This window comes from Cupriavidus sp. FW306-01-F10A (assembly GCF_058782785.1).
This window is the reverse complement of the sequence record NZ_JBYSYA010000002.1, coordinates 503,613-551,979: the sequence shown is the minus strand read 5'-3', so window position 1 is coordinate 551,979 and position 48,367 is coordinate 503,613. Positions and strand designations below refer to the sequence as shown.

Here is a 48,367-nt window from a genome sequence, read left to right as displayed (position 1 = left end):
GGCCGCGCCCGCGCGGCTGGCTGGCCGGCACCACCGCGGCAGCGCGCGCGGCCGGGTCGACGGCCTCCACCGTCATGCCTTCCTTGAGGCGGTCGGCGCCGTCCACCACCACGCGCTGGCCGGGCTCCAGGCCCTTGAGCACGGCATTGCGGCTGCCGTCGCCCGGGCCCAGCGTGACCACCTGCACCTTGACCTTGCTGCTGTCATCCACGGTGTAGACGAAGGTACCCTGCTGGCCGCGCTGGATCGCCGCCACGGGGATCACGGTGGCGTCCCTGAGCGTATCGATGCGCGTGCGCACGTTGACGAACTGGTTGGGGAACAGCATGCCGTCGGCGTTGGGGAAGACCGCCTTGAGCTTGACCGTGCCGGTGGTGGTGTCGATCTGGTTGTCGGTGGTCAGCAGCGTGCCTTCGCCGAGCTGGTTGCGCACCTGGCGGTCCCATGCCTGCACCGGCAGCTCTTCGCCGGCGTTGAGCTTCTTCAGCACCGACGGCAGGTTGTCCTCGGGGATGGTGTACATCACGGCGATGGGCTGGATCTGCGTGATCAGCGCGATGCCGTTGGCGTCGCTGGTGTTGACGATATTGCCCGGATCGACCTGGCGCAGGCCGATGCGGCCCGACACCGGCGCCACGATCTTCGTATAGCCCAGCTGCAGGCGCGCGTTGGCGACATTGCCCTGGTCGGTCTTGACCACGCCCTCGTACTGGCGCACCAGCGCGTCCTGGGTATCGACCTGCTGCTTGGAGATCGAGTCCTGGCCCAGCAGGGTGCGGTAGCGCTGCTGGTCGAGCCTGGCGTTCTGCAGCAGTGCCTGGTCGCGCGCGAGCTGGCCCACGGCCTGGTCCAGCGCGGCCTGGAACGGGCGCGGGTCGATCTCGGCCAGCACGTCGCCGGCCTTGACCATCTGGCCTTCCTTGAACAGCACCTTGAGCAGCGGGCCGGACACCTGCGCGCGCACGGTGACGTTGGAAACCGGGGTCACGTTGCCCAGGCCGTTGAGCACCACATCCATATCGCGCTTGGCCACGGTGGCGACCACCACGGGCGAGCGCGGCATGCCGGGGCCGCCGGCGCCACCCCGCGCGCCCGGGCCGCTGGCGCCCCGCTGCGCGCCTGCCGCCCCGGTCGCCTCCTGCGGCGCCTGGCCGCGATGGGCGTACCAGTACCAGGCGCCCCCCGCGAGCAGCAGCACCAGCACGCCGGCGGTCAGCCGGCGCCGGCCGGTGCGCCGCGGCGGAGCGCCCTCGGGCGGAGGCGAAGACGGGGTCGGGGAGGGGGTAGGCTGGCCTTGTTCGGGGTTGGACATGTCCGCAAATCCTGGGGGCGGCGCGCGCGGCGCGCCGGCGATGTTCGGTCTGGCAAGTGACGATGCAGCAGTATGCCGCAACGCCACGGGCGCCGGCCCGCCGCGTGGAGGGGCACGCCGCGGGTGGCGGGCAGGCCGGCAAGTGCCGTGTGGCGCGCAATGCGGCGGCGCCGGTGGCACGTCATGCCGCAAGGATAATGTGCGGGCCCGGACGCCCGTATTTCAGCGCCCGGCGCTTTTATTACAGCGGATTACCAGCGCCCCGGGTGTAACCTCCGGAAACAAAACCGCCCGGCCAAACCGGCATGTGTGGCGCCGGGGCTGACTATCATGTGCCTATGCGAACGAACCAGCCTACCCAGATCCTCGTCGTCGACGACGATCCCGAACTTCGCGACCTGCTGCGCGAGTACCTGACCCAGCAGGGCTTTGCCGTCTCGGTGATGCACGACGGCGACGGCCTGCAGGCGCGCCTGGAGCGCGAGCGCCCGGCGCTGATCGTGCTGGACCTGATGATGCCCAAGGTCGACGGCCTGACCGCGCTGCGCAACCTGCGCGCCAAGAACGACGACATCCCCGTAATCCTGCTCACGGCCCGCAGCGACGAGATCGACCGCATCGTCGGGCTCGAGATCGGCGCCGATGACTACCTTGGCAAGCCGTTCTCGCCGCGCGAGCTGCTGGCGCGCATCAACGCCGTGCTGCGCCGCAAGCTGGCACGCCCCGCGGCCGCGCCCGAGGACCGCGAATCGGTCGCCTTCGGCCCGTTCCGCGTCAATTTCCGCCAGCGCACGCTGAGCCGTGCCGGCCAGACGCTGTCGATCAGCGATACCGAGTTCGCGCTGCTCAAGCTGCTGCTGATGCATCCGCTGGAAGTGCTGTCGCGCGAGCGCATCGTCGAGCTGATGTACGGCAGCGCCAGCGGCATCAGCGACCGCGGCATCGACGTGCAGATCTGGCGCCTGCGCCGGCTGCTCGATGAAGACGCGCAGCGCCCGCGCTATATCCAGACCGTGCGCGGGCGCGGCTATACCTTCGTGCCCGACGAAGCGGAAGAGATGTCCGCGGGACTCCCCGAATAATGGCCGCGGCGCCCGCCCCCTGGCGCCGCATGCCACCAGACCCTGCTTTCCGATGAAGTTGCGACGTATCGACACCCTGTTCGGCCGCATTGCGCTGCTGATTGCCGCCGTGCTTGTGATCAGCCATTTCTCATGGCTGGCCATCCTGCGCATGGACCGCCGCCAGCAGCAGGTGGACTATTCAGTCGAGCAGATGCTGTTCCAGCTCGACAGCATCGAGCGCGCGCTCGACGCGCGTCCGCCGGCGAAGCTGCCCAGCCTGGTTGAGACAGCCAACACGGCCGACGCCGAAGAGCATGCCGTCGTGCCCAAGGGCGGGCGCTCGCGCCGGCTGGTCGAGCAGTTCATCGGCAGGCTGCCGCAGGGCACCGAGATCCGGCTGGAGGACGAGACCACGCCGCGCATCTGGATCAAGCTGCCCAGCCGCGCCCGCTGGATCGCCATGCCGATCCTGTGGGTCCACAATCCGCCGCCTGACAACCGGCTGGTGCCTGGCGTGATGCTGGTGGTGGGCGTGGCCATCGTCTTTGCCGTGCTGATCGCCTGGCAGATCCAGCGGCCGGTGCGCGACATGGCCAATGCGGCGGAGCTGCTGTCGCGCCAGCACGCCGTGCCGCCGCTGCGCGAACGCGGCCCGCATGAGCTGCGCCAGCTGATCGAGCGTTTCAACCGCATGGTGGCCGACCTGGCGCGCATCGACCAGGAGCGCAATACCATGCTTGCCGGCATCGCGCATGACCTGAAGACACCGCTGGCGCGGCTGCGCCTGCGCGCCGAGATGCTGGCCGATCCCAAGGCCGCCGCGGGGGTGACGCGCGACGTGGAGTCCATGTCGGCCATCGTCGAGCAGTTCCTGAGCTTCGCGCAGACCAGCGAGTCGACCGCGCGGCCGGTGCCGGTGGACCGGCGCGTCAATGAGCTGGCCGCGTCGCTGGCCGAGCAGGAGCGCCAGGTGGTGCTGTCGCTGGGCGCGGGCGAGGGCTTCCGCATGATCGCCACGCAGCTGGACCGCATCGTCGGCAACCTGGTCGACAACGCCTACGCCTATGGCAAGCCGCCGGTGTGCATCGCGACCGCGCGCACGCCGGAGGGTTACCTGCTGGTGGTGGAGGACCAGGGCGCCGGCATCCCCGAGGATGACAAGGAGCGCGCCACGTTGCCCTTTGTACGGCTGGACCCGGCTCGGGGCGGCAATGCGCATTCCGGGCTGGGGCTGGCGATCGTGGACCGGCTGGTGCGGCAGGCGGGCGGTAAGCTGAACCTGGTGAATGCCGATGGTGGCGGGTTCCGGGTGGAGATGCTGTTCGGGGCAGCTGAGGCTTGATTACCGCTGGTTTGCTCCCCTCTTCCGCTTGCGGGAGAGGGAGCAAACCGCCGGCATGCTGATGCTGTCATCCGTTGCGTTTGCCAGCGGCCTGCACGTCCTTCAAACCTTCTTCTTCTCCCCGATCCGGCTTTCCTTGCCGGCCAGCAGCTTGGCAATATTCTGCCGGTGCCGCGCAATCAGCAGCACGCTGATCACGAAGATTGCCCCCGTCATCACATCCACGCCGTTCATCAGCACATGGAAGAACGGTGCGAAGATCGCCGCCACCAGCGCCGCCAGCGACGAGTAGCGGAAGAAGAAGGCGATGATCAGCCACGTGGCCAGCGTGCCCAGGCCCAGGATCGGGTCGATGGCGAGCAGGATGCCCGCCGCGGTGGCCACGCCCTTGCCGCCGGCGAAGCGGTGGTACACCGGGAACAGGTGCCCCAGGAAAACCGCCAGCGCCACCATGGCCAGGCCGGTTTCGTTCAGCCCGTAGGCCGGCCCGAAGCGCGCCGCCAGCCATACCGCCAGCCAGCCCTTCAGGGCATCGCCGATCAGCGTCAGGATGGCGGCCTTCTTGTTGCCGGTGCGCAGCACGTTGGTGGCGCCGGGATTGCCGGAGCCATAGGAGTGCGGGTCCGGCAGCCCCATCAGCTTGCTGACGACCACAGCGAAGGAAATGGAGCCGATCAGGTAGGCGGCGAGGGCGAAAAGCAGATTGGCCATGTGTAGTGGGGTGTTTTCAGGCTGGCGCGATTGTAGCGCGGCAGGGGCCTCGCTACGTCCGTGACTTCCCGGATTGGCATCGAGGCTCCCCTCGGTTTGCGCGGGGGCTCTCAGTCAGGCAGTGCGCATTGCACCGGCTGGGCGTTCACCAGCATGGGCAGCAGCTTCGGGTCCAGGCTGACCAGGAAGCCGCGGCGCCCGCCGTTGATATAGATGCGCGCCAGCTCCAGCACGGTCGATTCGACGTAGACCGGCATGCGCTTGCGCGTGCCGAAGGGCGAGGTGCCGCCCACCATGTAGCCGCTGTGGCGTTGCGCCACCTCGGGCTTGCATGGCTGCACGCTCTTGCGGCCGGCCTGGCGCGCCAGGTTCTTGGTCGAGACCGAGCAGTCGCCGTGCATCAGCACCACCAGCGGCTGCGCGCGCTCGTCTTCCATGATCAGGGTCTTGATCACCTCGTGCTCGGGAACGCCCAGCTGGCGCGCCGATTCGCCGGTGCCGCCGTGCTCGACATAGTCATACGGATGCTCGCCGAAGGCGACGCCATGCTTGCGCAGGTACTGCGTGGCGGGGGTTTCTGATACGTGCCTGGTCTTGCTCATGACAGTGGTCGCCGCCCGCTTGCTCAGCCGCGCGGATGGTGCTGCTGGTGCAGCTCGCGCAGGCGTTCGCGGGCGACGTGCGTATAGATCTGGGTGGTGGAAATATCGGCGTGGCCCAGCAGCAGCTGCACCACGCGCAGGTCGGCGCCGTGGTTGAGCAGGTGCGTGGCAAAGGCGTGCCGCAGCGTGTGCGGCGACAGCGGCGCGTGCACGCCGGCATCGCGCGCATGGCGCTTGATCAGGTGCCAGAACGCCTGCCGCGTCATGCCTTCGCCGCGCTGCGTGACAAAGAGCGCGTCGCAGGCGCGCCCGGCCAGCAGCGCGGGGCGCGCACTGGCCAGGTAGCGGCGCAGCCAGTCGCCGGCCTGCTGGCCGAACGGCACCAGCCGCTCCTTGTCGCCCTTGCCGCCGACCACGCGCGCCACGCCTTCGTTCAGGCCGATCTCGATGGTCTTCATCTGCGTGAGCTCCGACACGCGCAGCCCGCTGGCGTACATCAATTCCAGCATGGTGCGGTCGCGCAGCCCCAGCGGCGTGTCGGTGTCGGGCGCTTCGAGCAGCGCGTCGACCTGGGACTCGGTCAGGGTCTTGGGGTAGCGCGGCGGCTGCTTGGCGGGGCGCAGCAGCAGGCAGGGGTCGGCTTCGACCAGGTGTTCGCGCAGCGCCCACTGGTAGAAGCGGCGGAACACCGCCAGGCGACGGTTGGCCGACGAGGCGCGGCTCTGCGTGTGGCGTGCGTTGAAGTAGGCCGACAGCGCGCCGTCGTCCGCGCCCGGCAACTCGCCGCGGTGCTCATGCTGCAACCAGCGCGCCAGCAGCGTCAGGTCGCGCCGGTAGGCATCGATGGTATTGCGCGAGAGGCCGTCTTCCAGCCACAGCGCGTCGCAGAAGCGGCTGACCAGTGCCACGTCGGCGTCGCTGGGCGCGGCGGCGATGTCAGGTGCCTGGGCGGCGCCGCTCATATCAGCATGGCGCCCTCATGGCGCAGCAGCCAGCGTTTGACGTCGAGGTAGAAGCCGTCTTCGGCATGGTGCGAGAAGCCGCCGATGCCGCGTGCCGAGACCACGCGATGGCAGGGGATCACGATCGGGAACGGGTTCTGCCCGCAGGCCTGGCCCACCGCGCGCGGCATCGCGCCGATGGCCTCGGCGATGGTGCCATAAGTGGTCACCGCGCCGCGCGGCACTGCGCTGATGGCCTGCCACACGCGCTGCTGGAAGTCGCTGCCGGCCGGGGCCAGCGGCAGGTCGAAGACGGTGTCGGGGTTGGCATAGTAGGCCTCCAGCTGCGCCGCGAGTTGCTGCGTCAGTGCGTCCGCCGGGGCGCGTGCCTCGACGTGCTCGGGAAGGTACACGATGGCCCGGATGCGCGCGCCGTCCGTGCGCACCCCGATCTTGCCGAAGGGGGCGGGGAGGATGGCGTCATAGGTGGCGGGCATGGCGGTCAGGCTGGGGCGAATGCTGGATTTTAGTGCTTTTTGGCGCGGGCAAGAAAAAAGGGCCGCCTCGCGGCGGCCCTTTGCGGGTGGCGTCACACCGGCCGGATCATTGCTCCAGCTTGATGTTCTGCACCTTCACAAGATTCTTCATCTTGTCGAATTCCTTCTTGATCTCGGCCGCATGCTGCGCCGGCGTGTTGCCCGACGGCTCGGCGCCGGCGGTGCGCAGGCGCTGCTGGAAGTCCTTGTCCTGCAGGGCCTTGACGGCGGCCTCGTTGAGCTTCTTGATGACGTCGTCAGGCGTGCCGGCCGGCGCCACCAGGCCGTACCAGGCCGGGTCGTTCGGCTCCTTCAGGCCCATTTCGCCGAAGGTCGGCACGTTGGGCATGGATTCCAGGCGCTTGTTCCAGGCCACCACGATCGGGCGCAGCTTGCCGGCCTTGATGTAGGGAATCGAAGAGGGCAGGTTGTCCACCATGATCGGCACCTGGCCGGCCAGCACGTCGTTCAGCGCCGGGCCCGCGCCGCGGTACGGGATATGGACCATGAAGGTCTTGGTCGAGACCTTGAACTGCTCGCCCAGCATGTGGCCGAAGCCGCAGGTGCCCGACGAGGCGTACGAATACTTGCCCGGGTTGGCCTTCAGCACGGCCAGGAACTCCTTGTAGTCCTTGGCCGGGAAGTTCGGGTTCACGGCGATCACGTTGGCGACGTTGGCCAGGTTGGTGATGGGCTTGAAGTCCTTGATCGGGTCGTACGACAGCTTGGGGTTGCAGGCCGGGTTCACGGCCATGGTCGAGACCGTGGAGATGCCGATGGTGTAGCCGTCCGGCGCGGCCTTGGCGATCGCGTCGGCACCGATCGAACCGCCCCCGCCGGCGCGGTTCTCCACCACCACGGGCTGGCCCAGGATGCGGCTCATCTGGTCCGCGGCGCCGCGGCCGACGATGTCGGTGGTGCCGCCCGGTGCGAACGGAATGATCAGTCGGATCGGCTTGGTGGGGTAGCTCTGGGCCTGCGCCGCGGTGGCGGCGGCGGCCAGGGCCAGGGTCAGTGCGAGTTTGCCAGCTTGCATGAGATCATGTCTCCCGTCAGGAAATCCGGGCAGGGTGCCGCCCGGAAGAAAAAAAACCGTCGCAGTGCCACAGGTGGGGCCGTGCGTCGGCAGCGTAATTGTGTCAGCCGCCCAGCAGCCCGCGCTTGACCTCGGCGTCGACCGGGCGCTCGCCCAGGAAGACCCGCAACACGGCCTGGTAGAAGTCTTCGCCGGGGATCGGCCGGCCGCGAGGCGTGCCGTTGATGGCGATGACGGTCCCCGTCTGCGGGGAAAAATCCAGGTTGATCACGTCGCCCTTGTGCGCGGTGCCGATCTCGCCCAGGGTGCGCTCGAACTGTACCAGCCGCGCGGCCAGTTCCTGCATCTGCTGTTCGCTGTGGTTGTTGCGGATGCCCTGGCGGATGGCGCGCACGACGTCCGGCGGTTCGGTCTCGCGCAGCATGCGCAACTGTAGCCGCTTGGCGCCGGGCGTGCCCAGCACCAGGGCCGCGTTGCGGGCCTTCTCCTGCAGGTACAGGGCGGCCACGTAGCCCTTGGCCAGGAAGCCCGCGCGCAGGGCGGTGCCGTTGAGCTGCAGCTCCTTGCCGCCCACGCGCGCCGCATCGTCAAAACGTATCCCCTCAATCTCAACCGAGCGCGCCGGCACCGGTACGGCGCCCGCGGCCGTGGCGGCGCACAGCGCCACCAGCACGGCGGCCAGGCGCAGGCAGCGGCCCGGGTGCAGACCAGGGCGGAAGGGGGCTCGGAGGTGGGTGTCCGGGCGCGGCGGCGCGGACCGGGTGCGGGACAACATGGCGGCAGGCGTACAACTTGGCATGCCATGCTGGCCTAAATCTGGAAAAATACCTATCCGTATCTGCCCTAGTCCGCACATTACGGTTTTTTGCCGTTATCTACCGCGCCGCCGCATTCCCGAGCGACGGCCCGCAGGGCAGCTGCCGCGTCATGCCACCGCCACTACAACAACGATAAATGTCTTCTGCTCTCCTGCTGGTCCCGGATTTCAGCCTGATCCTCATCGGCTGGCTGCTGGTGCGCTATACCCCGTTCGACCGTGCCTTCTGGGGTGGGGTGGAGCGCCTGGTCTACTTCGTGCTGTTCCCGGCGCTGCTGCTGCAGTCGACCAATACCGCGGTGCTGGATTTCTCGTCGACCTCGGCCATGCTGGGGCTGGCGCTGCTGGTGATGGCCACCGGCATGGCCGGCGGCTACGCCGTCAAATGGGTGTTGCGACCGGACGCGCTGAGCTTTGCCTCGGGCCTGCAGACCGCGTTCCGCTTCAATTCCTATATCGGGCTGGCGCTGGCCTCGCGCCTGGGCGGCTCCGAGGGGCTGGCGCTGATGGCGGTGATCGTCGGCTGCACGGTGCCGCTGTGCAATGTGGCGGCGGTGTGGGCGCTGGCGCGGCACGGCCAGACCGCACTGTGGAAAGAGCTGGCGCGCAACCCGCTGATCCTGGCCACTGCCGGCGGCCTGCTCACCAACCTGATGGGGCTGCATGCGCCCGAGGTGCTGGGCATGACGCTGAACCGGCTGGGCTCGGCCTCGACCGCGCTGGGGCTGATGACGGTGGGTGCCGGGCTGCAGATGAGTGGCGCCACCGGTACCGCCGGCCCGGTGGCCTGGTGGACCGGGGTCAAGCTGCTGGCGATGCCGTGCGTGGCCTGGCTGGTGGGGCGGCACCTGCCGCTGACCGCGCTGCAGTACCAGATCGTGGTGCTGTACGCCTCGCTGCCCACGGCCTCCAGCGCCTATATCCTGGCGGTGCGCATGGGCGGCAACGGGCCGATGGTGGCGGCGACGATTTCGCTGATGACGGTGGCGGCGATCGTGACCACGCCGCTGTGGCTGGCGCTGGTCAGTTAGTCCGGCGGCGGGCCGCCTTGCGCCAGGGCCCAGTCGATATGCTCGCGCACCAGCGGCGTGGCGCTCTCGCGCCGCTCCAGCAGCGCTGCCCGGATGCGCGCGGCCAGGGCCGCGTCTTCGGCGCGTGTGCCTGACAGCGCCGCGCGCAGGCTGTTGCCCAGCCCCACCGCCAGGTTGCGCAGCCAGCGCTCATGGCCGATGCGGCGGATCGGGCTGCCTTCGAGCCGCTGGTTGAATTCCGCTTCGGTCCACTGGAACAGCGCCACCATGTCGGGTGCGTCGAGCCCGTTGCGCACGTCGAAGTCCGGCACCATGGCCACATGCGCGAACTTGTTCCACGGGCAGGCCAGCTGGCAGTCGTCGCAGCCGTAGACGCGGTTGCCCATGGGCGCGCGGAACTCCACCGGAATCGGGCCCTTGTGCTCGATGGTCAGGTAGGAGATGCAGCGGCGCGCGTCCAGCCGGTACGGCGCCACGATGGCGCGCGTGGGGCAGATGTCCAGGCAGCGGTGGCAGTTGCCGCAGTGGCCGGACTCGGGGGCGTCGGCCGGCAGCGGGATGTCGACCAGGATCTCGCCCAGGAAGAACATCGAGCCGCCGTCGCGGTCCAGCAGCAGCGTATGCTTGCCGCGCCAGCCGAGCCCGCCCTGGCTGGCCAGCGCCACTTCCATGACGGGTGCGGAATCGGTAAAGACGCGGTAGCCGAATTTTCCGATTTCGGCCTCGATCCGGCTGGCCAGCTGCTGCAAACGGCTGCGCAGCACCTTGTGATAATCGCGGCCGCGCGCATACAGCGACACCACCGCCGTGGCCGGATCGTCCAGCCGCGCCAGCTCGTGCCGGCGCCAGTCGGTGGCGCCGGCCTGCGCGCCGGCAGCCGGAATGTACGGCATCCGCGCCACGATCGCGCGCACGGTGCCGGGCACCAGTTCGGCCGGCCGGGCGCGCCGCAGGCCGTGGTTCGCCATATAATCCATGTCGCCGTGGTAGCCCTGTGCCAGCCACGCCATCAGCCCCGGCTCGGCATGACTGAGGTCGACATCGGCGATGCGCACCGAGGCAAAGCCCAGTTCCGCGCCCCATGCGCGGATCGACGCGGCCAGTGCCGCAAGTTCCCCGGGGCCCGCGGCCAGGTGGGCGGCGGTGCCGGGAACGGGGGTAGGTGGCGCATCTGCCTGCCCTGGGGCGACTCGGTCGATCATCCCTGAATTGTACGCAATGCCCTTGCTCGAAGAACGCACCCTGACGCTGCCCGACGAAGCCGCCACCGCGCGCCTGGGCGCCGCGCTGGCCGCCGCCGTGCAGGCCATGCCGCCGCGCACGGTGCATGTGCAGCTGTCCGGCGACCTGGGCGCCGGCAAGACCACGCTGACGCGCGCGATCCTGCGCGCGCTCGGCCATGCGGGCAAGGTCCGCAGCCCTACCTACACGCTGTGCGAGCCTTACGAGGTGGCCCGCGCCGACGGCTCGCCGCTGACGGTCTACCACTTCGACCTGTACCGCTTTGCCGATCCCGAAGAGTGGATCGACGCGGGTTTTCGCGACTGCTTCGCCGAACCGGCCTTCAACCTGGTCGAGTGGCCGGAAAAGGCCGGCCGCCTGCTCGGGGAACCGGATCTCCATATGTTGCTCCAATCGGACATGGCCGGGGCGGATGACGCCGGCGAGCGGCGGATCGCGACGATGCGCGCCTATACTCACACTGGACTTACCCTGCTGAACGCATGCTGATCAAGCGACTTGCCACCGACCGCCCCGATGGACCCGACGGCCTGCTGCAGGCGCGCCGCAAATGGATGGCGCAGGCACTGAAGCTGGGCGCGGGCACGGCCGTGCTGACCCTGGCCGGCCCGCAGATCGCGTTTGGCGCCGGCATCGTCGCGGTGCGCGTGTGGCCGGCCGAGGACTACACCCGCGTCACCATCGAATCCGATTCCCCGCTGGCCGCCGTGCACCAGATGATCCGCGACCCCGACCGGCTGGTGGTGGACATCGACGGCCTGGACCTGTCGCCCACGCTGCGCGAGCTGGTGGCCAAGATCACTCCGAACGACCCCTATATCCAGACCGTGCGCGTCGGCCAGAACCGCCCGCGCGTGGTCCGCATGGTGTTCGACCTGAAGGAAAACGTGGCGCCGCAGGTGTTCACGCTGGCGCCGATCGGCAGCTACCGCAACCGCCTGGTGTTCGACCTGTACCCGGTCAATCCGCCCGATCCGCTGTGGAAGCTGGTGCGCGACACCGAGGAAAAGCAGCGCCGCTTCGCCACCTCGGACCCGGCGCCGGGCAACGACGGCATCGCCGGCGCGCCGGCCGGTGCCGAGGAAGACGCGATCGGCGCGCTGGTGCGCCGCTTCGACGAGAAGGGCGAGGTGCCGCCCACCACCGCGCCGCTGCCGCCGCCGGTGGCCTCGGCCCGGCCCAGGCCGTCCGCACCGCCGGTGCCGAGCCCCAATGCCCCGGTGGTGCCGCCGGTCGCACGCGACAACCCTACCGCCGAACGGCCCTTCAAGATGCGCCGCCTGCTGACCGTGGCGATCGACCCCGGCCACGGCGGCGAAGACCCGGGCGCGATCGGCGCCGCCGGCTCGCGCGAGAAGGACGTGGTGCTGCAGATCGCGCACCGCCTGCGCGCCAAGATCGATGCCCAGCCCAATATGCGCGCGATGATGACGCGCGACGCCGACTTTTTCGTGCCGCTGAACGTGCGCGTGCAGAAGGCGCGCCGGGTGCAGGCCGACCTGTTTGTATCGATCCACGCCGATGCCTTCTTGTCGCCCGAGGCGCGCGGCGCGTCGGTGTTCGCGCTGTCCGAACGCGGCGCCTCCAGTACCGCGGCGCGCTGGCTGGCCAACAAGGAAAACGCCTCCGACCTGATCGGCGGCGCCAATATGGGCAACAAGGATGCGCAGGTGGCGCGCGTGCTGCTGGACCTGTCCACCACCGCGCAGATCAATGACAGCCTGCAGGTCGGCAAGGCCGTGCTGGGCGAGATCGGCGGCATCAACAAGCTGCACAAGGGCAGCGTCGAGCAGGCCGGGTTTGCGGTGCTGAAGGCGCCGGATATCCCGTCGATCCTGATCGAGACGGCCTTTATCAGCAATCCGGAAGAAGAGCGCAAGCTCAACGATAACGCGCACCAGGAGCAACTGGCCAATGCGATCCTGAAGGGGATCCGGTCTTACTTCGCGCGCAATCCGCCGCTGTCGAAGAATCCGTCAGTGTGAATCTGGCGGGCACAAAAAAACCGGGGCATGCCCCGGTTTTTTTTCATGGCTGCGTGCCTCAGGCCCGCGCCGCGGCCTGGTCCTCCAGCAAGGCATCGCGGTTGGCATAGCGCGACGCGATCACCGAGCATACGATCAGCTGCAGCTGGTGATAGACCATCAGCGGCAGCACCAGCAGGCCCAGCGCGGGATGGCCGGCGAACAGGATCTTGGCCATCGGGATGCCGTTGGCCAGGCTCTTCTTGGAGCCGCAGAACACCGCCGTGATCTCGTCCTCGACAGAGAAGCCAAGGCGGCGCGCAGTCAGCGTGGTAAAGCCCAGCACCACGAACAGCAGCACCGCGGCGATCAGCATCACTGCGCCGATGGTCTGCCACTGGTACTGGTGCCACAGGCCCTGGGCGGTGGCGTCGCAGAATGAGGAATAGACGATCAGCACGATCACGCCACGGTCGATCTTGTTGGTGATGTGCTTCTTCTTCGCCAGCCAGCTGCCGATCAGCGGACGCAGCAGCTGCCCCAGCGCGAACGGCAGCAGCAGTTGCAGCGCCACCCCGGTGAGCGCCTTGCCCAGCGGCATCGAGGCGCCGCTGGCGCTGATCACCAGCCCCATCAGCAGCGGCGTGACCAGCATGCCGATCAGGCCCGAGATGGTGGCGTTGAAGATCGCTCCGGACACATTGCCGCGCGCCATCGAGGTCATGGCCACCGACGACGATACCGTCGACGGCAGCGCGCACAGGAAGAACACGCCCAGCAGCAGGTCCGGCGGCAGCGTATTGCGCAGCGACAGCATCAGCAGCACGCCTACCACCGGGAACACCACGTAGGTAAAGGTCTGCACGAAGACATGGAGGCGCCAGTGCTTGGCACCCGACACCAGCTTGTCGCGCGAGAGCGCCGCGCCGTGCAGGAAGAACACCAGCGCCACGCCCAGGCCGGTCACCACGCCCAGGTGCAGCGGGCCGTCGCCGGCGCCGATTTCAGGGGCGGCCAGCGCAATGGCGATAGCCGTCAACATGACGAGGACGAAGCCGTCGATCAGGTCATAAAGTTTCTTGAGCTTGCGGACAATACGAGACATGACTGCGGGTGGATCCTGCGATGTTAGGGTTTTGCCTAGTATTGGACGCCAGCCAAGTCTAGAATGCAAATTCATTTATAGAATCTATTTATCCGGGCGTTGCATGAATTACACACTGCGCCAGTTGCGCGTCTTCCTGGCCGTGGCCAATACCGGCGGCTTCAGCCGGGCCGCCGATGTGGTCGGCCTGACCCAGCCTGCGGTCAGCCGCGGCGTGGCTGAGCTGGAAGAGGCACTTGGCGTGCGCCTGCTGGACCGCACCACGCGCGAGGTGGTGCTGACCGAGGCCGGCCACGCGCTGGCGCCCGCGCTTGAGCGGCTGCTCGGGCAGCTCGACGACACGCTGGAAGAAACGCGCCAGCTTGGCGAACGCTATCGTGGTCGCGTAGTGATAGCTGGTGCGCCGACGATCTCGGCCCGGCTGATGCCGATGTACGTGGCCGCCTGCGCCGCCCAATACCCCGAGATCCGCCTGACCGTGCGTGACAACGTGCAGGCCGACGGCCTGGAGCAGGTGCGTGCCGGCGCGGTGGACTTTGGCGTGCTGATCGATCCGCTGGTGCGCGACGGGCTGGTGGTGGAGCCGGTGGCGACCGACCCGTTCTGCTTTGTCTGCCGGCGCGACCATCCGCTGGCGCAGTCGGCCTCGGTGCCGTGGTCGGCGCTGCATGGGATGCAGCTGGTGCTGCTGGACTTTGCCTCCGGCAGCCGTCCGCTGATCGACCGCGTGTTCGGCCGGCATGGCGTGGTGCCGCTGGTGGTGCAGGAGCTGGGCCACTCGGCGAGCGTGTTCGGCATGGTCGAGGCCGGCATCGGCGCATCGGTGCTGCCGTCGTTCTCGCTGCCGCTGCCGGCGGCGTCGCCGCTGGTGTGGCGCCCGCTGGTGCCGTGCGAGGAGCGCAGCATCGTCATGGTCCGGCGCGAGGACCGTTCACTGTCGCCGGCCGCGGCGGCGGTGTGGGACCTGGTGCGCCGCCTGACCGTGCGCGCCGAGGCGCCCGCAATGAGCGCCGCGGCCTGACCTGGTCTCACTCCGTCAACGCGCGGTGACCATCACCGCTTCCAGTTCAAAGCTGCCGTCGGCCTGCACGCGATAGTGCTCACGCACTTCCGTCGGCGCCATCTGCCACAGGTGGCGGATGGCCTCCACGGCCACCGGCGCGGTGCGCATGCGCCTGACCCAGCTGTCGAACTCGATGCCGATGCGCCAGATGTCCGATACGGCGATGCCATCGGCGCCAAAGCCCGCCGCCTCGAACATCGACCGCCACCCCGCCGGCGTGTAATCGCGCACGTGCGAGGGATCGCGCAGCAGTTCCACCGATTGCAGCCAGGTATCGCGCAGCGGATCCGGCGCACCGGCAATATCGATCAGCACCACTTTGCCGCCGGGCTTGAGCACGCGTCGGATCTCGGCCAGTGCCGCCGGGACGTCGCGCCAGTGGTGCGCGCTCATGCGCGAGACCACCGCGCAGAAGCTGGCATCGTCAAACGGCAGCTGTCCGGCAGCGCCCTGGCGCGTGCGGATATTGGCCAGCCCGCGCTCGCGCGCCGCGGCCTCGACCACGGCCAGCATGTCCGCCGACAGATCGTAAGCCGTCACTTCGCCCGCAATCGCTGCCGCGGCGAAGCTGGCATGGCCCGCGCCGCAGCCCAGGTCCAGCACGCGGCTGCGCGGGCGGTTGGCTGCGGGGATCAGCGCGGCCAGTTCGTCTTTCAGTTGCTGCAGGTCCGCGCCGCTGGCGTGGACGGCGCTGGTGAGGTAGGCGCTGGCGGTGGCGCCGAACTGGGCGGCGACGAGTTCCTGCTGTTGCATGGTGCTGGGCTCCTTGGGCCACGCCCAGGTCGGCGGGTGGCCTTCTTTGTTGGGGGAGGGGACTTGCCCGCGAGACGGGTTCGGCATACTGTAGGCGGGCAGTTTTCCCGGTACAAGTTACCGATTTATCCTGGTATAAGCGACACCAGCCTGTCATGCCCTTGTCTGCCGATCCCGCCGTTGTCCCGCCTGCATCGCCATCGTCGCGCGAATCCGTGCTGGGCGCTTTCCTGCGTGCGCACCGTGAACGGCTCGCGCCGGCCGATGTCGGGCTCGCACCGGGCCGGCGCCGCCGCACCCCCGGCCTGCGCCGCGAGGAAGTCGCGCAACTGGCGGGCTTGAGCGCGACCTGGGTGACGTGGCTGGAGCAGGGGCGGCCGGTATCGCTGTCGGCACGCGCGCTGGCCAGCCTGGCTGCCGCGCTGCGGCTGTCGCGCGCCGAGCGCGCCTACCTGTTCGAACTGGCGGGCCGCCGCGACCCGCAGCAGGCCGCGGACGAAACCGTGCCGCCGGTGGTGCTGGCCAGCGTGCATGCCATCGGCGGGCCGGCCTACCTGCTCGACCGGCAATGGAACGCGCTGGCCTGGAACGACGCCGCGACAGACCTGTTTGTCGGCTGGCTCGATGCCGCCAGCGCCGAGCACAACCTGCTGCGCGCGATGTTCCTGTCGCCGGGGCTGATGGCGCTGGTGGAAGACTGGCCACACCGCGCGGCACGGCTGGTGGCGGAATTCCGCGCGCACAGCATCCGCCATGCGGACGAGGCGCCGACGCGAGCCTTGATCGAGGGGCTGATGGCAGAGAGCGCGGCCTTCCGCGATGCCTGGCTGTCGCAGGACGTGGAAGACCGCGAGGGCGGCCGCCGCGGCTTTCACCATCCGCAGCTGGGCGCGCTGCAGTTCGAGCAGCTGACGCTGGTGCCGGCGGCGGCGCCGGGCTTGATGCTGGTGATGCTGCTGCCCGGCTGAGCGGGCAGCGCCGGGGCTTTACTTGGGCTGCATCCGGATCGCGCCGTCCAGGCGGATCACTTCGCCATTGAGCATGGTGTTCTCGATGATCGAGCGGGCCAGCTTGGCGTACTCCGCCGGGCGGCCAAGGCGCGGCGGGAACGGCACCATCCTGCCGAGCGCGTCCTGCACTTCCTGCGGCATGCCCAGCAGCATCGGCGTTTCGAAGATACCCGGGGCGATGGTCATGCAGCGCACGCCGTCGCGCGACAGGTCGCGCGCGATCGCCAGCGTCATCGCCACCACGCCGCCCTTGGACGCGGCATAGGCGGCCTGCCCGATCTGGCCGTCAAAGGCCGCCACCGACGCCGTATTGATGATCACGCCGCGCTCGCCTTCGCTGTCGGGGGTGTTTTGCACCATGGCCGCGGCGGCCAGGCGGATCATGTTGAAGGTGCCGACCAGGTTGATGCGGATGGTCTTGTCGAAGGCTTCCAGCGGATGCGGGCCGTTCTTGCCGACGGTCTTGTTGGCAGTGGCGATGCCGGCGCAGTTGACGATGCCCGAGAGCCGGCCCAGTGCCTGGGCGGCGGCCACCACCGCCTGGCCGTCGGCCTCGGAGGTGACGTCGCAGCGGACGAACTGGCCGCCCAGTTCAGTTGCCAGCGCCTGGCCGTCGGCCTCGTTCAGGTCGGCGATCACGACCCTGGCGCCGGCTTCGGCCAGCATGCGGGCGGTGCCTGCACCCAGGCCCGAGGCGCCGCCGGTGACGATGAATACGTTGCCTTGGATTTGCATTTGGGGTTGTCTCCTTGGATTGGGTATTTGTTGCCGTTTACGTAAACGTCAATTCGTTGGCGGTATTTTACGGGGTGGTGGGGGATGTGCAAGGGGTGGGATTGCTAGGCGGGCTCGGAATCAATCGGCCAAAACAAAAGCGGCCCAAAGGCCGCTTTCACAACACCAGGCAGAGCAGGCGAAAAATTACTTCAACGCTTCGAACACCCGCGCGGTAATGTCATCGACATTGCCCACGCCCAGGATCTTGCGGTACTTCGGCGGCGCCACCTTGGCGGAAGCATCTCCCTTGGCAGCCCAGTCCGAGTAGTAATCCACCAGCGGACGCGTCTGCTGCGAATAGACATCAAGACGCTTCTTGACCGTCTCTTCCTTGTCATCGTCACGCTGGATCAGCGCCTCGCCGGTCTCGTCGTCCACGCCCTCGGTCTTGGGCGGGTTGTACTTGACGTGGTAGGTGCGGCCCGAGGCCACGTGCACGCGGCGGCCGCTCATGCGCTCGATGATGGCGTCGAACGGCACGTCGATTTCCAGCACGTAGTCGATTGCCACGCCCGCTTCCTTCATTGCCTCGGCCTGCGGAATGGTGCGCGGGAAGCCGTCGAACAGGTAGCCGTTCTTGCAGTCGTCTTCCTTGAGGCGGTCTTTCACCAGGCCGATGATGATGTCGTCCGACACCAGTCCGCCCGCGTCCATGACCTTCTTGGCTTCTACGCCCAGCGGGGTGCCGGCCTTTACCGCGGCGCGCAGCATGTCGCCCGTGGAGATTTGCGGAATGCCGAACTTCTCGCAGATGAACTTGGCTTGCGTGCCTTTGCCGGCGCCGGGCGCGCCCAACAGGATCAAACGCATTTACGGGTCCTCAGAGTTTTTAATCTGGTGTGGCGGGAGATCAGAAGGAGGGTAACGCCGTAACTTGACGCAGGACTTACTGCGGTCCTGATGCGTTCTGACTGCGTTCAGCGCGGGCACTGCTCATGCGTACCTACGCATACGGCCGGCGGCGGCTGCCAGGGGGATGGCGGCGCGGCACACCGGACGGGCTCTATCTTTATCTCCCCACCGAGCCTTGGCCGGCGGCACGCTTGCGCATGCCGGCCGGGCGGCTCTGTATCGGCAAGCATTATGCCATGAGGCGGCGCCAAATCGGCCCGAAATCCGCCCCCTGGTTCAGGTTGCAGCTGTATGAACCTGAGCGGGCAGGCGCCCGCGCGGGTCACTTTCCCGCGGTTGGGTCAGGGCCCTTCCTGGGCCATCGACTGCGCCCACAGCGCGCGCACCCGTTCCAGGTCGGCCGGGGTGTCGACCCCGGGGGCCGGCGCGGCGCTGGTCTGCAGCACCGCAATGCGCTCGCCATGCCACATGGCGCGCAGTTGCTCCAGCGCCTCGGTCTGCTCCAGCGGCGCCGCCGCCAGCGTCGGGAAGCGGCGCAGGAAGCCCGCCCGGTAGGCGTACAGCCCGATATGGCGCAGCACCGGCATGCCGGGCAGCGGCACCTGTGCCAGCGCCGCGGGCACGGCCGGCACGCCCGACCAGGCATCGCGCGCCCACGGGATCGGCGCGCGCGAGAAATACAGGGCGCGGCCGGCGGCGTCGCACACCACCTTGACCACATTGGGATTGAAGACTTCGGCGATGTCCTGCAGCGGATGCGCCGCGGTGGCGATGGCGCAGTCGGCGTGGTGCGCCAGGTGCAGCGCCACCTCGTCGATCAGCGACGGTTCGATCAGCGGCTCGTCGCCCTGCACATTGACCACGATGGCGTCGTCGGCCAGCCCCAGCTGGGCGGCCACTTCAGACAGGCGGTCGGTGCCGGAAGGGTGGTCGGCGCGGGTCAGCACGGCTTCGATGCCGTGCGCGGCGCAGGCCTGCGCCACCGCGGGCGCATCGGTGGCGACCACGGTGCGCTGCGCCGACGACGCATGCGCGCGTTCGGCCACGCGCACGATCATCGGGCGCCCGCCGATATCGGCCAGGGGCTTGTCAGGCAGGCGCGTCGAAGCGAGCCGCGCGGGAATGACGACAGTGAACGCCGGGACGGTCATGGCGCGCACTCAGTTGCCGGAGGCGGGGGCGTCCGGGTTGACCACGCGGCCCGGCACCGACTGGCGGGCCTCGTCGGCCAGCATCACGGGGATGCCGTCGCGGATCGGGTACGCCAGCTTGTCGGCGTGGCAGATCAGCTCCTGCGCGGCGCGGTCGTATTCCAGCTTGCCCTTGCACAGCGGGCAGACCAGGATTTCAAGCAGCCGGTTGTCCATCTCGGTGTTCCTCGTTGCGCCCTGCGGCGCCGGGCGTGGTTGCCGGCGCGGTCGGCGCGGGTTTGATTTGCGCCAGCACGGCGCGGCGGATTTTTTCGATCAGGCCGGCATCGATCACGGGCCTGGTGGGGACGACCCAGATGCGCGGGTCGTCGAAGCGCTCGCATTTTACGGCATCCTTCTCGGTGATCAGGATCACGTCGGCGTCGAGCGCGTCGGGATTGTCAGCGAACGGGTCGGCGACAAAGTCATAGTGATCCGGCAGCGGCAGCGTCTTCGGTGTCAGGCCCGCGCCGCGCAGGCTGGCGAAGAAGCGCTCGGGGTTGCCGATGCCGGCCGCGGCCAGCACGCGCCGGCCGGCAAAGGCGCTGACCGGCCGCGCCATGGTGGGGTCGGCCAGCTGCCAGGCATCGTCCAGCTCCAGCCGCATGCCGTACATGCCGGGGCGGTCGGCCGTGGCGCGGAAGTTGGGGTCGTTGATCAGGGTCGCGTCGCGCGGGCGCGAAAGCGGCTCGCGCAGCGGGCCGGCCGGCAGCAGCAGGCCGTTGCCGCCCATGCGCGAGTCGAACATCACGATCTCGAAGTCGCGCTGCAGCTTGTAGTGCTGCAGGCCATCGTCGAGCAGCAGCACATTGACGCCCGGGTGCGATACCAGCATGGTCTGCGCGCACAGCGCGCGGTCGGGGAAGACCCAGACCGGCACGTCGGTGGCGCGCGCAATCAGGAGCGGCTCATCGCCTACGTCGGACGCCTTTGATGTCGGCTTCACGCGGCGCGGGTGCTTGAGTTCCACGCCGTAGCCGCGCGACACCACGCCGGGGCGCAGCCCCGCCTCGGTCAGCGCTTGTGCCAGCGCGATCACCGCCGGCGTCTTGCCGGTGCCGCCCACGGTCACGTTGCCGACCACCACCACCGGCATCGGCAGCCGCGTCGACTTGAACCAGCCGCGCTGGTAGCCATGGCGGCGCACCCGCGCGATCAGCCCGAACAGCAGCGAGAACGGCAGCATCGCCCACGCGAACCAGCCGCGGCGTTGCCACTGGGCGGTCACGAAGTCGGCAAGGGCATGTCGGGGAACGGGCATGGGCGCGGCGGGCGGTGGAGTCGGTGGTTGGGATGGGATTGTAGTGCGCCCGCGGCTTCGCTCCCTGGGGGCGCGGGCGGCTCAACCATTATGGGCATTGCACAGCGCATGCGGCAAGCCCGCCGGCCGCATGCGCCACGGCGCCCGGGGTCAGCGCGGCTGCGCGCTCTGCGTGGCGAAGGTCAGGCGCGACAGCCCGGCTAGCCGCGCGGCCTCCATCACGTTGATCACGGCCTGGTGGCTGGCCTGCGCGTCGGCATTGACGATCACCACCGGCGGCTGGCCGCCGGCACTGGTGCCCGAGGCGGCGCGCAGCTGGTCGGCCAGGCTGGTGACGTCCTTCTGCTCCATCACCTGCCTGTTGACCGAGTAGACCCCGCGCGACGACACCGACACCACGATTTCCTGCGGCCGCTGCTGGGAGCGCTCGGCGTCGGCGGTGGGCAGCTGGATCTGCAGCTCGGTAAAGCGCGAGTAGGTGGTCGTGATCATCAGGAAGATCAGGATCACGAGCAGCACGTCGATCAGCGGGATCAGGTTGATCTCCGGCTCTTCGCGCCGCTGGCGGGAACGGAAGTGCATGGCGTTCGTTCCGTTCGGCGATCAGGCGCGGCGCTGCGGCAGGATTGCGTCGAGGAACGACGTGGCGCGGAATTCCAGCTCGGCCACGTAGTCATCCACGCGGCGGCGGAAGTAGCGCCAGAAGATCAGCGCCGGGATTGCCACGATCAGGCCGAAGGCGGTGTTGTACAGCGCCACCGAGATGCCGTGTGCCAGCTGTTCAGGGCTGGCGCCGGTGCCGCCCTGGCTGCCGAAGATCTCGATCATGCCGATCACCGTGCCCAGCAGGCCCATCAGCGGCGCCACCGAGGCGATCGTGCCGAGCGCGTTCAGGTAGCGCTCGAGCTCATGCGCGACCACGCGGCCGGCTTCCTCTACCACGTCCTTGGCGGCATCGCGCGAGGTGTGCGGCTGCAGCACCACGTGGCGCAGCCCGGCGGCCAGCACCCGGCCCAGCGGCGAGTTCTGCTCAAGCGTGTTGACCACTTCCGGCGTGGCGCGGCGCTGCTGCGCGGCCGCCAGCGCCTCTTCATAGAGCCTGGCGGGCAGGACCTTGCTGCGCTTGAGGGTAAGAAAACGTTCGACGATCAGCGCCAGCGCGATGACCGAGGCGAGCAACAGCGGCCAGATCGGCCAGCCGGCCGCTTGAATGATGGAAAACAATTGGACCCCCGGGATCGACAACCGAATAACAAAACCCCAAACCACCTGGACGGCATGCCTTGATGCGCGTCTGGCCGCTGGCGGCGCGCGCTCCGGCATTGCTCTGAAAAATCAGGCGCCACTCTAACCTGCGCCCTGTCGCACGGCAAGACGGCACCCGGCGCTGTCTCGGCCACGCATCGCTCGTGCCGGTCCATTTCCACAGCAAAGCGGGACAGTGTTGTGGATCGATTGTGGAAAGCCGCCTGACAAGCGTGCTAACACATTGATCCATAAGGGTAAAGATGTTACTGCCTAATTTTTGTGCAAATGCCTGCCGCAAGCCCTGCGGCGCATGGTGCACGCCGCCAGGCACCGATTTCCACAACCTGACGAGGCGCGTCGGTGTGCTGGCGCACCGTCCAGTGCGGCTTTCCACACAGCGCCGGGACAGGATTGTGGAGCGCTTGTGGAAAGCTGCCTGAGAGGTCATCTAAGTTATTGATTTATAAGGCAGCACCATGGGTTGCTTAAAAAACAGGCAAACGGGTGTATCAGCGCTGCGCTCGGTCGATGGGGCAGCAGGCAGGACAGAAATCGGGTTTTTCCACATTCCGCAGGGAGAGCATTGTGGACGGCCTGTGGACAAATCCGGGAGAAGCGGGTTAACCCATTGATTTTTATAGCCTCCCAGGGTCCTGCCCAGAAATTGTGCAAAAGCAGCATGGACGCTGCGCCGCGGACGGCCGGCAATGCTCCGATACGCCACGCGCCGGGTTGGTCGCTTTCCATGGGACCGCAAGCGGGGTTGGGGCCACTTACGCTGGAAAAGTGTGGTTTACGGCCCGTTTTATCCAGAGAAGCTGTGGATAACTTTGTGAACAAGCCTGCCGGGCGCTTTGTAAGTGATTGATGCAAAAGAGAATTGGTTATATTGCCTAATTTTTGTTTTACGCGTAAAGCTCATAAGAATCAAAGGGTTGCACGAACCCATGCGCCTTTCGGGGCAGGCCGCCGGCATCAGCCCTACCCCCTTGACATAGAGGTTATGCTGTGGACATGTCCCATTCACGCCGCTTGCCACCAGTGCGCCATGCCAGACTTGCCGAATTTTTCGCGTGACCCTTCCTCCACCACGCTGCGCAGCGGCCGCGACGTCATCCCTGTCGGTGAGCTGAACCACACAATCGCCAGGCTGCTCGAACGCAGTTTTCCGCTGGCCTGGGTGCGCGGCGAGGTTTCCAATTTCACGCGCGCCGCCAGCGGGCATTGGTATTTCTCGCTCAAGGATGCACGCGCGCAGATCCGCTGCGTGATGTTCCGCGGGCGCAACCAGCATGTCGACTTCCAGCCGCGCGAGGGCGAGGCGGTGGAGGTGCGCGCCGTGGTCACCATGTACGAGGCGCGTGGCGAGGTGCAGCTGGGCGTGGAGGCAATGCGCCGGGCCGGGCTGGGCAACCTGTACGAAGCCTTCCTGCGCCTGAAGGAAAAGCTGGCGCAGGCAGGCCTGTTCGCGCCGGAGCGCAAGCGCCCGGTGCCGGCGCATCCGCGCACCATCGGCGTGGTCACCTCGCTGCAGGCGGCGGCGCTGCGCGATGTGCTGACCACCTTGCGCCGGCGCGCGCCGCATGTGCCGGTGCTGATCTATCCGGTACCGGTGCAGGGCGCGGGCGCGGCGCAGAAGATCGCCGACATGCTCGATGCGGCCAGCGCGCGGCGCGAGTGCGACGTGCTGATCCTGTGCCGCGGCGGGGGCAGCATCGAAGACCTGTGGTCGTTCAACGAAGAGGTGGTGGCGCAGGCGATTGCGCGCTGCGCGCTGCCGGTCATCTCCGGCGTGGGCCACGAAACCGACTTCACCATTGCCGACTTTGTCGCCGATGTGCGTGCGCCCACGCCGACCGGCGCGGCCGAGCTGGTCAGCCCGGATCGCGCGCACCTGCTGGCACAGGCGATGCGTGCGCGCGACGCGCTCACGCAGTGCATGCGGCGCGGGCTGGACCTGCGCGCGCAGCACCTGGACTGGCTGGCGCGGCGCGTGCGCAGCCCGCAGGCGCAGCTGCAGGAGCGGCGCGCGCGCGTCGACAATCTGGCGCGACACTTGCGCTCGGCATTGCGCGACACGGTGGTGTCGCAGCGCCACCGCCAGCAATTGCTGGCGATGCGCTGGAGCGCGTGCCGTCCCGATGCCAGCGCCGCCCACGCCGACGTGGCCCGCCTGTGGCAACGCCTGCAGGCCGCCGCCGTGCGCCAGCACGAGCGCGCCGGCCAGCGCCTGGCGCGCAGCGCCGGCGCGCTCGAGTTGCTGGCGCCGCAGCGCACGCTGGAACGCGGCTATGCGGTGCTGCTGGACCAGCGCGGACGCGCGCTGCGCTCGCCCGCCGAAATCCGCGCCGGCAGCGTGCTCGAAGCGCACCTGGCCGAGGGCGTGGCCGACCTGTCGATTGCCGGCGTGCAGGCCAAGCTGCCGGATTTCTGAGCGCCTGCGCGGCCCGGGAACGCCTCCCATTCGCGATGCCGCGGCGGGCGCGAAACGCTCAGGCAAGCCGGGCGAAAATCCCCCCGGAAACCCCTGCCAGGACAAACTAACATCGGAGCAGGGGGCTTTGTCCCGCGGTTTGCGCGGGTCTTGCAAGTCCCCTACAATCGGCAATTCCGGACCCACAACCCCAACCCACAGAGACAGAACAATGGAACACAAGCTCCCCCCGCTCCCGTACGCGCATGATGCCCTGGCTCCGCATATCTCCAAGGAGACGCTGGAGTTCCATCATGACAAGCACCACCAGACCTACGTCACCAACCTGAACAACCTCATCAAGGGCACCGAGTTCGAGAACTCGACCCTGGAAGAGATCGTCAAGAAGTCGTCGGGCGGCATCTTCAACAACGCTGCCCAGGTGTGGAACCACACCTTCTACTGGGATTCGATGAAGCCCAACGGCGGCGGCCAGCCGACCGGCGCGCTGGCTGATGCCATCAACGCCAAGTGGGGCTCGTTCGACAAGTTCAAGGAAGAGTTCACCAAGACCGCCGTGGGCACCTTCGGTTCGGGCTGGGCCTGGCTGGTCAAGAAGGCCGACGGCTCGCTGGACCTGGTGTCCACCTCCAACGCCGCCACCCCGCTGACCACCGACGCCAAGGCGCTGCTGACCTGCGACGTGTGGGAACATGCCTACTACATCGACTACCGCAATGCCCGCCCGAAGTACGTCGAGGCATTCTGGAATGTCGTGAACTGGGACTTCGCCGGCAAGAATTTCGCTGGCTGATCCGCGGATCATGCTTGCAGCAAGAAAGGGCCATCCGGCCCTTTCTTGTTTTTGGGCGCGCATGGGGCGGGATCGGGTTTGAATCTGCCTGCGGGATCGTCCATATTGGTCCGTATCCGGCCGCCGGCATTCGGTGCGCACCCGTGCGCTCCGTGCCATCGTGTACTTCGTATGCCGGCCATTTCCCGCAGCCAGGTGCCCGATGGCCCGATGGAAGGCATGTTCCCCTTGCAGCCCCGCCGGTGCGCGCCGTCCCTGGGCAGCCCTGCCCGTCGCACTCCTGCTGCTCGCCGCCGTCGGCGGCGCCAGCGCGCAGCCGCTGCCTTCCCCGCCGGGCGTGCCGCCCCCGTTCAAGCTGTTGCGCTATGACGAGGACTATCGCTACCTGGGCGATCCGGCCATGCGCACGGGTTTCTGGGATCCGGCCAAGTATGTGCCGCTTGGCAGTCCTGGCTGGTTCGCGAGCTTCGGCGGAGAGATCCGCGAGCGCTTTGAGGACTACTCGGCCAGCAATTTCGGCGTGCCGGGTCCGCGTGGCGATGGCTACCTGATGCACCGCGCGCTGCTGCATGCCGACCTGCATGCCGGTGAATCCCTGCGCGCGTTCGTGCAGCTGGGCAACCAGCTGGCCATGGGCAAGGACGTCACCACGCCGCCCTATGTCGACCAGCTCGATGTGCAGCAGGCATTCGTCGACCTGCGCGTGCCGCTCCCGGCGCCCGCGCAGGACCCGCTGCTGGTGCGCGTGGGCCGGCAGGAAATGGCGTTCGGCGCGCAGCGCCTGGTTTCGATCCGCGATGCCCCCAATGTGCGGCGCGCCTTCGACGGAGTGAGGCTCGGCTCAAGCCTGGGCAGCGCGCGGGTGGATGCCTTCGCCACGCGTCCCGTGCTGCTCAAGGACGGCAGTTTCGACGACCGGCCCAACCAGGCACAGGGCTTCTGGGGTGTCTATGCGACGATGCCGGCGGCTGTCCTGCCGGCAACCTCCGCCGATCTCTACTACCTCGGCTTCGAGAATGACCGCGCGCTGTTCAGCGATGGCAGCGGCGCGGAGCGGCGGCATTCACTCGGCGGCCGCCTGTCCGGCCGTCATGGACGCTGGGACTGGGACTGGGAGGCGCTGTTCCAGTTCGGCAGCCTGGCCTCGCAGCAGATCCGCGCATGGGGCTTCTCGACCGATACCGGGTACACCTTTGCAGCTTCGGCCTGGCACCCGCGCGCAGGCATCAAGGCGACCATGGGCAGCGGTGACCGCAATCCGCACGACGGCACCATCGGCACCTACAACGGCTTGTTTCCCAAGCTGGCCTACTTCAACCAGGCCGGCCTGATCGGCGCCTCCAACGTGCTGGATATCCAGCCGTCGCTGACGCTGATCCCTGCGGCCGGAATCAAGCTGACCTTCGCCTGTGACTTCATCTGGCGGGCAACCACGCACGACGCGGTCTACACCTCGGCGGGCATCCCGGTTCCCGGCACCGCGGGCCGCTCCGGCCAGTACAGCAGCAGCCAGCTCTCCGTGGATGTTGCATGGCAGGCGAGCCGGCATGTGCTGGTCAATGGCGGCGCCGTGTACGTGGACGAGAGCCGCACGCTGAAGGCCGTTGGCGGACACAACACGCGCTTTCTCTACCTGGCGCTCGGCTATACGTTCTGATGCGGCGGGTGCCATGCGGCACATCCACAAGCTATTGAGCGCGACGAGCGGTCATGGGTGCCTGCGGCCGCGCCAGGGAGTGCGCGGCATAGCGCACGGCTTCCGGCGTCCAGCGTCCTATGCCTGGAACGCAGTGGTACAGCCACACCCGCTACCAGGCACGTCCCCAAGTACCTATGCTCAAGCCCGACAGCGTCGGCTTTTGCGGCACTGGCAAGGCGTGGCGCGGGCCCGGTATTCCAATAACAAATCGGTATGGTGACGAAAAGAAAATGCGAATGGACGCTGTGATTCGCCATTTCTAGAATCCCCTCACGCTGAATGGTCGCGTAAATCCGCCGCACTAAAAGAGCGCCACCAAGAATCCACCAGATGCTGATGCCGTAAATGGGGCAGGGGTCGTTGTTGCCCGCAGTTTCGTGCACAGGGCGGGGCAGGCATCCCCGTATCGGTTCGGACAGGCGCAAGACACTGGAGACAACATGAAGAACCCCCTTGCGGGCGCTGCCTTTGCGGCGCTTGCGGCCTGCTGCACCGGCGCTTTCGCACAGAGCAACGTCACGCTCTATGGCCGGCTGAATACATCGATGGAGTATTCCGATGCGTCGACGGCGTCCGACGGCACCAAGCTGGGCGGGACCGGCCGGCTGACCAACAACCGCTCGGTCTTCGGCATGCGCGGCGAGGAATCGCTGTATGGCAGCCTCAAGGCGATCTGGCAGATCGAGAGCAATATCTCATTGGATACGGGCAGCGGGCAACTGGCCAGCCGCAACACCCGCATTGGATTGGCCGGCTCAGCTGGCAGCTTTTTCATGGGCAACTGGACCACGCCCTACCTGGAAGCCACCTCGTCCTACGATCCGTTCTATCCGACCACGGCCGGCTACATGGCGCTGATCGGCAATGGCTCGACCCCGACCTCCGACAATGTCCAGGACACCAGCGCCTTCGATCGCCGCCAGAAGAACAGTGTCCATTACCGCAGCCCGAAGTGGAACGGCTTCAGCGGCGGCGTGACCTGGGGTATCAACGAAGAGCGCATTACGGTGCCGCGCAACCCGAGCCTGTGGTCGTTCGCGGGGGCCTATGACAACGGCCCGCTCAATGTCGTGTTGGCCTATGAGCGCCACAACAACTACCAGACCGCGGGACGCGACGACGAAGGCATGAAGATCGGGCTGTCGTACCAGTTCCCGACCACCAAGGTGTCGGCCATCTATGAGCGGCTGCACTACCGCACCGCCACCGGCGACCTGAAGCGCGATGCCTACTACGCGTCGGTGGTGCAGAAGCTGTGGACAGGCAGCCTGCGCGCCGGCGTCGGCGTGGCCGGCAACGGCCGTGGCAACGCCACCGAGACTGTCGGCTTCTTCCGCAGCGGAGCGGATACCGGCGCGGTCCAGGCCACCCTGGGCTATGAGTACCCGCTGTCCAAGCGCACCTCGGTGTTTGGCTTCTACAGCCGCATCTTCAACAAGAAGAATGCCACCTACGACTTTGCGATCAATGAGCTGGGCATTTCCGCCGGCGCCGATCCGCAGACCGTTGCGCTGGGCATGCGCCACGTCTTCTGAGCACGGCGCACGTCAGGCCATCCCCCACGATTCCAGGAGTACCCCAATGAAATTCCAGAACATCCTGCGCGCGGCGCTTGCCACCGCGCTCTGCCTGCCGCTGCTGCACGGCGCGGCGCAAGCCGAAGCGTATCCCGACAAGCCGATCCGCATGATCGTGCCGTTTGCTGCCGGCAGCGCCACCGACCTGCTCGCACGCATCGTCAGCGCCGAGATCGGCACCAGCTCGAACATGCAGATCGTGGTGGACAACCGCCCCGGCGCGGGTGGGACCATCGGCACCGCGGTGGTGGCCAAGGCGCCCGCGGACGGCTACACGCTGCTGCTGACCTCCGCCGGGCATGCGGTCAATCCCACGCTCTATCCCAAGCTGCCGTACGACACCACCCGCGACCTGAAGGGCATCTCCACGGTGGCAACCATGCCCTACCTGCTGGTGGTCAGCGCCTCCAGCCCCTACCGCACGCTCAAGGACCTGCTCGCGGCTGCGCGCGCCAAGCCGGATTCCGTCACCTACAGCTCGGCGGGCAGCGGCAGCTCTTCGCACCTGAGCGGCGAGCTGTTCAACGTGACCGCAGGCGTGCAGACCCGGCATATCCCGTACAAGGGCGCGCCGGCGGCGATCACCGATGTGATGAGCGGGCGCGTCGACATGTTCTTCGCGCCGTCCATCACCGCGCTGCAGTTCGTCAAGGACGGCAAGCTGCGCATCCTGGGCGTGGCCACGGCGGCGCGGGTGCCGTCGCTGCCGGACGTGCCCACCATCGCCGAAGCGGGCGTGCCGGGCTATGTCTTCGATGCCTGGTTCGGCGTGCTGGCGCCCGCGGGCACGCCCAAGGATGTCGTCGCCCGCCTGAACACGGCGATGCAGCAAGCGCTCAGCGCGCCGGCGACCAAGGAGAAGCTGATTGCGCAAGGCGCCGAGGCCAAGCCCTCGACGCCGGCTGCCTTCGACAAGCTGATCGCCGCCGACATCGCCAAGCTCGAGCCCATCGTCAAGCGCTCGGGCGCACAGCCGGGCCAGTAACGCCGCCACGGCGCCCGGGGGGCCGGGCGCCACCTCTCCTGCACGAAGGGAACATCGATATGCGTTGCATTGCACGGGCCCTGGCGCATGCCATGGCGGTGGGCTGCCTGGTGGCGGCTTCGGGAGCGCAGGCGCAAGCCGGCGCGCATGCCGACCGGATCCTGGTCAATGGCACGGTACTCACCATGAACGCCACGGACACAGTGGCGCAGGCCCTTGCCATCCGCGGCGACCGCATTGCCGCGGTGGGGAGCAGCCGGGACATCCGGCGCCTGGCCGGCCCGCGCACGGAGGTGATCGACCTGGGCGGGCGCACGGTCATCCCCGGCCTGATCGACACCCATATCCACGCCATCCGCGGCGGCCAGAGCTATGCCTTCGAGACCTACTGGTACGAAGGCGAGACCACCAGCCTGGCCGCGGGGCTGGAGCAGCTGCGCAAGACCGCGCTGGCGCGCGGCCCCGGCAAATGGGTGGCCGTGACCGGTTCCTGGCACCCCGACCAGTTCACCGAGAAGCGCGCGCCGACCCCTGCCGAGCTGACCGCGCTGCTGCCTGACAATCCGGCCTATGTGCAGTACCTGTACGACTATGCACTGGTCAACGCCAGGGCGATCGACGCACTCAAGCTCGACCAGCCGGATGCGCTGCCGCCGGGCATCCGCGTGGAGCGCGACAGCGAAGGGCGCCCCACCGGCCGGATCTTCGGCGCGATCCGGCCGCTGTCGGCGCTGTTCGGCCGCATCCTGGCGCAGAGCCAGGTCGACGCAAAGGCCAGCCTGCAGTCCTTTTTCAGCCGCCTTAACAGCCTCGGCGTCACCGCGCTGATCGACCCCACCGCGGGACCGGGCCCGGCCTACGATCCGCTGTACGCGTTGTGGCGCGAGGACAGCCTGTCGCTGCGGGTCGGCTACCGCATCCCGACCATGGTCGCTGGCAACGAGGCCGAATGGTTCCGCAATACGCTGGCCTACCTGCCGCCGCGCCTGGGCGACGGCAAGCTGCGCTTCCTCGGCCCGGGCGAGATGCTGGTGTTCGGCATGGACGACGGCGTGAAGATGGGGCCTGGATTCCAGCCGTCGGCGAAGGACCGCGAGGAACTGCTCAAGGTGGCAACGTTCGCCGCCAGCCGCGGCTATCCGGTCGAGATCCACGCCTATACCGACGACGCCGCCAGCGCGATCCTCGATGTCTTCGAGGAAGTGGGCAAGCGCCATGATTTGGGCAGGCTGCGCTGGGCCATGGCCCACCTGAATACCGGCAAGCCGGAGACGTTCCGGCGCATGAAGGCGCTTGGGCTCTCCTACACGGTGCAGATGGGGCCGTACTTCGAGGCCGGCGCCATCGGCCACGCCAACGACCACCATGTGGCCGAGGCCGCGCCGCCCGTGCGCCTGGCGCTGCAGCACGGGCTGAAGGTGGCGGGCGGAACGGATGCGACGCGCATCGGCATCCCCGGCGTCTGGCGCGCGCTGGAGTTCCACGTCGGCGGTTATTCGATCGGCAAGGAAGTCAGGCGCAAGGAGGACTTCCGGCTGTCGCGGCTGGAAGCGCTGCGGCTGTACACCGCCAACGCGGCGTGGATTTCATTCGACGAGGATTCGCGCGGCACGCTGGAGGCCGGCAAGCTGGCCGACCTGGCGGTGCTCGACAAGCCCTACCTGACCGTCCCCATTGAAGACATCCACCGCATCCGTTCGGTGCTGACGATGGTCGACGGCAAGGTGGTCCATGCCGACGGCGGCTTTGCCGCGCGCAAGGCGCGCTAGCCAGCGGCGCCGCAAGCGCAGTGGAGGGAACACGCATGCCGCACCTGATCGTCGAATACACCCGCAACCTTGCACCGGTTGCGCGTATCGATGCCTTGCTGGCCGGACTGAGCGCGGTCCTGATCGCGCAGGACGGCGCGTTTCCGCTGGGCGGCATCCGTGCGCGCGCGCTATGCCTGGAGTCCTACCGCATGGCCGACGGCAGCAGCGACGATGCCTTCGTGCACGTGACGCTGGCGGTCGCGGCGGGGCGCTCGCAGGACGTGCTCGACCGCACCGTCAGCGCCTTGTTCGATACCTTGACCGCGCATTTCGCCGAGCCATACCGGCGCCGCTACCTGGCCTTGTCGCTGGAGCTGCGTGAGTTTGCCGGTGCCTACCGGAGCCTCAACAACATTCACCAGCGCTACAGCACCACGGCTGCATAGGGCGGCGGCCGCGTACCACCACAACGACAAGAAAGACCCACGGAGGAGACAGCAATGAAGATCGGAACCATGGGGGCCGCGCTGCTTGCGCTTGGCCCGACGCTGGCCGCGGCGCAGTCCGTGACGATGTACGGCGTGATCGATACCGGCGTGGAATACGTGAACAAGGTCGGAGCGGGCGGCGACAGCCTGGTGCGCATGCCGACCCTCACCGGCACCGTGCCGTCGCGCTGGGGCCTGCGCGGCACCGAGGACCTGGGCGGCGGGCTCAAGAGCGTGTTCGTGCTGGAGTCCGGCTTCGCCCCCGATACCGGCGGTGCCAACCAGGGCGGACGGCTGTTCGGGCGGCAGGCGCTGGTGGGGCTGAGCGGCAAGTGGGGCCAGCTGTCGCTGGGGCGGCAGTACACCATGCTGTTCTGGGCCAACCTGGACTCGGACATCCTCGGCCCCAACGTGTACGGCGCGGCGTCGCTCGACAGCTACCTGCCGAATACGCGTGCCGACAACGCGCTGGCCTACAAGGGCACCTTCGGCGGCCTGACCGTCGGCGCCACCTACAGCTTCGGGCGCGATGCGGTCAATGCCGGCCCCAGCCCGGCCGGCACCAATTGCGCGGGCGAGAATCCTGCCAGCAAGTCTGCCTGCCGGGAATGGTCGGCACTGATCCAGTATGAGCACAAGGGCTGGGGCGTCACCGCTGCCTATGACTCGCTGCGCGGCGGGCCGGGCGCGTTCGGCGGGCTTGGCAACAAGTCGCTGACCGATGACCGCCTGTCGCTGAGCGGCTATGTAATGCTGTCGCGCGCCAAGCTGGGCGTGGGCGTGATCCGCCGCGACAACGAAGGCAGCGCGACGCCGCGCAGCGAGCTCTGGTATGGCGGCATCGCCTACGACATCACGCCGGCCTTCACGCTGGCCGGGCAGGTCTATTACCTCAAGTTCCATGACAGCGCCAACAAGGCCATGCTGTATGCGCTGCGTGGTGCCTATGCGTTTTCCAAGCGGACTTCGGTCTATGCCACGGCTGGATTCATCGATAACGGTGGGCAGCTTGCCCAGTCAGTCAGTGCCGGGGCGGCGGGGTCCAACCCCAGGCCGGGTGGGTCGCAGTTTGGGACGATGGTGGGGATCAAGCACGTCTTCTAGTGGGCTGACTGGCTTGGCGCCATGCGGTCGGGTGTCGTACCCAGGCAGACAGGTCTGCAGGCGGCAGCGGAATGCGCTGCATGGTGGCTATGAACTGTCTAAATTTGCCGGTCTTCCGATAGAGATTGCCATCACTAGTACTTGAAAAGCATTTCTTGCGGATAACATCGCCTGCGCTCCGCAGAAGGCGCTTCGCGTGCAACACGGGTGTCTTGCGGCAATCCGGACCGTTACGAGATCACCGAGGACGCCGGAAGGTTCGACATGACCGGCAAAGAGACGGTCAATTCGGACAAGCGGCACGGCAACGTCCCCGATGGGCTGCCCGATATCGGCTTGCTGATGAGTGCGCCACTGCCGCCTGCCGCCGAGCAGTGGAAGGCCAGGCGCGGCAAGCACGAGGCCACCGCCGCGCAGAAGGCGCGCTGGCGCGGCTGGAGCGAAGTCATGTTCGAGACCTACGGCGAGGTGATCAAGCTCATGGAGGCTCACCTGAACGACATGCTGGTGGCCGGGGAACTCTCGCCGACCTGGAAGAAGGGCAGGAAGGTGGAAGTGCTGGGCGTCACCCCCGCCTATTGGGGCGGCGCCGGCGATGCGCTGACCGAGGCCGATGTCCTGCGCGTGGCGAACTGCTGGTATCCGGTCTACGCGATGGGCTACAACTGGCTGGAAAGCAATGGCACGTCCGCAAAGAAGCTGGCCAGGCGCATCGACGAAATCATCGGGATGTACACGGCCAACGGGCGGCAGTGCAAAAAGGTGATCGTGGTCACGCACTCGATGGGTGGCCTGGTGGCTCGCGCACTGCTGCATCCGGACTACGGCAACGCGCAGGACAAGATTCTCGGCGTCTACCATAGCGTCCAGCCTGCGCTCGGGGCCGGGGCGGCCTACAAGCGCGTGCGCACAGGGTCCGACGTGCAGGACAATCTGGTTGGGGATATTGCCCGCAATGTCATGGGCAGAACGGGCAAGGAAGTGACGGCGGTCTTTGCCAATGCCTCGGGGCCACTGGAGTTGCTGCCGACCGCCTCCTATCCGCGAGGATGGATGCGTCTGCACACCCGCGACTACCGGCAAGAACATCAAGGACCTGTATCACCCCACGACCTATGCGAGCTACGGCGAAGACAGTTCGCAGAAATCCTATGGCAGCGTAACCTGGCGGGTGGACATCACCGATCTGGCACCGCATGGCGACCCGCTTACGTGGACGTTCGAAAGCGAGGATGCCGAGGGCCGATCGTGGTGCGTACTAGAAGCAACCAGCCGCTCACCTTACGGCTGGAGCCGCCGGTAGACGCAGGTGACCAGACGGTGCCTGCCAAGGCGTCCGCCGAAGCCGTGCGCGGTGCGCTATTCCGGCAAACTGGCTACGAGCATCAGGGCAGCTATCAGAATGACCAGGTGCTGGCGAGCGCGCTGTATTCGATCATCAGGATTGCCAACACTGCGACATGGTGGGGCCAATGACGCGCCGCGGCTTCACCAAGGTCTTGGCTGGCCTGCTGCTCGCGGGCTGCCAATCGTTTGCGTATCCGGAGAACAAGATGTCGGAACCCGTTGCGCTGTCGCCGCGCCTGCAGACCCTTTTCGCCAAGACCAAGCAGGTGTGCTTTGGCCGCTATGTGATGGAAGTCCCGGCGGAAGCCGAGTTGCTGTGGGGCTTCCAGGAGTTTCCGGGAAAAATCGTGACAAATGTCGGCGCGGCTGGCCTGCTGAAGCAGGTGGCGGAAGCCTATCGCGCTAAAGTGCTTTCGGCAGACAAGACAGCCGAGGTTACCTATTTTGGGGCGGGATCATCAAGTAAGGCCATCGAGGTCAGGTATTTCCCCAGCGATAGTGCAAAGAGCTATGGCAATGAGCGAAAACATACGTTTGTTGTATCTGGGCAGAATCTATTTGAATGGTTCTATGGTGGCGAGGAACTTGCCCCCCTGGTGCGTGGCATCCGAGCACGCGACAACGCAGACATTCCCACGGCCCCCGGCGTCTGCATCGACCACGGCTTCGTCGCGGACGCGTCCGGCAGCTATCAGGAAATCTTTGGCGCAGGCATTCGGCTGCCCAGCCTGCCCGATGTGAGCTTTTCCGTGGACTCCAACAAGCTGGCCAGCGTGGACGGCGAACCTGGTCTGCTGACTTCGATTGCCGAGCAAAGGAAGTATCTGGGTAGCCGCTACCCGAAATTGACGACCCTGCGCGAGGGCAAGCGCACGGTCGGCGTCTGGCAAGGGGAAGAATCGCTGGTCCGCCGTGCGGATGGCACACATGACTTCGAGTGGGAAGCTGTTGGCAGGGAGCGTACGACGCTGCATCCAGCGGTGATCGGCGCCAAGATGTACACGAAGGTGGCGGCCAATCGCATCGGCGCTGCGGATCAGGCATCGCTGACGGACGAGGAAGCCGTGTCCCTCTGGGACAGGCTGCTGGATGGTGTGCGTTTCCGCGTGAACGCACCGCCGACGCAGAGCGGCGATCCGGTCACGGTGCGCTCAGGCGAAACCACACCTCTGTCCGGCATCTGGCGCGCCTCGCTTCCGCCCGGACACCCTCAGGCGGATTGGGTGGCCAGCAAGTCCGGCATCCTGCGGCAAAAAGGGATGCCGATGATCCGCTTCGGGCTTTTGCCGTCCGACGAAGCGCTGGTTGTCTGGACGTGGATGGGCGAGGCCAGCACATAAGCCCCCGCCGCATCATCACGGTTGGCGATATGACCGACCACAATGGCGTGGTGGCCACGGGTTCCCCAAAAACAAGCGCCGTAGCGCGTCTGCATGACGAGGTGGATTGCCCACAGCCGCGCCCGCCAAGCGCCTCCACTAACTATCCAAGGTCTCCCCCAACAGCCGACTATTAGGCCAGTTCCCATCAACCGCCAATTCCCTGGCAACATCCCTGAGCGTTTCCATCACAGCCAGCGTCGCCCGCGACGGCGGCCGCGCGGCCGCATTGCCGATCATCCGATGCAACTCCAGCCCACGAATCGGCAAGGCCTGCAGACGCTGCGCCTGCAGCTCGTCGCGTATCGCTGCGGCAAAGTGCACGGTCCAGCCGAACCCGCGCACCACCAGGCGCCGGGCCACCTCGATCGATTCGACCTCCATCGTGACTTGCAGCTCCACCCCCTGGCGCGCCGCCAGCGCTTCCAGCGCCAGGCGTACGCCTGACTTGGACACTCCGGTCAGGATCAGAGGCAGGCCCTGCAGCTGTTCAATGTCCACAGGCCCATCCCCCAGCGACGCATCGCCCCAGGGGCCGATCGCGCACAGGCTTTCGGCAACCAGCGGCACCACCGAGACCCCGGGGCTCGACACCGGCCCGCTCAGCAGCCCGACGTCGAGCGTGCCTTGCAGCAACGCATCCTGTAGTGCGGGCGCAAAGTTCTCGACCAGCCGCAGCCGGATTTCCGGATAGCGCTGGCGCAGCGCCTCGGCCAGCGGGATGAACAGCAGCGGCGCCAGTGCCGGGGTCAGTCCCAGCGCCACCAGCCCGCGCGGCGAGGCCGCCAGGTCGGCGATGTCGACCTTGACCTGGTCGGCATAGCGCAGCAGGAAGGACGCGCGGTCCAGCAACACCAGGCCTTCCGGCGTGGGCGTGGCGCCGCGCACATGGCGTTCCAGCAGCCGCACGCCCAGCTCTTCCTCGAGCAGCCGGATCTGCCGGCTCAGCGCGGGCTGTGCGATATGCAGCGCAGCCGAGGCGCGGCCGAAGTGCTGCAGCGTGGCCAGCACCTTGAAATAGCGAAGCTGTCGGAGATCCATGGTCATGCCTCAGGGTATTCGCCGTATCGTGCAATCGATTGCACGGTGGAGCACAAAAAATGCGGAGTCATATGGCGCCGCCTTACAGGGGCCGGGTTGATGCCCGCACCACCAGCTCGGGGGTCAGCAGGGTCCGTGCCGTGGTGGCGATGCTGCCGTCGAGCGCGCCCAGCATCAGCGCCGCCGCGCGCGTGCCCATCTCGTAGAACGGCACGCGGATGGTGGTCAGTGCCGGCGACACCGCGTGCATCAGCAGCATGTCGTTGTGGCCGACCACGGACAGGTCCGACGGGCAGCTGCCGCCCGCCGCGCGCACGGCCGCATAGCAGCCGAGCGCAAGGAAATCATTGGCGGCCACGACCGCGGTGATGCGCTGCCGCCGCGACAGCAGCTGCGCGCACGCGGCCTGGCCGGCGTCTTCCGTATAAGCCGGCGCACGCTCCACCGGGCATTGGGACGCGGGCAGGCCCAGGTCCGCCACTGCCAGCAGGAAGCCCGCCTCGCGTTCATGCCCGGTCGACAGGCTGGATGGCCCGGCAACATGCCCGATGCGGCGGTGGCCCAGCGCATGCAGGTGGCCGACGGCCAGCGCCATCGCCTGGCGGTTGTCGCCGACCACGCTCGACACGCGCCCCGCATCGTCGCTGCGGTTGACCATCACCATGGGCACGCCCTGCGCCAGGCAATGCGCCACCACGGGGTCATTGCGCTCGGCGGTGGCCAGGATCAGGCCGTCCACCTGGCGCGCCAGCAGCTGGTCGACGATAAAGGTCTGGCGCGCCTTGTCGCCGCCGGCATTGGCCACGATCGGAATATAGCGATGCCGGGACAGGGCGTTCTCGATGCCCAGTACGATCGGCGGGAACACCGGGCTGCCGATGTCAGGCACCACCACGCCGATGGTGCCTGAGCGCCGCGTGCGCAGTGCCGCCGCGATGCGGTTGGGCGAGTAGTGCAGGTCCTGTGCCGCCTTGAGCACGCGCGCCACCAGTTCGTCGCCGATGCGGTGGCGGGTCTCGGGGTTGAGCACGCGCGACACGGTCGAAGGATGGACGTCCAATGTCTCGGCGATCTGCTTGATGGTGGGTTTGCTCATCGCTGTCGTGCCATGTGCGGCAGGCTGCTCGCCATACCTTCTGGTTATCGGGATGCCGCCAAAAAGTGGATTGGACGCCGGGCCGCGGCCGTTTCTAGAATCGGCCTCGATGCCGGCCAGCTTCGCGTTTGTCGTGCAATCGATTGCATTGTAATCTGCTGACAAGGCGGTGCCAAGTCGCAGATCGACCCGGACCAGAAGGACATCAAGGACAAGGAGAGGCACATGAAAGGAGCGGTTTCGCTCGCCGGCAGGGCGCCGGTGTACCAGGAGTTTGACGATCCCACCCCCGCCGGCGGGCAGGTGGTGGTCGACGTAGGCGCCGCGGCGCTGTCGCGGCTGGACATGGCCATTGCCGAGGGCCGGCACTACATCAAGCCGGCGGCGGGCAGCTTTGTCGTCGGGCGCGAGGGCGTGGGGCGGCTTGCGGATGGACAACGGGTCTACTTCAACGTCAACGCACCGGTCGCGCCGTTCGGCTCGATGGCGCAGCGCGCGCTGGTGGATCCGGCGCTGACCTTCCCGGTGCCGGACGGCATCGATGACGAGCGCGCCGCCGCGCTCGGCAACGCCGGCCTGGCGGCATGGCTGCCGCTGTCGTGGCGGGCGCGCATGCAGCCGGGCGAGACCGTGCTCGTGCTCGGCGCGACCGGTATCTCGGGATTGCTGGCGGTGGCCGCGGCAAAGCTGCTGGGTGCCGGGCGCGTGATCGCGGCAGGGCGTAATGTGCAGGCGCTGCAGCGCGCACGCCGGCTTGGCGCGGATGCGGTGGTGCCGCTCGACCAGCCCGGCGACCTGCTGGATGCCTACCGCAACGCGGCCGACGGCAACGTCGACATCGTGCTGGATTACCTGTGCGGCGCGCCGGCAGAGGCCGCGCTGCTGGCGCTTGGCCACGGCGGGCGGCTGGTCCATATCGGCACCACGGTGGCGCCCACCATTGCCTTTGCCGGCGCCGCGGCGCGCAAGGCGTGCTTCGACATCATGGGCTTTGCCTACTACCACGCGCCCGTCGAGGTCCAGGCGCAGGCCTATGCCGAGCTATGCCGGCATACCGCGGCAGGGCGCATGGAAATCGATATCGTCACCGCGCCGCTGGAGGATGTCGGGCAAGTGTGGGCCGCGCAGGCCAGGGGCGCGCGCCAGCGTTTCGTGCTGGTGCCCTGAGTCGGCAGGGGTTCTTGCCAGACGGCATCGAACGATGCCGTTTGGTCATGACGCCGGAAGAACAAGCCGGGTCGGACCGCCGCGTCCGCGCATGGCGCCGGACTGGCGACCGCCAGCACTGCCACGATTGCGTGGACATCCAATGCTGGCGGTCGCGTGACCTGAATGAACTACGGAGCGAGCACGTCAGGGTCCGCGGCTTTGGCGCCAAGTCGCAGGGCGCCGGGCGGGCAGGTTCAACATCTCCGTGAGTCGAAAGCAGTTCAGGGCAAGGGCGGCTTGGGCAGGCGTGTCTCCCCCGGTTCGAGTTTCAGTTCGACATCGAGACGGAAGCCGCCGCCATCGACCGGCTCAAAATCGCGCAGCAGCGAGCCGACGGCGCCAAACGCCGCGTCGCTGAAGGCAAAGGGATCCAGGGCATCGAAGATCTGCGTGGTCAGCACCTTGTGCCCTGGTGCGATGGCGATGAAGTGAAGATGGGCCGGGCGCATGTGGTCGCGGTTCTGCAGGGCCAGGAGGTCGCCGCAGGGGCCGTCGATCGGGACGCCATAGCCTGAGGGCCGCACGCTCTCGAACCAGAAGCGCCCGTCGGCATCGGTCTCGAACGCGGCACGCAGGTTCATGTCCTCCTGGTGTTCGTCCTGGTTCTCGTACAGGCCGCTTGGCGCCGCCTGCCACGTCTCGACGCGCGCGCCGGCGATCGGCGTGCCGTCGATCGACACGACGCGTCCCTGGACGAACAGCGGATCGCCCGTGGTGTCCGGGGTTGCGATGTGCGCGCCGTTGGCGCGAACCGGCTGGTTCGCGCGCCAGAACGGGCCGATTAGCGCGGGTTCGGTGCCGCCCGCTGCAAGCACGGCCTTGGCATCCATCAGAAGCACCAGTGTGGCAAGTCCGAGAATATCCGCCAGCAAGATGCCCTCGTGCTTTTTCGGTCCGGTGGCCTGGCCGATGCGGACCATGAAGTCCAGGCCATGGTGGAGTTCCTCATAGGTCAGTTGGACCTCTGACGCGAAGGCGTGCGCATGCCGGATAAGCGCATCAAGAATGGTCCTGGTGCGCGGGTCGTGTGTCCCGGAATTCGCTTTGAGCACGGCGTTCAGCAGTGCCTCGGGGGTGGCTGGAATCGATTGCGCGTTTGATGCGGATGGCGCGAGCGCGCTTTCTGCGGAGGCAGATGTCATGATGGTCGGCTCCTGATGATTGAAAGAGTGGTTGTTGCCTGGCGAGGAGACGGACATTGGCGCCCGGTCTCAGTCGCTCTGGATACGTGCCTTGGTCGCGACGTCGGCCCAGCGCGGGACATCTTCCGCGACCCGGGCAGCGAGTTCTGTGGGCTGGCACGCCACGGCCTCGAAGCCGAGATCGCGCGCCTGTTGCCGCACTTCGCTGCTCGGCAGGATGCGACGGATCTCGGCGTACAGGTGGCGGCTCGGGTGCGCCTGCCGGAGCAAACAGCGCCTGTATGGTCTCGGAACGATAGCCCGGAAAGCCGGACTCGGCCAAGGTCGGAATCTGCGGCAGCCCAGGCCAGCGCCGAAGGCTACCGGGCGCAAGCACCCTGAGCGACCCCGCGGCCGTCTTCAGTCTGCGGCGCGGTGTTCCGCCTTGTCCGCTTCCGTTTCCGTGATGTAGCCGTCCTTGCCATAGACAAGACCGGTGGCCTCGGCTGCCTTCACTACGTCCGGGTGCCAGGCGATGCGGCCGCACTCCTCGTCGGTGCCGCCGACCACCGAGTACACGACCAGGGCGTGGTCGTTAGGGTTGCGGAACCCTCTCATCACGCCGATCGGGCAGGAGATCACATCCCACTGGTTCAGCATCAGCGAGTACTGGCCCTTCTCGCCCCAGATGACTTCCATCTGGCCATTCAACGGGCAGAACACTTCCTCGGTCTTGTGCGCGTGCAGGCTGGCGCCTTGCCCGACCGGGATTTCGATGAAGGTCACGCCGAAGCGGTGGTTACCCGGAATCGCCGGCTCGACGCCTTTGTTCTCGAGCACGCCGCGGTTCATGATCTTGTAGATGTTCTTCTTCATGCCGGGCAGGCGGCTTTCGATGAAGGTCTCACCGTAAGGTTTGACCTTGCCCCAGCGCGCGATGCGGGTGGCTTCCATTTCCTGAGGAGTGGGATCCATGCTGATTCCTTGGTGCAATGAAGTTGGGAGAACGGAAGGGCGATTGCCTTCTGTCCGTGCAACTTTAAGAAGCGCTCAGTGATTAATCCATTACCATTTTTCTCGCGACTCGATAACATTTCGGTATCGAGAACTTGCGAGGCTTCGATACTTTGTCGTGAGGGTATCCTGCCGGCCGATGGAATCCTCTCCCTTCAGGGAGTGGCCTGCTGCTTCAGCTTTCCGCGTTGCCGCGCGCCAGCCGCGCGGCGGCGCGCAGGCTGCGCACGATGCGGTCGAAGGTGGCGGCTCGCGCCTCGTCGGTGCGCTGGCGCAAAGCGAACGACGGGTGGTAGGTGGCGATGACAAGCCGCCCCTCGTGCTCGACTGGCGTCTCCATCATTCCAGCCAGCGACACGCTCTTGCGGCCCAGCACCGCACGAGCCGCGGTGGCGCCAAGCGCGACCACGACCCTGGGCCCGACTTTCTCCAGTTCGCGCTCCAGCCACAAATTGCAGGCCTCGATCTCCTGCTGCGCCGGTGACTTGTGCAGCCGGCGCTTGCCGCGCCATTCGAACTTGAAGTGCTTGACCGCATTGGTCATGAAGAGCTTGTCGCGGTCCAGCCCCGCGCTCGCCAGTGCTTCGTCCAGCAGGTGCCCGGCCGGGCCGACGAAGGGGGAGCCCTGCAGGTCTTCCTGCGCCCCCGGCTGCTCGCCGACCAGCATGATGCGCGCATGGGTGGCGCCGGCGCCGGGCACGCCCTGGGTGGCATTGCGCCACAACGGGCAACGCCGGCATTGGTTCAGCTCGTCGCGGCTGACGGGCAGCTTCCTGTGCTCGGGCATGGCGGCACGGCGCGCTGTGCTGCTGTCGCTCTCATCCGGTGGCAGCTTCGGTCGCCGATTCTTCAGCGTCGGCCATGGCCGCGGATGCCGCATGGGGCTGTGCGCCTGGCTCGGCGGCGCGGATGCGCAGCACGGTCTGGCGTGAAGTGCTGAAGCGCCGCGCGGTCTCGCTCACCGAATTGCCAGCGGCCAGCGCGTTCAGGATCGCATGGCGCTGTTCAGGCGTGTGCTTGGGCGGACGGCCCACCTGACGTCCCATGGCCTTGGCCGCGGCCAGGCTCTCGCGCACGCGCACGCTGCGGGCGGCGCCTTCCAGCGCGGCGACCGCACGCAGCACCTCGACCGCCTCCGGCGGCGTGGCGCTGGCCAGGTCGTCACGGGACAGCTGCACGCAATACAACGCCACCCCCAGCAGGCGGAAGCGCCGGATGGTGGCCAGCACCTCGGGCACGCTCCAGCCCAGGCTGCACAGCCGCAGCGACACGACCGAGTCGGCCGGCTGCACCTGGTGCTGCAGCGCGCGCAGGCGCGGGCGCTGCAGCGCGGGCACTGACGCGGGCTCTTCTTCCCAGAAGGCATGGCGCGCATCTACGCCATAGCCGGCCTCGCGCGCGGCTTGCAATTCGTCCATCATGGCCGGCTGGCCATCGGCACAATTGGAGTAGAGGAATGAGGTCGGCATGGCGGTGATGAACGGCGCGGATGCGCCGTCCGGTATCGGTTGCATTTCGGACAGGGATACTCCTGTTTCGGCTTACTGCGCCACGCCGCAAATTTCATGCCGCGCTTGCCACGCACAGAGCAAAGGTGAGGGGGCTCCCAAGGCACGGTATGCAGGCAAATGAAGCCGCGGCAAGCCTGGTCCGACCGACGCGGCGCTGCGGGCACAATTACAAGGCTTCGCGCAGGAATTGCAACGACGGGCAGGTGCGCTGCCTGCGCTGGGGCGGGCACGGAATCTGCGTTCTCCCCAGCGCAAAGCCGGAGCGCCGGAAAATCCCACCAGGAGAAAACCGTGGACAAGTCGAAGATTCCCGCAGACCAGGCCCAGGCCCTCGGCGCATTGATGGACGACCATCGCGCTGTCAAGAAGCAGTTCAAGGCGTTCAAGGACACTGAAGATCGCGACGAGAAGCAGGCGATCGCGCTGGAGGTGTGCAACCAGCTCACGGTGCACGCCACCATCGAGGAGGAGATCTTCTATCCGGCGCTGCGCGGCGTCAGCGACGAGATCGACGACCTGCTGGACGAGGCCGAGGTCGAGCACCAGGTGGCGAAGGACCTGATCGCTGCGATCGAGGAGGATCCGGCCGGCGACAAGCTCGAGGCCAACTACACGGTGCTGTCAGAATACGTCGCCCACCATATCGAGGAAGAGGAGGGCGAGCTGTTCAAGAACGCGATCAAGGAAAAGGTCAACCTGCGCGACGTGGCACAGGCCATGGCGGCGCGCAAGGAAGAACTGATGCGCGAGACCGCTTGACGCGCCTGCGCCCGGGCCAGGCCGGGCGCGGCTCTTCAGCGGATTTGAAGGAGTCGCACAATGCGGCGCGTCCCGCGCCCGCGGGCGGGGCGTTACCATCATGCGGTCGTCACCCGCCGTACCGCAACTGCCCCATGACCTTTGTCGTGACGGATGCCTGCATCCAGTGCCGCCATACCGATTGCGTCGAAGTCTGCCCGATGTCGTGCTTCCACGAAGGGCCCAACTTCCTCGCCATCGACCCCGACCAGTGCATCGATTGCTCGATGTGCGTGCCGCTGTGCCCGGCCGGCGCGATCTACTCGGAGCATGACCTGCCCGAGGACCAGCGCCATTTCATTGCCCTCAATGCCGAACTGTCGCGGCGCGCTGACTGGCTGCCGTTGCTCAAGGCCAAGGGGCCGATCCCCGGCCATGAGCAATGGGCCGGCCATCCTGACCGCCTCTCGTTGCTGGAGCGCTAGCGCGCCTCAGCGAAATCCGGGAACGCTTCTTCCAGCGTCAGCACGGTGCCGGTGAGCGTGCCGTCGTAGCCGGGCAGTGCATTGACGCGCTGACGGAAGGCTTCGCTGGTAAGCGCGTCCACCGCGCCGGCCAGTGCCGCGCTGCGCAGCTTGGCGCGCTCGATCGCAAAGAAGTAGCGCTCCTTGATCACCGGCACGAACGCCAGCCCGAAGCGCCGCGCCGCGGTTTCCACGCCAAAGCCCACGTCGGCCATGCCGCTGCCGATATACGCGGCCACCGCGGCGTGGGTGAATTCACCGTTGCTGTAGCCCTCGATGCGGGCCGTGTCGATGCCGCGCGCGGCCAGCATCAGGTCCAGCAGCAGGCGCGTGCCCGAGCCCACCTGGCGGTTGACGAAGCGCACCTCGCGCCGGGTCAGGTCTTCCAGCGTGTGGATGCCAAGCGGGTTGTCCGGCCGCACGAACAGTCCCTGGCTGCGCACCGCCAGGTGCACCAGGCAGTGGGTGTCCGGTTTGAGCCAGGTGGTGAAATGCCGCCACATGCCGTGCTCGAACTCGCCCACCGGCACATGGAAGCCGGCGATATCGCAGGCGCCTTCGGCCAGTGCCGCCACGGCCTCGACGCTGCCGCAGTACTTCAGGTCGTGCCGCACCTGCTGCTCGTCGAGGAAGTCGCGCAGCGCCGCCACCGCGAAGCCGTGGCTGGCATGCAGCCGCGCCGTGGCTTCGGGCTGGTCCATCAGCTTCTTCAACTCGATCTCCAGCTCGGACGCCAGGCTGTCGAGCGTCGGCGACAGCCGCGCGCCGATCCGCTTGCTGGCCCACACCAACTGCTGCGCCAGCGGCGTCAGCGCGCTGCCGCGCCCGCGGGTCTTGTCGATCAGCGGGCCGCCGAACAGCGCCTCGGCATCGCGCAGGATGCCCCAGGCGTAGCGGTAGGACAGCGATACCGCCTGTGCCGAGTGGCTGATGCTGCCGGATTCCTCGATGTGGCCGAGCAGGGCCACTAGCCGGGACACGTCGAGGGCGTCGCCACCGGGGCTGGCGTCGTCCCGGATCTGCAGGTGCGGGTGGATCGAGATGCGGATCATATGTAGAAAATAGCTTATTGAAGGGCCGCTGTCACTCTCATATAGTCCTTCAAACGGGAAAAAACGGCGACGCCACAGCCCGTAAATAGGAAAAAAATAGCATATAAGAGGCCGCGCTGCCGATCTGCGCAACGCCTCACAGGAGACGCTATGCCAGAAATTTCCCCCCACGCACCGGCATCCGCCGACGCCACGCGCATCGCCGCCATCGTGGCGGCACGCCAGGACATGCCGGGCGCCTTGCTGCCGATCCTGCATGAGATCCAGGACACACAGGGTTATATCCCCGACGCCGCCGTGCCCGTGATTGCCCGCGCGCTGAACCTGTCGCGCGCCGAGGTGCACGGCGTGATCACCTTCTACCACCACTTCCGCCAGCAGCCGGCCGGGCGCCATGTGGTGCAGGTCTGCCGCGCCGAAGCGTGCCAGTCGGTCGGCGCCGAAGCGCTGGTCGCGCATGCGCAGCGCGCACTTGGCTGTGGCTTCCATGAAACCACCGCGGACGGGCAGGTGACGCTGGAGCCGGTTTATTGCCTGGGCCAGTGCGCCTGCGGCCCGGCGGTGATGGTCGGCGAGCAACTGCACGGCTATGTCGATGCCAAACGCTTCGACGCGCTGGTGCGCTCGCTGCGCGAGTCGTCCGCGGAAAAGACCACGGAAGCCGCGGAGGCACAGGCATGATCACGATCACCACCATCTTCGTGCCGCGCGATTCCACCGCGCTGGCGCTGGGCGCCGACGACGTGGCCCGCGCCATCGCGCGTGAGGCCGCGGCGCGCAACCAGCACGTGCGCATTGTGCGCAATGGCTCGCGCGGCATGTTCTGGCTGGAGCCGCTGGTCGAGGTGCAGACCGGAGCCGGCCGCGTGGCCTATGGCCCGGTCAGCGCCGCAGACGTGCCGGAACTATTCGACGCCGGCTTGCTGCAAGGCGGCGAGCACGCGCTGTCGCAGGGCGTCACCGACGAAATCCCCTTCCTGAAGCAGCAGGAGCGCCTGACCTTCGCCCGCGTCGGCATCACCGATCCGCTGTCGCTGGACGACTACCGCGCGCATGAGGGCTTTGCCGGCCTGGAGCGCGCGCTGGCGATGCAGCCCGCCGAGATCGTGCAGGAGGTCACCGACTCCGGCCTGCGCGGCCGCGGCGGCGCGGCGTTCCCGACCGGCATCAAGTGGAAGACCGTGCTGGGCGCACAGTCCGCGGTCAAGTACATCGTCTGCAATGCTGATGAAGGCGACTCGGGCACGTTCTCCGACCGCATGGTGATGGAAGACGACCCGTTCATGCTGATCGAAGGCATGACCATCGCCGCGCTGGCGGTGGGTGCGGAGCAGGGCTACATCTACTGCCGTTCCGAATATCCGCACGCGATTGCCGTGCTGGAAAGCGCGATCGGCATCGCCAACGCCGCCGGCTGGCTCGGCGACGATATCCGCGGCAGCGGCAAGCGCTTTCACCTGGAAGTGCGCAAGGGCGCCGGCGCCTATGTCTGCGGCGAGGAAACCGCGCTGCTGGAAAGCCTGGAAGGACGGCGCGGCGTGGTGCGCGCCAAGCCGCCGCTGCCGGCGCTGCAGGGGCTGTTCGGCAAGCCCACGGTGATCAACAACGTGATCTCGCTGGCCACCGTGCCGGTGATCCTGGCGCGCGGCGCGCAGTACTACCGCGACTACGGCATGGGCCGCTCGCGCGGCACGCTGCCGTTCCAGCTGGCCGGCAACATCAAGCAGGGCGGACTGGTGGAGAAGGCGTTCGGCGTCACGCTGCGCGAGCTGCTGGTCGACTACGGCGGCGGCACGCGCAGCGGCCGCGCCATCCGCGCGGTGCAGGTGGGCGGGCCGCTGGGCGCGTACCTGCCCGAGTCGCGCTTCGACGTGCCGCTGGACTATGAAGCCTATGCCGCGTTCGGCGGCGTGGTCGGCCACGGCGGCATCGTGGTGTTCGATGAAACCGTCGACATGGCAAAGCAGGCCCGCTACGCGATGGAGTTCTGCGCGATCGAATCGTGCGGCAAGTGCACCCCGTGCCGGATCGGCTCGACCCGCGGCGTCGAAGTGATGGACCGCATCATCGCCGGCGAGCAGCCGGTCAAGCACATAGCGCTGGTGCGCGACCTGTGCGACACCATGCTCAACGGCTCGCTGTGCGCGATGGGCGGCATGACCCCGTACCCGGTGCTGTCCGCGCTGAATGAATTCCCCGAGGACTTCGGCCTCGCCTCCAACCCAGCCAAGGCCGCCTGAGCCAGGTCCAGCAGAGACACGGGAGACAAACCGCCATGAATGCCCGCAACGAGATCGATTTCGGCACGCCCGCCAGCCCATCCACCGAACTGGTCACCCTGGAGGTCGATGGCGTCAGCGTCACCGTACCCGCCGGCACCTCGGTGATGCGCGCCGCGATGGAAGCGCAGATCGCCGTCCCCAAGCTGTGCGCCACCGACAGCCTCGAAGCCTTCGGCTCGTGCCGGCTCTGCCTGGTCGAGATCGAAGGGCGCCGCGGCTATCCGGCATCGTGCACCACGCCGGTCGAAGCCGGCATGAAGGTCAAGACCCAGAGCGACAAGCTGGCCGACCTGCGCCGCGGCGTGATGGAGCTGTATATCTCCGACCACCCGCTCGATTGCCTGACCTGCCCGACCAACGGCAACTGCGAGCTGCAGGACATGGCCGGCGTGGTCGGCCTGCGCGAAGTGCGCTACAACGACGGCGGCCCGGAAGCTGCGCCGATCGCGACGCACACGCAGATGAAGAAGGACGAATCCAATCCTTACTTCACCTACGATCCGTCCAAGTGCATCGTCTGCAACCGCTGCGTGCGCGCCTGCGAGGAAACGCAGGGCACCTTCGCCCTGACCATCAGCGGCCGCGGCTTCGATTCCCGCGTCTCGCCCGGCACCAGCCAGTCGTTCATGGAATCGGACTGCGTCTCGTGCGGCGCCTGCGTGCAGGCGTGCCCGACCGCGACGCTGACCGAGACCTCGGTGATCAAGTTCGGCCAGCCCTCGCACAGCACCGTGACCACCTGTGCCTATTGCGGCGTGGGCTGTTCGTTCAAGGCCGAGATGAAGGGCAATGAAGTGGTGCGCATGGTGCCGTACAAGGACGGCAAGGCCAATGAAGGCCACGCCTGCGTCAAGGGCCGCTTTGCCTGGGGCTACGCCACGCACAAGGACCGCATCCTCAAGCCGATGATCCGCGCGAGGATCACCGATCCGTGGCGCGAGGTGTCGTGGGAAGAGGCGATCGACTATGCCGCGTCGCAGTTCAAGCGTATCCAGGCCGAGCACGGCAAGGACTCCATCGGCGGCATCGTGTCGTCGCGCTGCACCAATGAAGAGGGCTACCTGGTGCAGAAGCTGGTGCGCGCAGCCTTCGGCAACAACAACGTCGACACCTGCGCGCGCGTGTGCCATTCGCCGACCGGCTACGGCCTGAAGCAGACCCTCGGCGAATCGGCCGGCACGCAGACCTTCAAGTCGGTGGAGAAGGCCGACGTGATCATGGTGATCGGTGCCAACCCGACCGACGGCCACCCGGTCTTTGCGTCGCGCATGAAGAAGCGCCTGCGCGCCGGCGCCAGGCTGATCGTGGTCGATCCGCGCCGCATCGACCTGGTCGACTCCCCGCATATCCGTGCCGACTATCACC

Annotated in this window: 48 protein-coding genes (1 of these 48 running past the window's edge); 23 read left to right on the top strand and 25 right to left on the bottom strand. The window is 67.5% G+C overall.

What is annotated here, in order from left to right:
• The coding region (locus tag AC3WLF_RS05540; protein ID WP_492357926.1) for an MdtA/MuxA family multidrug efflux RND transporter periplasmic adaptor subunit at positions 1-1,312 on the bottom strand (1,312 nt) is incomplete at its 3' end.
• Positions 1,313-1,650: 338 nt separating this feature from the next.
• Between AC3WLF_RS05540 and AC3WLF_RS05535 the strand changes: the two genes are divergently transcribed.
• Complete coding sequence (locus tag AC3WLF_RS05535) at positions 1,651-2,394, top strand: response regulator (RefSeq protein WP_010812236.1); 744 nt, start codon at positions 1,651-1,653, stop codon at positions 2,392-2,394.
• Positions 2,395-2,446: 52 nt separating this feature from the next.
• The gene (locus tag AC3WLF_RS05530; protein WP_010812237.1) at positions 2,447-3,718 is read left to right on the top strand and encodes an ATP-binding protein; all 1,272 of its coding nucleotides are present in this window, start codon (positions 2,447-2,449) and stop codon (positions 3,716-3,718) included.
• Between the two features lie 102 nt (positions 3,719-3,820).
• On the opposite strand, the gene plsY is transcribed toward AC3WLF_RS05530, so the two are convergent.
• The 6 genes from plsY to AC3WLF_RS05500 all read right to left on the bottom strand — a co-directional run bounded on the left by plsY (position 3,821) and on the right by AC3WLF_RS05500 (position 8,319).
• Positions 3,821-4,429: a glycerol-3-phosphate 1-O-acyltransferase PlsY gene (gene plsY, locus AC3WLF_RS05525; RefSeq protein ID WP_492317618.1), complete on the bottom strand. Its 609-nt coding sequence runs from the start codon at positions 4,427-4,429 to the stop codon at positions 3,821-3,823.
• A gap of 110 nt (positions 4,430-4,539) precedes the next feature.
• Positions 4,540-5,031: an aminoacyl-tRNA deacylase gene (locus AC3WLF_RS05520; protein WP_492351613.1), complete on the bottom strand. Its 492-nt coding sequence runs from the start codon at positions 5,029-5,031 to the stop codon at positions 4,540-4,542.
• A 23-nt stretch (positions 5,032-5,054) separates the two neighbouring features.
• Positions 5,055-5,993, bottom strand: a complete 939-nt coding sequence (gene xerD, locus AC3WLF_RS05515; protein WP_010812240.1) for a site-specific tyrosine recombinase XerD — start codon at positions 5,991-5,993, stop codon at positions 5,055-5,057.
• Entirely contained in the window at positions 5,990-6,469 is a 480-nt protein-coding gene (locus tag AC3WLF_RS05510) for a methylated-DNA--[protein]-cysteine S-methyltransferase (protein ID WP_492351612.1), read from the bottom strand. The genes xerD and AC3WLF_RS05510 overlap by 4 nt, the downstream gene beginning before the upstream one ends.
• 106 nt (positions 6,470-6,575) lie before the next feature.
• On the bottom strand, positions 6,576-7,544 hold the full coding sequence (locus AC3WLF_RS05505; protein ID WP_013955671.1) for a tripartite tricarboxylate transporter substrate binding protein BugE: 969 nt from the start codon (positions 7,542-7,544) through the stop codon (positions 6,576-6,578).
• Positions 7,545-7,647: 103 nt separating this feature from the next.
• Positions 7,648-8,319: a chalcone isomerase family protein gene (locus AC3WLF_RS05500; protein WP_492351611.1), complete on the bottom strand. Its 672-nt coding sequence runs from the start codon at positions 8,317-8,319 to the stop codon at positions 7,648-7,650.
• A 179-nt stretch (positions 8,320-8,498) separates the two neighbouring features.
• On the opposite strand from AC3WLF_RS05500, the gene AC3WLF_RS05495 reads away from it, so the two are divergent.
• Entirely contained in the window at positions 8,499-9,392 is an 894-nt protein-coding gene (locus AC3WLF_RS05495; RefSeq protein WP_010812244.1) for an AEC family transporter, read from the top strand.
• Here AC3WLF_RS05495 and queG read toward each other — a convergent pair.
• Positions 9,389-10,594: a tRNA epoxyqueuosine(34) reductase QueG gene (gene queG, locus AC3WLF_RS05490; RefSeq protein WP_492301278.1), complete on the bottom strand. Its 1,206-nt coding sequence runs from the start codon at positions 10,592-10,594 to the stop codon at positions 9,389-9,391. The two genes, AC3WLF_RS05495 and queG, sit on opposite strands and share 4 nt — an antisense overlap.
• A gap of 16 nt (positions 10,595-10,610) precedes the next feature.
• Between queG and tsaE the strand changes: the two genes are divergently transcribed.
• Positions 10,611-11,123, top strand: coding sequence for a tRNA (adenosine(37)-N6)-threonylcarbamoyltransferase complex ATPase subunit type 1 TsaE (gene tsaE / locus AC3WLF_RS05485; RefSeq protein WP_035826054.1), 513 nt, complete (start codon positions 10,611-10,613; stop codon positions 11,121-11,123).
• A complete protein-coding gene (locus AC3WLF_RS05480) occupies positions 11,117-12,619 on the top strand; it encodes an N-acetylmuramoyl-L-alanine amidase (RefSeq protein WP_010812247.1) in 1,503 nt (500 codons plus the stop codon). The genes tsaE and AC3WLF_RS05480 overlap by 7 nt, the downstream gene beginning before the upstream one ends.
• Positions 12,620-12,677: 58 nt before the next feature.
• Here the strand turns inward: AC3WLF_RS05480 and AC3WLF_RS05475 are convergent, their stop codons facing one another.
• Complete coding sequence (locus AC3WLF_RS05475) at positions 12,678-13,703, bottom strand: bile acid:sodium symporter family protein (RefSeq protein ID WP_492317611.1); 1,026 nt, start codon at positions 13,701-13,703, stop codon at positions 12,678-12,680.
• Between the two features lie 103 nt (positions 13,704-13,806).
• On the opposite strand from AC3WLF_RS05475, the gene AC3WLF_RS05470 reads away from it, so the two are divergent.
• Complete coding sequence (locus AC3WLF_RS05470; RefSeq protein ID WP_340520069.1) at positions 13,807-14,724, top strand: LysR family transcriptional regulator; 918 nt, start codon at positions 13,807-13,809, stop codon at positions 14,722-14,724.
• 15 nt (positions 14,725-14,739) lie between these two features.
• Here AC3WLF_RS05470 and AC3WLF_RS05465 read toward each other — a convergent pair whose 3' ends face one another.
• On the bottom strand, positions 14,740-15,519 hold the full coding sequence (locus tag AC3WLF_RS05465; RefSeq protein ID WP_492351610.1) for a class I SAM-dependent methyltransferase: 780 nt from the start codon (positions 15,517-15,519) through the stop codon (positions 14,740-14,742).
• 155 nt (positions 15,520-15,674) lie between these two features.
• Between AC3WLF_RS05465 and AC3WLF_RS05460 the strand changes: the two genes are divergently transcribed.
• On the top strand, positions 15,675-16,487 hold the full coding sequence (locus tag AC3WLF_RS05460; RefSeq protein WP_492357925.1) for an MmyB family transcriptional regulator: 813 nt from the start codon (positions 15,675-15,677) through the stop codon (positions 16,485-16,487).
• An 18-nt stretch (positions 16,488-16,505) separates the two neighbouring features.
• Here the strand turns inward: AC3WLF_RS05460 and AC3WLF_RS05455 are convergent, their stop codons facing one another.
• The 7 genes from AC3WLF_RS05455 to AC3WLF_RS05425 all read right to left on the bottom strand — a co-directional run bounded on the left by AC3WLF_RS05455 (position 16,506) and on the right by AC3WLF_RS05425 (position 21,833).
• Positions 16,506-17,264, bottom strand: coding sequence for a 3-hydroxyacyl-CoA dehydrogenase (locus AC3WLF_RS05455; protein WP_492317608.1), 759 nt, complete (start codon positions 17,262-17,264; stop codon positions 16,506-16,508).
• 186 nt (positions 17,265-17,450) lie between these two features.
• Entirely contained in the window at positions 17,451-18,116 is a 666-nt protein-coding gene (adk, locus tag AC3WLF_RS05450; RefSeq protein ID WP_211980755.1) for an adenylate kinase, read from the bottom strand.
• A 383-nt stretch (positions 18,117-18,499) separates the two neighbouring features.
• Positions 18,500-19,309 carry a 3-deoxy-manno-octulosonate cytidylyltransferase gene (gene kdsB, locus AC3WLF_RS05445; protein WP_010812254.1) on the bottom strand — a complete coding sequence of 270 codons (810 nt, stop codon included), beginning with the start codon at positions 19,307-19,309 and terminating at the stop codon, positions 18,500-18,502.
• A gap of 9 nt (positions 19,310-19,318) precedes the next feature.
• Positions 19,319-19,525 (bottom strand): Trm112 family protein, encoded by a 207-nt coding sequence (locus AC3WLF_RS05440; protein WP_492317607.1) that lies wholly within the window; start codon positions 19,523-19,525, stop codon positions 19,319-19,321.
• Entirely contained in the window at positions 19,506-20,609 is a 1,104-nt protein-coding gene (gene lpxK, locus AC3WLF_RS05435; RefSeq protein ID WP_492357924.1) for a tetraacyldisaccharide 4'-kinase, read from the bottom strand. Before lpxK ends, AC3WLF_RS05440 begins: the two co-directional genes overlap by 20 nt.
• Before the next feature lie 150 nt (positions 20,610-20,759).
• Positions 20,760-21,191: an ExbD/TolR family protein gene (locus tag AC3WLF_RS05430; RefSeq protein ID WP_492317605.1), complete on the bottom strand. Its 432-nt coding sequence runs from the start codon at positions 21,189-21,191 to the stop codon at positions 20,760-20,762.
• A gap of 21 nt (positions 21,192-21,212) precedes the next feature.
• On the bottom strand, positions 21,213-21,833 hold the full coding sequence (locus tag AC3WLF_RS05425) for a MotA/TolQ/ExbB proton channel family protein (protein WP_035822108.1): 621 nt from the start codon (positions 21,831-21,833) through the stop codon (positions 21,213-21,215).
• A gap of 1,072 nt (positions 21,834-22,905) precedes the next feature.
• Here AC3WLF_RS05425 and xseA point away from each other — a divergent pair.
• The 10 genes from xseA to AC3WLF_RS05375 all read left to right on the top strand — a co-directional run bounded on the left by xseA (position 22,906) and on the right by AC3WLF_RS05375 (position 35,375).
• Positions 22,906-24,291 (top strand): exodeoxyribonuclease VII large subunit, encoded by a 1,386-nt coding sequence (gene xseA, locus AC3WLF_RS05420; RefSeq protein WP_492317604.1) that lies wholly within the window; start codon positions 22,906-22,908, stop codon positions 24,289-24,291.
• A gap of 211 nt (positions 24,292-24,502) precedes the next feature.
• The gene (gene sodB, locus AC3WLF_RS05415; protein ID WP_010812260.1) at positions 24,503-25,084 is read left to right on the top strand and encodes a superoxide dismutase [Fe]; all 582 of its coding nucleotides are present in this window, start codon (positions 24,503-24,505) and stop codon (positions 25,082-25,084) included.
• Positions 25,085-25,286: 202 nt separating this feature from the next.
• Positions 25,287-26,741 carry an alginate export family protein gene (locus tag AC3WLF_RS05410; protein ID WP_492357923.1) on the top strand — a complete coding sequence of 485 codons (1,455 nt, stop codon included), beginning with the start codon at positions 25,287-25,289 and terminating at the stop codon, positions 26,739-26,741.
• A gap of 482 nt (positions 26,742-27,223) precedes the next feature.
• On the top strand, positions 27,224-28,318 hold the full coding sequence (locus AC3WLF_RS05405) for a porin (protein WP_492317601.1): 1,095 nt from the start codon (positions 27,224-27,226) through the stop codon (positions 28,316-28,318).
• 46 nt (positions 28,319-28,364) lie between these two features.
• Entirely contained in the window at positions 28,365-29,345 is a 981-nt protein-coding gene (locus tag AC3WLF_RS05400; RefSeq protein WP_492317600.1) for a tripartite tricarboxylate transporter substrate binding protein, read from the top strand.
• Between the two features lie 59 nt (positions 29,346-29,404).
• On the top strand, positions 29,405-31,114 hold the full coding sequence (locus tag AC3WLF_RS05395) for an amidohydrolase (protein WP_492317599.1): 1,710 nt from the start codon (positions 29,405-29,407) through the stop codon (positions 31,112-31,114).
• A 35-nt stretch (positions 31,115-31,149) separates the two neighbouring features.
• Positions 31,150-31,542 (top strand): 5-carboxymethyl-2-hydroxymuconate Delta-isomerase, encoded by a 393-nt coding sequence (locus AC3WLF_RS05390; RefSeq protein ID WP_492317598.1) that lies wholly within the window; start codon positions 31,150-31,152, stop codon positions 31,540-31,542.
• A gap of 54 nt (positions 31,543-31,596) precedes the next feature.
• On the top strand, positions 31,597-32,688 hold the full coding sequence (locus AC3WLF_RS05385) for a porin (RefSeq protein ID WP_492352238.1): 1,092 nt from the start codon (positions 31,597-31,599) through the stop codon (positions 32,686-32,688).
• Positions 32,689-32,952: 264 nt separating this feature from the next.
• On the top strand, positions 32,953-34,164 hold the full coding sequence (locus tag AC3WLF_RS05380; RefSeq protein ID WP_492357922.1) for an esterase/lipase family protein: 1,212 nt from the start codon (positions 32,953-32,955) through the stop codon (positions 34,162-34,164).
• Positions 34,161-35,375, top strand: a complete 1,215-nt coding sequence (locus AC3WLF_RS05375) for a T6SS immunity protein Tli4 family protein (RefSeq protein WP_492357921.1) — start codon at positions 34,161-34,163, stop codon at positions 35,373-35,375. Before AC3WLF_RS05380 ends, AC3WLF_RS05375 begins: the two co-directional genes overlap by 4 nt.
• 138 nt (positions 35,376-35,513) lie before the next feature.
• On the opposite strand, the gene AC3WLF_RS05370 is transcribed toward AC3WLF_RS05375, so the two are convergent.
• Both AC3WLF_RS05370 and AC3WLF_RS05365 read right to left on the bottom strand, forming a co-directional pair.
• Complete coding sequence (locus AC3WLF_RS05370; RefSeq protein ID WP_492317594.1) at positions 35,514-36,455, bottom strand: LysR family transcriptional regulator; 942 nt, start codon at positions 36,453-36,455, stop codon at positions 35,514-35,516.
• 82 nt (positions 36,456-36,537) lie between these two features.
• The gene (locus AC3WLF_RS05365; RefSeq protein WP_492357920.1) at positions 36,538-37,551 is read right to left on the bottom strand and encodes a LacI family DNA-binding transcriptional regulator; all 1,014 of its coding nucleotides are present in this window, start codon (positions 37,549-37,551) and stop codon (positions 36,538-36,540) included.
• Between the two features lie 225 nt (positions 37,552-37,776).
• Here AC3WLF_RS05365 and AC3WLF_RS05360 point away from each other — a divergent pair, with 225 nt between their 5' ends.
• Positions 37,777-38,718 carry a zinc-binding dehydrogenase gene (locus tag AC3WLF_RS05360; protein ID WP_035822039.1) on the top strand — a complete coding sequence of 314 codons (942 nt, stop codon included), beginning with the start codon at positions 37,777-37,779 and terminating at the stop codon, positions 38,716-38,718.
• 263 nt (positions 38,719-38,981) lie between these two features.
• On the opposite strand, the gene AC3WLF_RS05355 is transcribed toward AC3WLF_RS05360, so the two are convergent.
• The 5 genes from AC3WLF_RS05355 to AC3WLF_RS05335 form a co-directional block, all read right to left on the bottom strand.
• Positions 38,982-39,902, bottom strand: coding sequence for a dioxygenase family protein (locus AC3WLF_RS05355; RefSeq protein ID WP_492317592.1), 921 nt, complete (start codon positions 39,900-39,902; stop codon positions 38,982-38,984).
• A 69-nt stretch (positions 39,903-39,971) separates the two neighbouring features.
• Entirely contained in the window at positions 39,972-40,172 is a 201-nt protein-coding gene (locus tag AC3WLF_RS05350; RefSeq protein WP_492317591.1) for a hypothetical protein, read from the bottom strand.
• A gap of 129 nt (positions 40,173-40,301) precedes the next feature.
• A complete protein-coding gene (locus AC3WLF_RS05345) occupies positions 40,302-40,856 on the bottom strand; it encodes a cupin domain-containing protein (protein ID WP_011614618.1) in 555 nt (184 codons plus the stop codon).
• A 214-nt stretch (positions 40,857-41,070) separates the two neighbouring features.
• Complete coding sequence (locus tag AC3WLF_RS05340) at positions 41,071-41,682, bottom strand: UdgX family uracil-DNA binding protein (RefSeq protein WP_492317590.1); 612 nt, start codon at positions 41,680-41,682, stop codon at positions 41,071-41,073.
• Positions 41,683-41,713: 31 nt separating this feature from the next.
• Positions 41,714-42,409 carry a recombinase family protein gene (locus tag AC3WLF_RS05335; protein ID WP_492317589.1) on the bottom strand — a complete coding sequence of 232 codons (696 nt, stop codon included), beginning with the start codon at positions 42,407-42,409 and terminating at the stop codon, positions 41,714-41,716.
• A gap of 288 nt (positions 42,410-42,697) precedes the next feature.
• On the opposite strand from AC3WLF_RS05335, the gene AC3WLF_RS05330 reads away from it, so the two are divergent.
• Positions 42,698-43,165: a hemerythrin domain-containing protein gene (locus AC3WLF_RS05330; RefSeq protein ID WP_492317588.1), complete on the top strand. Its 468-nt coding sequence runs from the start codon at positions 42,698-42,700 to the stop codon at positions 43,163-43,165.
• A 134-nt stretch (positions 43,166-43,299) separates the two neighbouring features.
• Positions 43,300-43,629 (top strand): ferredoxin FdxA, encoded by a 330-nt coding sequence (gene fdxA, locus AC3WLF_RS05325; RefSeq protein ID WP_492317587.1) that lies wholly within the window; start codon positions 43,300-43,302, stop codon positions 43,627-43,629.
• On the opposite strand, the gene AC3WLF_RS05320 is transcribed toward fdxA, so the two are convergent.
• Complete coding sequence (locus tag AC3WLF_RS05320; RefSeq protein ID WP_492352247.1) at positions 43,626-44,720, bottom strand: substrate-binding domain-containing protein; 1,095 nt, start codon at positions 44,718-44,720, stop codon at positions 43,626-43,628. The two genes, fdxA and AC3WLF_RS05320, sit on opposite strands and share 4 nt — an antisense overlap.
• Positions 44,721-44,870: 150 nt before the next feature.
• Here AC3WLF_RS05320 and AC3WLF_RS05315 point away from each other — a divergent pair, with 150 nt between their 5' ends.
• The 3 genes in view from AC3WLF_RS05315 to fdhF are tightly spaced (at most 35 nt apart) and all read left to right on the top strand, a layout consistent with a single transcriptional unit that may run on beyond the window.
• Positions 44,871-45,401 carry a formate dehydrogenase subunit gamma gene (locus AC3WLF_RS05315; RefSeq protein WP_492317585.1) on the top strand — a complete coding sequence of 177 codons (531 nt, stop codon included), beginning with the start codon at positions 44,871-44,873 and terminating at the stop codon, positions 45,399-45,401.
• Positions 45,398-46,960, top strand: coding sequence for a formate dehydrogenase beta subunit (locus tag AC3WLF_RS05310; protein WP_492352248.1), 1,563 nt, complete (start codon positions 45,398-45,400; stop codon positions 46,958-46,960). The genes AC3WLF_RS05315 and AC3WLF_RS05310 overlap by 4 nt, the downstream gene beginning before the upstream one ends.
• Before the next feature lie 35 nt (positions 46,961-46,995).
• Positions 46,996-48,367: the 5' portion of a formate dehydrogenase subunit alpha gene (gene fdhF, locus AC3WLF_RS05305; protein ID WP_492352249.1), read on the top strand. 1,508 nt of this gene lie beyond the right edge of the window; 1,372 of the gene's 2,880 nt are visible here — the first part of the coding sequence; it begins with the start codon at positions 46,996-46,998; the stop codon falls past the right edge of the window.

Excerpts from the sequence above, each read along its gene's own strand:
- AC3WLF_RS05535 (WP_010812236.1), top strand. The coding sequence starts at position 1,651 with ATGCGAACGAACCAGCCTACCCAGATCCTCGTCGTCGACGACGATCCC.
- AC3WLF_RS05530 (WP_010812237.1), top strand. The coding sequence starts at position 2,447 with ATGAAGTTGCGACGTATCGACACCCTGTTCGGCCGCATTGCGCTGCTG.
- plsY (WP_492317618.1), bottom strand. The coding sequence starts at position 4,429 with ATGGCCAATCTGCTTTTCGCCCTCGCCGCCTACCTGATCGGCTCCATT.
- AC3WLF_RS05520 (WP_492351613.1), bottom strand. The coding sequence starts at position 5,031 with ATGAGCAAGACCAGGCACGTATCAGAAACCCCCGCCACGCAGTACCTG.
- xerD (WP_010812240.1), bottom strand. The coding sequence starts at position 5,993 with ATGAGCGGCGCCGCCCAGGCACCTGACATCGCCGCCGCGCCCAGCGAC.
- AC3WLF_RS05510 (WP_492351612.1), bottom strand. The coding sequence starts at position 6,469 with ATGCCCGCCACCTATGACGCCATCCTCCCCGCCCCCTTCGGCAAGATC.
- AC3WLF_RS05505 (WP_013955671.1), bottom strand. The coding sequence starts at position 7,544 with ATGCAAGCTGGCAAACTCGCACTGACCCTGGCCCTGGCCGCCGCCGCC.
- AC3WLF_RS05500 (WP_492351611.1), bottom strand. The coding sequence starts at position 8,319 with ATGTTGTCCCGCACCCGGTCCGCGCCGCCGCGCCCGGACACCCACCTC.
- AC3WLF_RS05495 (WP_010812244.1), top strand. The coding sequence starts at position 8,499 with ATGTCTTCTGCTCTCCTGCTGGTCCCGGATTTCAGCCTGATCCTCATC.
- queG (WP_492301278.1), bottom strand. The coding sequence starts at position 10,594 with ATGATCGACCGAGTCGCCCCAGGGCAGGCAGATGCGCCACCTACCCCC.
- tsaE (WP_035826054.1), top strand. The coding sequence starts at position 10,611 with ATGCCCTTGCTCGAAGAACGCACCCTGACGCTGCCCGACGAAGCCGCC.
- AC3WLF_RS05480 (WP_010812247.1), top strand. The coding sequence starts at position 11,117 with ATGCTGATCAAGCGACTTGCCACCGACCGCCCCGATGGACCCGACGGC.
- AC3WLF_RS05475 (WP_492317611.1), bottom strand. The coding sequence starts at position 13,703 with ATGTCTCGTATTGTCCGCAAGCTCAAGAAACTTTATGACCTGATCGAC.
- AC3WLF_RS05470 (WP_340520069.1), top strand. The coding sequence starts at position 13,807 with ATGAATTACACACTGCGCCAGTTGCGCGTCTTCCTGGCCGTGGCCAAT.
- AC3WLF_RS05465 (WP_492351610.1), bottom strand. The coding sequence starts at position 15,519 with ATGCAACAGCAGGAACTCGTCGCCGCCCAGTTCGGCGCCACCGCCAGC.
- AC3WLF_RS05460 (WP_492357925.1), top strand. The coding sequence starts at position 15,675 with ATGCCCTTGTCTGCCGATCCCGCCGTTGTCCCGCCTGCATCGCCATCG.
- AC3WLF_RS05455 (WP_492317608.1), bottom strand. The coding sequence starts at position 17,264 with ATGCAAATCCAAGGCAACGTATTCATCGTCACCGGCGGCGCCTCGGGC.
- adk (WP_211980755.1), bottom strand. The coding sequence starts at position 18,116 with ATGCGTTTGATCCTGTTGGGCGCGCCCGGCGCCGGCAAAGGCACGCAA.
- kdsB (WP_010812254.1), bottom strand. The coding sequence starts at position 19,309 with ATGACCGTCCCGGCGTTCACTGTCGTCATTCCCGCGCGGCTCGCTTCG.
- AC3WLF_RS05440 (WP_492317607.1), bottom strand. The coding sequence starts at position 19,525 with ATGGACAACCGGCTGCTTGAAATCCTGGTCTGCCCGCTGTGCAAGGGC.
- lpxK (WP_492357924.1), bottom strand. The coding sequence starts at position 20,609 with ATGCCCGTTCCCCGACATGCCCTTGCCGACTTCGTGACCGCCCAGTGG.
- AC3WLF_RS05430 (WP_492317605.1), bottom strand. The coding sequence starts at position 21,191 with ATGCACTTCCGTTCCCGCCAGCGGCGCGAAGAGCCGGAGATCAACCTG.
- xseA (WP_492317604.1), top strand. The coding sequence starts at position 22,906 with ATGCCAGACTTGCCGAATTTTTCGCGTGACCCTTCCTCCACCACGCTG.
- sodB (WP_010812260.1), top strand. The coding sequence starts at position 24,503 with ATGGAACACAAGCTCCCCCCGCTCCCGTACGCGCATGATGCCCTGGCT.
- AC3WLF_RS05410 (WP_492357923.1), top strand. The coding sequence starts at position 25,287 with ATGGCCCGATGGAAGGCATGTTCCCCTTGCAGCCCCGCCGGTGCGCGC.
- AC3WLF_RS05405 (WP_492317601.1), top strand. The coding sequence starts at position 27,224 with ATGAAGAACCCCCTTGCGGGCGCTGCCTTTGCGGCGCTTGCGGCCTGC.
- AC3WLF_RS05400 (WP_492317600.1), top strand. The coding sequence starts at position 28,365 with ATGAAATTCCAGAACATCCTGCGCGCGGCGCTTGCCACCGCGCTCTGC.
- AC3WLF_RS05395 (WP_492317599.1), top strand. The coding sequence starts at position 29,405 with ATGCGTTGCATTGCACGGGCCCTGGCGCATGCCATGGCGGTGGGCTGC.
- AC3WLF_RS05390 (WP_492317598.1), top strand. The coding sequence starts at position 31,150 with ATGCCGCACCTGATCGTCGAATACACCCGCAACCTTGCACCGGTTGCG.
- AC3WLF_RS05385 (WP_492352238.1), top strand. The coding sequence starts at position 31,597 with ATGAAGATCGGAACCATGGGGGCCGCGCTGCTTGCGCTTGGCCCGACG.
- AC3WLF_RS05380 (WP_492357922.1), top strand. The coding sequence starts at position 32,953 with ATGACCGGCAAAGAGACGGTCAATTCGGACAAGCGGCACGGCAACGTC.
- AC3WLF_RS05375 (WP_492357921.1), top strand. The coding sequence starts at position 34,161 with ATGACGCGCCGCGGCTTCACCAAGGTCTTGGCTGGCCTGCTGCTCGCG.
- AC3WLF_RS05370 (WP_492317594.1), bottom strand. The coding sequence starts at position 36,455 with ATGGATCTCCGACAGCTTCGCTATTTCAAGGTGCTGGCCACGCTGCAG.
- AC3WLF_RS05365 (WP_492357920.1), bottom strand. The coding sequence starts at position 37,551 with ATGAGCAAACCCACCATCAAGCAGATCGCCGAGACATTGGACGTCCAT.
- AC3WLF_RS05360 (WP_035822039.1), top strand. The coding sequence starts at position 37,777 with ATGAAAGGAGCGGTTTCGCTCGCCGGCAGGGCGCCGGTGTACCAGGAG.
- AC3WLF_RS05355 (WP_492317592.1), bottom strand. The coding sequence starts at position 39,902 with ATGACATCTGCCTCCGCAGAAAGCGCGCTCGCGCCATCCGCATCAAAC.
- AC3WLF_RS05345 (WP_011614618.1), bottom strand. The coding sequence starts at position 40,856 with ATGGATCCCACTCCTCAGGAAATGGAAGCCACCCGCATCGCGCGCTGG.
- AC3WLF_RS05340 (WP_492317590.1), bottom strand. The coding sequence starts at position 41,682 with ATGCCCGAGCACAGGAAGCTGCCCGTCAGCCGCGACGAGCTGAACCAA.
- AC3WLF_RS05335 (WP_492317589.1), bottom strand. The coding sequence starts at position 42,409 with ATGCAACCGATACCGGACGGCGCATCCGCGCCGTTCATCACCGCCATG.
- fdxA (WP_492317587.1), top strand. The coding sequence starts at position 43,300 with ATGACCTTTGTCGTGACGGATGCCTGCATCCAGTGCCGCCATACCGAT.
- AC3WLF_RS05320 (WP_492352247.1), bottom strand. The coding sequence starts at position 44,720 with ATGATCCGCATCTCGATCCACCCGCACCTGCAGATCCGGGACGACGCC.
- AC3WLF_RS05315 (WP_492317585.1), top strand. The coding sequence starts at position 44,871 with ATGCCAGAAATTTCCCCCCACGCACCGGCATCCGCCGACGCCACGCGC.
- AC3WLF_RS05310 (WP_492352248.1), top strand. The coding sequence starts at position 45,398 with ATGATCACGATCACCACCATCTTCGTGCCGCGCGATTCCACCGCGCTG.